The sequence below is a fragment of the Nocardioides sp. LML1-1-1.1 genome, assembly GCF_040676175.1.
Lineage (GTDB): Bacteria > Actinomycetota > Actinomycetes > Propionibacteriales > Nocardioidaceae > Nocardioides.
Genome location: NZ_JBEGHK010000005.1, coordinates 334,786 through 378,188, shown reverse-complemented (window position 1 = coordinate 378,188; position 43,403 = coordinate 334,786). Strand labels below are relative to the sequence as shown.

At 72.5% G+C, this 43,403-nt stretch carries 48 protein-coding genes and 1 riboswitch (1 of these 49 running past the window's edge); of the genes, 11 read left to right on the top strand and 37 right to left on the bottom strand.

Going from position 1 to position 43,403, the window contains the following annotated elements:
* Positions 1-364: 364 nt before the first annotated feature.
* The 19 genes from argH to MRBLML1_RS19025 form a co-directional block, all read right to left on the bottom strand.
* Positions 365-1,789 (bottom strand): argininosuccinate lyase, encoded by a 1,425-nt coding sequence (gene argH / locus MRBLML1_RS19115; RefSeq protein ID WP_364518947.1) that lies wholly within the window; start codon positions 1,787-1,789, stop codon positions 365-367.
* Position 1,790: 1 nt separating this feature from the next.
* Positions 1,791-2,273, bottom strand: coding sequence for an NUDIX hydrolase (locus MRBLML1_RS19110; protein WP_364518945.1), 483 nt, complete (start codon positions 2,271-2,273; stop codon positions 1,791-1,793).
* A 2-nt stretch (positions 2,274-2,275) separates the two neighbouring features.
* Positions 2,276-3,706: an argininosuccinate synthase gene (gene argG / locus MRBLML1_RS19105; RefSeq protein ID WP_364518943.1), complete on the bottom strand. Its 1,431-nt coding sequence runs from the start codon at positions 3,704-3,706 to the stop codon at positions 2,276-2,278.
* Positions 3,703-4,218, bottom strand: coding sequence for an arginine repressor (locus MRBLML1_RS19100; RefSeq protein WP_364518941.1), 516 nt, complete (start codon positions 4,216-4,218; stop codon positions 3,703-3,705). Before MRBLML1_RS19100 ends, argG begins: the two co-directional genes overlap by 4 nt.
* The gene (argF, locus tag MRBLML1_RS19095; protein ID WP_364518939.1) at positions 4,218-5,126 is read right to left on the bottom strand and encodes an ornithine carbamoyltransferase; all 909 of its coding nucleotides are present in this window, start codon (positions 5,124-5,126) and stop codon (positions 4,218-4,220) included. The genes MRBLML1_RS19100 and argF overlap by 1 nt, the downstream gene beginning before the upstream one ends.
* Positions 5,123-6,316: an acetylornithine transaminase gene (locus tag MRBLML1_RS19090; protein ID WP_364518937.1), complete on the bottom strand. Its 1,194-nt coding sequence runs from the start codon at positions 6,314-6,316 to the stop codon at positions 5,123-5,125. Before MRBLML1_RS19090 ends, argF begins: the two co-directional genes overlap by 4 nt.
* Positions 6,313-7,248: an acetylglutamate kinase gene (argB, locus tag MRBLML1_RS19085; protein ID WP_414691275.1), complete on the bottom strand. Its 936-nt coding sequence runs from the start codon at positions 7,246-7,248 to the stop codon at positions 6,313-6,315. Before argB ends, MRBLML1_RS19090 begins: the two co-directional genes overlap by 4 nt.
* The gene (gene argJ / locus MRBLML1_RS19080; protein WP_364518935.1) at positions 7,245-8,396 is read right to left on the bottom strand and encodes a bifunctional glutamate N-acetyltransferase/amino-acid acetyltransferase ArgJ; all 1,152 of its coding nucleotides are present in this window, start codon (positions 8,394-8,396) and stop codon (positions 7,245-7,247) included. Before argJ ends, argB begins: the two co-directional genes overlap by 4 nt.
* A 25-nt stretch (positions 8,397-8,421) precedes the next feature.
* Positions 8,422-8,838: an ACT domain-containing protein gene (locus MRBLML1_RS19075; RefSeq protein ID WP_364518932.1), complete on the bottom strand. Its 417-nt coding sequence runs from the start codon at positions 8,836-8,838 to the stop codon at positions 8,422-8,424.
* Positions 8,835-9,890 carry an N-acetyl-gamma-glutamyl-phosphate reductase gene (argC, locus tag MRBLML1_RS19070; protein WP_364518930.1) on the bottom strand — a complete coding sequence of 352 codons (1,056 nt, stop codon included), beginning with the start codon at positions 9,888-9,890 and terminating at the stop codon, positions 8,835-8,837. Before argC ends, MRBLML1_RS19075 begins: the two co-directional genes overlap by 4 nt.
* A 44-nt stretch (positions 9,891-9,934) precedes the next feature.
* Positions 9,935-12,418 (bottom strand): phenylalanine--tRNA ligase subunit beta, encoded by a 2,484-nt coding sequence (gene pheT / locus MRBLML1_RS19065; protein ID WP_364518928.1) that lies wholly within the window; start codon positions 12,416-12,418, stop codon positions 9,935-9,937.
* The gene (gene pheS, locus MRBLML1_RS19060; protein WP_364518926.1) at positions 12,415-13,512 is read right to left on the bottom strand and encodes a phenylalanine--tRNA ligase subunit alpha; all 1,098 of its coding nucleotides are present in this window, start codon (positions 13,510-13,512) and stop codon (positions 12,415-12,417) included. Before pheS ends, pheT begins: the two co-directional genes overlap by 4 nt.
* A gap of 46 nt (positions 13,513-13,558) precedes the next feature.
* On the bottom strand, positions 13,559-14,155 hold the full coding sequence (locus tag MRBLML1_RS19055) for a DinB family protein (RefSeq protein WP_364518924.1): 597 nt from the start codon (positions 14,153-14,155) through the stop codon (positions 13,559-13,561).
* Complete coding sequence (locus MRBLML1_RS19050) at positions 14,152-15,201, bottom strand: ATP-binding protein (protein WP_364518922.1); 1,050 nt, start codon at positions 15,199-15,201, stop codon at positions 14,152-14,154. Before MRBLML1_RS19050 ends, MRBLML1_RS19055 begins: the two co-directional genes overlap by 4 nt.
* Positions 15,198-15,968 carry a TrmH family RNA methyltransferase gene (locus tag MRBLML1_RS19045; RefSeq protein WP_364518920.1) on the bottom strand — a complete coding sequence of 257 codons (771 nt, stop codon included), beginning with the start codon at positions 15,966-15,968 and terminating at the stop codon, positions 15,198-15,200. Before MRBLML1_RS19045 ends, MRBLML1_RS19050 begins: the two co-directional genes overlap by 4 nt.
* A 16-nt stretch (positions 15,969-15,984) precedes the next feature.
* Complete coding sequence (gene rplT / locus MRBLML1_RS19040; protein ID WP_364518918.1) at positions 15,985-16,371, bottom strand: 50S ribosomal protein L20; 387 nt, start codon at positions 16,369-16,371, stop codon at positions 15,985-15,987.
* Positions 16,372-16,410: 39 nt separating this feature from the next.
* Positions 16,411-16,605 (bottom strand): 50S ribosomal protein L35, encoded by a 195-nt coding sequence (rpmI, locus tag MRBLML1_RS19035; RefSeq protein WP_364518916.1) that lies wholly within the window; start codon positions 16,603-16,605, stop codon positions 16,411-16,413.
* Between the two features lie 30 nt (positions 16,606-16,635).
* Positions 16,636-17,265 (bottom strand): translation initiation factor IF-3, encoded by a 630-nt coding sequence (gene infC / locus MRBLML1_RS19030; protein ID WP_414691273.1) that lies wholly within the window; start codon positions 17,263-17,265, stop codon positions 16,636-16,638.
* Positions 17,266-17,574: 309 nt separating this feature from the next.
* Positions 17,575-18,093: an SseB family protein gene (locus MRBLML1_RS19025; RefSeq protein WP_364518914.1), complete on the bottom strand. Its 519-nt coding sequence runs from the start codon at positions 18,091-18,093 to the stop codon at positions 17,575-17,577.
* A gap of 26 nt (positions 18,094-18,119) precedes the next feature.
* Here MRBLML1_RS19025 and MRBLML1_RS19020 point away from each other — a divergent pair, with 26 nt between their 5' ends.
* Genes MRBLML1_RS19020 through MRBLML1_RS19010 form a run of 3 tightly spaced genes read left to right on the top strand, consistent with a single transcriptional unit; the run spans position 18,120 to position 20,776 of the window.
* Complete coding sequence (locus MRBLML1_RS19020; RefSeq protein ID WP_364518912.1) at positions 18,120-19,364, top strand: amino acid deaminase/aldolase; 1,245 nt, start codon at positions 18,120-18,122, stop codon at positions 19,362-19,364.
* A complete protein-coding gene (locus tag MRBLML1_RS19015) occupies positions 19,342-19,884 on the top strand; it encodes a uridine kinase family protein (RefSeq protein ID WP_364518910.1) in 543 nt (180 codons plus the stop codon). The genes MRBLML1_RS19020 and MRBLML1_RS19015 overlap by 23 nt, the downstream gene beginning before the upstream one ends.
* Before the next feature lie 10 nt (positions 19,885-19,894).
* Positions 19,895-20,776, top strand: a complete 882-nt coding sequence (locus MRBLML1_RS19010; protein ID WP_364518908.1) for an aldose 1-epimerase family protein — start codon at positions 19,895-19,897, stop codon at positions 20,774-20,776.
* Positions 20,777-20,779: 3 nt separating this feature from the next.
* Here MRBLML1_RS19010 and MRBLML1_RS19005 read toward each other — a convergent pair whose 3' ends face one another.
* Genes MRBLML1_RS19005 through ribD form a run of 7 tightly spaced genes read right to left on the bottom strand, consistent with a single transcriptional unit; the run spans position 20,780 to position 25,781 of the window.
* Positions 20,780-21,235, bottom strand: a complete 456-nt coding sequence (locus MRBLML1_RS19005) for a PH domain-containing protein (protein ID WP_364518906.1) — start codon at positions 21,233-21,235, stop codon at positions 20,780-20,782.
* Complete coding sequence (gene hisG / locus MRBLML1_RS19000) at positions 21,235-22,077, bottom strand: ATP phosphoribosyltransferase (protein ID WP_364518904.1); 843 nt, start codon at positions 22,075-22,077, stop codon at positions 21,235-21,237. The genes MRBLML1_RS19005 and hisG overlap by 1 nt, the downstream gene beginning before the upstream one ends.
* 10 nt (positions 22,078-22,087) lie before the next feature.
* The gene (locus tag MRBLML1_RS18995) at positions 22,088-22,351 is read right to left on the bottom strand and encodes a phosphoribosyl-ATP diphosphatase (RefSeq protein WP_364518901.1); all 264 of its coding nucleotides are present in this window, start codon (positions 22,349-22,351) and stop codon (positions 22,088-22,090) included.
* A 58-nt stretch (positions 22,352-22,409) separates the two neighbouring features.
* Positions 22,410-22,898 (bottom strand): 6,7-dimethyl-8-ribityllumazine synthase, encoded by a 489-nt coding sequence (gene ribH, locus MRBLML1_RS18990; protein WP_364518899.1) that lies wholly within the window; start codon positions 22,896-22,898, stop codon positions 22,410-22,412.
* A gap of 1 nt (position 22,899) precedes the next feature.
* A complete protein-coding gene (locus tag MRBLML1_RS18985; protein ID WP_364518896.1) occupies positions 22,900-24,147 on the bottom strand; it encodes a bifunctional 3,4-dihydroxy-2-butanone-4-phosphate synthase/GTP cyclohydrolase II in 1,248 nt (415 codons plus the stop codon).
* Position 24,148: 1 nt separating this feature from the next.
* Positions 24,149-24,754 (bottom strand): riboflavin synthase, encoded by a 606-nt coding sequence (locus MRBLML1_RS18980; RefSeq protein WP_364518894.1) that lies wholly within the window; start codon positions 24,752-24,754, stop codon positions 24,149-24,151.
* A gap of 1 nt (position 24,755) precedes the next feature.
* A complete protein-coding gene (gene ribD / locus MRBLML1_RS18975; protein WP_414691278.1) occupies positions 24,756-25,781 on the bottom strand; it encodes a bifunctional diaminohydroxyphosphoribosylaminopyrimidine deaminase/5-amino-6-(5-phosphoribosylamino)uracil reductase RibD in 1,026 nt (341 codons plus the stop codon).
* A gap of 140 nt (positions 25,782-25,921) precedes the next feature.
* A riboswitch (FMN riboswitch) is annotated at positions 25,922-26,106 on the bottom strand.
* A gap of 82 nt (positions 26,107-26,188) precedes the next feature.
* Between ribD and MRBLML1_RS18970 the strand changes: the two genes are divergently transcribed.
* The 3 genes from MRBLML1_RS18970 to MRBLML1_RS18960 are packed head-to-tail and all read left to right on the top strand — an operon-like array spanning position 26,189 to position 27,649.
* Complete coding sequence (locus MRBLML1_RS18970; protein ID WP_364518890.1) at positions 26,189-26,338, top strand: hypothetical protein; 150 nt, start codon at positions 26,189-26,191, stop codon at positions 26,336-26,338.
* Positions 26,339-26,362: 24 nt separating this feature from the next.
* Positions 26,363-26,851 carry a cupin domain-containing protein gene (locus MRBLML1_RS18965; RefSeq protein WP_364518888.1) on the top strand — a complete coding sequence of 163 codons (489 nt, stop codon included), beginning with the start codon at positions 26,363-26,365 and terminating at the stop codon, positions 26,849-26,851.
* Between the two features lie 6 nt (positions 26,852-26,857).
* Positions 26,858-27,649: a DUF817 domain-containing protein gene (locus MRBLML1_RS18960; protein ID WP_364518886.1), complete on the top strand. Its 792-nt coding sequence runs from the start codon at positions 26,858-26,860 to the stop codon at positions 27,647-27,649.
* Here the strand turns inward: MRBLML1_RS18960 and MRBLML1_RS18955 are convergent.
* Genes MRBLML1_RS18955 through MRBLML1_RS18935 form a run of 5 tightly spaced genes read right to left on the bottom strand, consistent with a single transcriptional unit; the run spans position 27,639 to position 32,275 of the window.
* Complete coding sequence (locus MRBLML1_RS18955) at positions 27,639-28,811, bottom strand: lipid-transfer protein (RefSeq protein ID WP_364518884.1); 1,173 nt, start codon at positions 28,809-28,811, stop codon at positions 27,639-27,641. The two genes, MRBLML1_RS18960 and MRBLML1_RS18955, sit on opposite strands and share 11 nt — an antisense overlap.
* Positions 28,808-29,200 carry a MaoC family dehydratase gene (locus tag MRBLML1_RS18950; RefSeq protein WP_364518882.1) on the bottom strand — a complete coding sequence of 131 codons (393 nt, stop codon included), beginning with the start codon at positions 29,198-29,200 and terminating at the stop codon, positions 28,808-28,810. The genes MRBLML1_RS18955 and MRBLML1_RS18950 overlap by 4 nt, the downstream gene beginning before the upstream one ends.
* The gene (locus tag MRBLML1_RS18945) at positions 29,197-29,586 is read right to left on the bottom strand and encodes a Zn-ribbon domain-containing OB-fold protein (protein ID WP_364518880.1); all 390 of its coding nucleotides are present in this window, start codon (positions 29,584-29,586) and stop codon (positions 29,197-29,199) included. The genes MRBLML1_RS18950 and MRBLML1_RS18945 overlap by 4 nt, the downstream gene beginning before the upstream one ends.
* Positions 29,583-30,128: an FAS1-like dehydratase domain-containing protein gene (locus tag MRBLML1_RS18940; RefSeq protein WP_364518878.1), complete on the bottom strand. Its 546-nt coding sequence runs from the start codon at positions 30,126-30,128 to the stop codon at positions 29,583-29,585. The genes MRBLML1_RS18945 and MRBLML1_RS18940 overlap by 4 nt, the downstream gene beginning before the upstream one ends.
* The gene (locus MRBLML1_RS18935; protein WP_364518876.1) at positions 30,125-32,275 is read right to left on the bottom strand and encodes an acyl-CoA dehydrogenase; all 2,151 of its coding nucleotides are present in this window, start codon (positions 32,273-32,275) and stop codon (positions 30,125-30,127) included. Before MRBLML1_RS18935 ends, MRBLML1_RS18940 begins: the two co-directional genes overlap by 4 nt.
* A gap of 33 nt (positions 32,276-32,308) precedes the next feature.
* On the opposite strand from MRBLML1_RS18935, the gene MRBLML1_RS18930 reads away from it, so the two are divergent.
* Positions 32,309-33,220, top strand: a complete 912-nt coding sequence (locus tag MRBLML1_RS18930; protein WP_364518873.1) for an alpha/beta fold hydrolase — start codon at positions 32,309-32,311, stop codon at positions 33,218-33,220.
* On the opposite strand, the gene MRBLML1_RS18925 is transcribed toward MRBLML1_RS18930, so the two are convergent.
* Positions 33,198-34,601 carry a WS/DGAT/MGAT family O-acyltransferase gene (locus MRBLML1_RS18925; RefSeq protein WP_364518871.1) on the bottom strand — a complete coding sequence of 468 codons (1,404 nt, stop codon included), beginning with the start codon at positions 34,599-34,601 and terminating at the stop codon, positions 33,198-33,200. The two genes, MRBLML1_RS18930 and MRBLML1_RS18925, sit on opposite strands and share 23 nt — an antisense overlap.
* 64 nt (positions 34,602-34,665) lie before the next feature.
* Between MRBLML1_RS18925 and MRBLML1_RS18920 the strand changes: the two genes are divergently transcribed.
* Complete coding sequence (locus tag MRBLML1_RS18920) at positions 34,666-35,949, top strand: alpha/beta hydrolase (protein WP_364518869.1); 1,284 nt, start codon at positions 34,666-34,668, stop codon at positions 35,947-35,949.
* 32 nt (positions 35,950-35,981) lie between these two features.
* Complete coding sequence (locus MRBLML1_RS18915) at positions 35,982-36,317, top strand: hypothetical protein (protein ID WP_364518867.1); 336 nt, start codon at positions 35,982-35,984, stop codon at positions 36,315-36,317.
* On the opposite strand, the gene MRBLML1_RS18910 is transcribed toward MRBLML1_RS18915, so the two are convergent.
* The gene (locus MRBLML1_RS18910) at positions 36,314-38,332 is read right to left on the bottom strand and encodes an acyl-CoA dehydrogenase family protein (RefSeq protein ID WP_364518865.1); all 2,019 of its coding nucleotides are present in this window, start codon (positions 38,330-38,332) and stop codon (positions 36,314-36,316) included. The two genes, MRBLML1_RS18915 and MRBLML1_RS18910, sit on opposite strands and share 4 nt — an antisense overlap.
* A gap of 50 nt (positions 38,333-38,382) precedes the next feature.
* Here MRBLML1_RS18910 and MRBLML1_RS18905 point away from each other — a divergent pair, with 50 nt between their 5' ends.
* Positions 38,383-39,042: a class I SAM-dependent methyltransferase gene (locus MRBLML1_RS18905; protein WP_364518863.1), complete on the top strand. Its 660-nt coding sequence runs from the start codon at positions 38,383-38,385 to the stop codon at positions 39,040-39,042.
* On the opposite strand, the gene MRBLML1_RS18900 is transcribed toward MRBLML1_RS18905, so the two are convergent.
* The 3 genes from MRBLML1_RS18900 to MRBLML1_RS18890 are packed head-to-tail and all read right to left on the bottom strand — an operon-like array spanning position 39,013 to position 42,198.
* Complete coding sequence (locus tag MRBLML1_RS18900; RefSeq protein WP_364518861.1) at positions 39,013-40,155, bottom strand: prenyltransferase; 1,143 nt, start codon at positions 40,153-40,155, stop codon at positions 39,013-39,015. The genes MRBLML1_RS18905 and MRBLML1_RS18900 overlap by 30 nt on opposite strands.
* Positions 40,152-40,901 (bottom strand): class I SAM-dependent methyltransferase, encoded by a 750-nt coding sequence (locus tag MRBLML1_RS18895; protein ID WP_364518859.1) that lies wholly within the window; start codon positions 40,899-40,901, stop codon positions 40,152-40,154. The genes MRBLML1_RS18900 and MRBLML1_RS18895 overlap by 4 nt, the downstream gene beginning before the upstream one ends.
* 1 nt (position 40,902) lies before the next feature.
* The gene (locus MRBLML1_RS18890; RefSeq protein WP_364518856.1) at positions 40,903-42,198 is read right to left on the bottom strand and encodes a glycosyltransferase family 4 protein; all 1,296 of its coding nucleotides are present in this window, start codon (positions 42,196-42,198) and stop codon (positions 40,903-40,905) included.
* Between the two features lie 150 nt (positions 42,199-42,348).
* On the opposite strand from MRBLML1_RS18890, the gene MRBLML1_RS18885 reads away from it, so the two are divergent.
* Complete coding sequence (locus tag MRBLML1_RS18885; protein ID WP_364518854.1) at positions 42,349-42,960, top strand: TetR family transcriptional regulator; 612 nt, start codon at positions 42,349-42,351, stop codon at positions 42,958-42,960.
* An 86-nt stretch (positions 42,961-43,046) separates the two neighbouring features.
* On the opposite strand, the gene MRBLML1_RS18880 is transcribed toward MRBLML1_RS18885, so the two are convergent.
* Positions 43,047-43,403, bottom strand: partial view of a glucose 1-dehydrogenase gene (locus MRBLML1_RS18880; RefSeq protein WP_364518852.1) — the 3' end only. Its footprint extends 399 nt past the window's final position; only the last 357 of its 756 coding nucleotides appear in the window; its start codon lies off the right edge, out of view — the gene reads right to left on this strand; its stop codon occupies positions 43,047-43,049.

Genomic DNA, 43,403 nt, shown 5'->3' with positions numbered 1-43,403 from the left:
GTCCACAGAATCATTTCATTGACAAGCACCAACCACAACCACCAAAAGATGGCCACGATCGAATGCACACAAACGTCACAAACAATCTATGCATGACACACTGTTGAGTTCTCAAACATCACACGCTCTCGCGCCTCGGACCTTGGTGGGCCTTCGGTCGCGGGGCAACCTGTGAAACGTTACTGGTTCGGGCCTGGGGCGTCAACTCCGGTGACCCGGAGCCTCGGACCGGGGTCCGAACCGTGCTGCGGACATAGCGAAGACCTCTTGTTTGGGCCCTTGGCCCGGAGGTTTTCGCTGCGTTCCCCGCAACGAGAAGAACATTAACAGCACACGTCCCCCTCGTTGCAAATCGGGGTGCCCCTCAATCGCGCGGGCGGTGCTCCTGGATGCGTTTGCGCAGGTCAGCGAGCTGTTCGGCGACGCGGGCGGGTGCGGTCCCACCCCGCCCGGAGCGGGAGGCGACCGAGCCCTCGGTCGTCAGCACCAGCCGTACGGCGGGGGTCAGCGCCGGCGAGATGGCCGCGAACTCCTCGTCGGTGAGGTCCGCGAGCTCGACACCGCGCGCCTCGGCCGCCCGGACGCAGGCGCCCGCGAGCTCGTGGGCGATCCGGAAAGGTGTCCCCTCGCGCACCAGCCACTCCGCGATGTCGGTCGCCAGCGAGAAGCCCTGCGGCGCCAGCTCGGCCATCCGCTCGGTGTTGTAGACCAGGGTGGCCACCTGCCCGGTGAACGCGGGCAGCAGCACCTCGAGGGTGTCGATGGAGTCGAAGACCGGCTCCTTGTCCTCCTGCAGGTCGCGGTTGTAGGCGAGCGGCAAGGCCTTGAGGGTGGTGAGCAGCCCCGTCAGGTTGCCGATCAGGCGGCCCGCCTTGCCGCGGGCCAGCTCGGAGATGTCCGGGTTCTTCTTCTGCGGCATGATCGACGAGCCGGTCGACCACGAGTCGTGCAGCGTGACGAAGTCGAACTCCTTCGTCGCCCACAGGATGATCTCCTCCGCGATCCGGCTGACGTCGACGCCCACCTGGGCCGCCACGAAGGCGAACTCGGCGACGAAGTCGCGCGACGCCGTACCGTCGATCGAGTTGGCGGTCGACCCGGTGAAGCCCAGCTCCCGGGCGACCAGCTCGGGGTCGAGGCCGAGGCTCTGGCCCGCCAGCGCCCCGCTCCCGTACGGCGAGTCGCTCACCACCCGCGCCCGCCAGTCCCGCAACCGGTCGACGTCGCGCAGCAGCGCCCAGGCGTGGGCCAGCAGGTGGTGGGACAGCAGGACGGGCTGGGCGTGCTGCAGGTGCGTGCGCCCGGGCATGATCGCGCCGAGGTTGGCCTCGGCCTGGTCGGCGAGCGCGCTCACGAGGTCGAGGACCTGACGGGTGACGACCCGCTCGTGGTCGAGCAGGTAGCAGCGGAAGAGCGTGGCGATCTGGTCGTTGCGGGAACGTCCGGCGCGCAGCTTGCCCCCGACGTCGGGCCCCACCTCCTCGATGAGCAGGCGCTCGAGGGCGCCGTGAACGTCCTCGTCGGAGTCCGCGGCCCACAGCTGTCCGTCGGTCCAGCGCTGGGCGAGCGCGTCGAGCCCTCGGTGCAGCTCGCGCTCCTCCTCCCCCGTCAGCAGGCCCGCGGCGCCGAGCGCCTTGGCGTGGGCGTGGGAGCCGGCGAGGTCGTAGAGCGCCAGCCGCCAGTCGAAGTGCGTGGAGCGGGAGAGCGCTTCGAGCTCCGGTGAGGGTCCGCCCTCGAACCGGCCGCCCCAGAGCTTGCCCTCGTTGGTCCCGCTGAGCTCGTTGCTCATCTCATCCTCCCCGGACGTGCGCGATCGCCGCCCGCATCTGGTCGATCAGGCGCGGGTCCACCGCGCGTCCATCCTCGTCGAGGCCCTCAGGGGTCCACCATCGCGCATCGAAGATCGACTGCGACTCCAGCAGGTCCAGGCCCTCGAAGCTGATCGGGGTCTCCTCGACCCCGACCGCGAACAAGGTCGACTCGTTGACGTAGGAGCGCCCGTTCCACGAGAACTCCACCTCGAAGGTGCCGAACGGCTCCCCCAGCTCCTCCGGCTCGACCCGGAGCCCGGTCTCCTCGCGCAGCTCCCGTGCCCCGGCGGCCGCGAGCGACTCCCCCGGGTCCGCCGCGCCACCGATGGTGAACCAGTAACGCACCTCCGGCACCGCCGGGTCACAGCCGAGCAGGAGCAGGACGGTGCCCTGGTCGCTGACCGGCAGCACCCGGGCGACGGTACGACGAGTCGGCTCGCCCTGCCCCAGTCCGTCGGCCACGATCAATCGGTCCCCGACTCCATCGCCACGTCCTCCAGGATCGCCTCGGCCTCCTCGCCGCCCTCCGGGTTGGCCGTGATCCGGTCGTAGCCACCGGCGGGGAGCTCGCCGAACAGGGTGCCGTGCTCGACGAGGACCGTGCCCTGGTCAAGCGGCTGGCCGGCGTACTGCTCCAGCTTGTCGCGGCTGTCGGCGATGTCGAGGTTGCGCATGGTGAGCTGGCCGATCCGGTCGGTCGGGCCGAAGGCGGCGTTCTCGACGCGCTCCATGGAGAGCTTCTCCGGGTGGTAGGAGAAGTTCGAGCCCTCGGTGGCGAGGATCGTGTAGTCGTCGCCGCGGCGCAGCCGCAGGGTGACCGTGCCGGTGACCAGGGAGGCGATCCAGCGCTGGATGGACTCGCGCAGCATCAGCGCCTGCGGGTCGAGCCAGCGGCCCTCGTAGAGCAGGCGGCCGAGCTTGCGGCCCTCCAGGTGGTAGTTGGCGAGGGTGTCCTCGTTGTGGATCGCGTTGAGCAGCCGCTCGTACGCCGCGAACAGCAGCGCCATGCCGGGCGCCTCGTAGATCCCGCGGGACTTGGCCTCGATGATCCGGTTCTCGATCTGGTCGGACATCCCGAGCCCGTGGCGGCCGCCGATGGCGTTGGCCTCCAGGACCAGGGCGACCGGGTCGTCGTACCGCTGGCCGTTGAGGGCGACCGGCCGGCCGGCCTCGAAGGAGACGGTGACGTCCTCGGACTCGATGGCGACCGAGGGGTCCCAGAACTTCACGCCCATGATCGGCTCGACGGTCTCCAGCGAGACGTCGAGGTGCTCCAGGGTCTTCGCCTCGTGGGTGGCGCCCCAGATGTTGGCGTCGGTGGAGTAGGCCTTCTCCGTGGAGTCGCGGTAGGGCAGGTCGTGCGCGACGAGCCACTCGCTCATCTCGTGCCGGCCGCCGAGCTCGGCGACGAAGTCCGCGTCCAGCCAGGGCTTGTAGATGCGCAGCTCGGGGTTGGCGAGCAGGCCGTAGCGGTAGAACCGCTCGATGTCGTTGCCCTTGTACGTCGAGCCGTCGCCCCAGATGTTGACGCCGTCGGCCTGCATCGCACGCACCAGCAGGGTGCCGGTGACGGCGCGACCCAGCGGGGTGGTGTTGAAGTAGGCCTTGGCGCCGGAGCGGATGTGGAAGGCGCCGCACGCGAGCGCCGCGAGGCCCTCCTCGACGAGCTGCGGCTTGATGTCGACGGCGCGGGCGATCTCGGCGCCGTACTCGCGGGCGCGGACCGGGACCCCGGCGATGTCCGGCTCGTCGGGCTGGCCGATGTCGGCGGTGTAGGTGCACGGGATCGCGCCCTTGTCGCGCATCCAGGCGACCGCGACGGAGGTGTCGAGGCCGCCGGAGAAGGCGATGCCGACGCGCTCCCCCACGGGCAGGGAGGTCAGGACCTTGCTCAACTTTCGTTCCTTTCGGCAAGGGAGGTGAACCGGTGGGCCAGGGCCTCGCCCCCGGCGGGGTCGCGCCCGATGACGAGCACGGTGTCGTCGCCGGCGATGCAGCCGAGGACGTCGGAGATCTCGACCTTGTCGATCGCGCTCGCGAGGAACTGCGCCGCACCCGGCGGGGTGCGGAGCACGACGAGGTTGGCGCTGGCCTCGGCGCTGACGAGCAGCTCGGCGGCCAGTCGGGACAGGCGGTGCTGGGCGGCGGCGCTCTCGCCGGCGACCGGTGTGCGGTCACCGCCCTCGGCGGGCACGGCGTAGACGAGAGTGCCACTGGGGCCGCGCACCTTGACCGCGTCGAGCTCGACGAGGTCGCGGCTGAGCGTGGCCTGGGTGACGTGCACGCCCCGGGTCCCGAGCAGGTCGGCGAGCTCGTGCTGGGAGCGCACCTCGCGGCTCTCCAGCAGCTCGACGACGAGCGCCTGGCGGGCGCTCTTGGTCAGCGGGGTCAGGGCGTGCTCGCTCATCAGCGGTCCTGCAGCCAGGTCATGATCGCCTTCTGGGCGTGCCGGCGGTTCTCGGCCTCGTCCCAGACGACGCTCCGCGGGCCGTCGATCACCTCCGCGGCGATCTCCGAGCCCCGGTACGCCGGCAGGCAGTGCAGCACGATGGCGTCGTCGGCGGCGTGGGAGACCAGCTCGGGCGTGACGGCGTACGGGCCGAAGATCGCGCGCCGGGCCGCCGCCTCGTCCTCCTTGCCCATCGAGACCCAGGTGTCGGTGACGACGACGTCAGCGCCGGTGGTGGCCTCGACGGGGTCGCTGGAGACGGTGACGCTGCCGCCGAGCGCGGCGGCGGACTCCAGCACGGACGCGGCGGGTGCGTAGCCCTCGGGGCAGCCGAAGCGGACGTGCATCCCGGCCAGCGAGCCGGCGAGCGCCCACGAGTTGCCCATGTTGCAGGCGGCGTCGCCGAGGAAGACGACGGTGAGCCCGGCGAGCGAGCCCTTGTGCTCCTGGACGGTCAGCAGGTCGGCGAGCAGCTGGCAGGGGTGGAAGTCGTCGGTCAGCGCGTTGATGACCGGGACGCCCGAGAACGCGGCCATCTCGTCGAGGTCGGCCTGGGCGAAGGTGCGCCACACGACCTGCGACGCCTGCCGTCCGAGCACCCGGGCGACGTCGGCGACCGACTCCCGCTTGCCGATGCCGGCGAGCTGGCCGTCGACGAGCATCGGGTGGCCGCCGAGCTCGGCGATGCCTGCGGCGAAGGAGGCCTGGGTGCGCAGGGTCGGCTTGTCGAACACCATCGCGACGGTGCGCGGGCCGGCGAGCGGCCGGTGGTCGTAGGGCTCGGCCTTGAGCTTCGCCGCCAGGGCGAGGACCTCGGCCTGCTCGGCGGCCGTGAGGTCGTCGTCGCGCAGGAAGGAGCGGGTCATGCCTGCACCCCCGCTGCGTCGAGGACCGCCGGCCAGGCGGCGCCGAAGGCGTCGATGTCGGCGTCGGTGAGGACCAGTGGCGGGGCCATCCGGATGCGCTCCGCGGTGGCGGCATTGACGATGAATCCCGCGTCCTGGGCCGCGGTGACGACCTCGGCGGCCTTGGGCTCGGCGAGGGTGAGGCCGACGAGCAGCCCGGCACCACGGGTCTCGACGACCCGGGCGTCGGCGGCCGCGGCGGCCTTCAGCCGCTGCCCCGCCTCGGTCACGCGGCCGAGGAAGCCGTCCTCGCCGACCACGTCGAGCACCGTCAGCGCGGCCGCCGCCGCGACCGGGTTGCCGCCGAAGGTGGTCCCGTGGTTGCCCGGGTCGAACAGCTTGCCGCTGCCCTCGGTGGCGATGCAGGCACCGATCGGGATGCCGCCGGCGAGGCCCTTGGCCAGCGTCACGATGTCCGGTACGACGGGCGCGTCGACCAAGTCAGGGTGCTGGTGCGCGAACCACGCACCGGTCCGCCCGACGCCGGTCTGGATCTCGTCCAGCCACAGCAGCGCGCCGTTCTCGTGCGCGATCCGCTGGGCGGCAGGCAGGTAGTCGCGCGGCGGCACGATGACACCGGCCTCGCCCTGGATCGGCTCGACGAGGACGGCCGCGGTCTGCTCGTCGACGGCCGCCTCGAGGGCCGCGACGTCGCCGTACTCGACGAAGACCACGTCGCCCGGCAGCGGCTCGAAGGGCGCCCGGTACGCCTCCTTGGAGGTGAGCGCGAGCGCACCCATCGTGCGGCCGTGGAAGGAGCCGGCGGTGGCCACGATCTTCGTGCGGCCGGTGCGCCGGGTCAGCTTGAACGCCGCCTCGTTGGCCTCGGCACCGGAGTTGGTGAAGAACACGCGGGCCTCGGTGCCGAGCAGCGACACCAGCCGCTCGGCGAGCCCGATCTGCGGGGCGCTGGCGAAGAAGTTGGAGATGTGACCGAGCGTCCGCAGCTGCGTCGTGACGGCCTCCACCAGGCGGGGGTGGGCGTGGCCGAGGGCGTTGACGGCGATCCCGCCGAGCAGGTCGACGTACTCCCGCCCGTCGGCGTCCCAGACGTGGGCGCCCTCGCCGCGGGCGAGGACGAGCTTCGGCGGGCCGAAGGTGTTCATCAGCGAGCCGGCGTACCGCTCGGTCCACTGCGCGTTCGTGGTCACTGCTGGACCTCCCGGGCCTTGCGCGTCTTGGTGGTGACGCCGGGCAGCACCTGGGTGCCGACGCCCTCGTCGGTGAAGAGCTCCAGCAGCACGGCGTGCTCCTGGCGGCCGTCGACGACGGTCGCCCGCTCGACACCGCCACGCACGGCCTGCAGGCAGGCCTTCATCTTCGGGATCATCCCGCTGGCCAGCGTCGGCAGGATCTCCTCCAGCGCCTCGGGGCTGATCTCGCCGATCACCTCCTCGGGGTCCGGCCAGTCGAGGTAGAGCCCCTCGACGTCGGTGAGGACGAGCAGCTTCTCCGCGCCGAGCGCCGCGGCGAGCGCGGCCGCGGCCGAGTCGGCGTTGACGTTGTGCACGACGCCGTCGGCGTCGGGGGCGACGCTGGACACGACCGGGATCCGGCCGGCCTCGATCAGGTCGAGCACCGCCTCGGGGCGCACCTGCGCGACCTCGCCGACCAGGCCGAGGTCGACCTCCTCGCCGTCGACGACCGTGCCGGTCGCCTCGGCGGTGAACAGGTGCGCGTCCTCGCCGGAGAGCCCCACGGCCAGCGGGCCGTGCTCGTTGATCAGGCCGACGAGCTCGCGCTGCACCTGCCCGACCAGCACCATCCGTACGACGTCCATGGCCTCGGGTGTGGTGACCCGCAGCCCGCCGCGGAACTCCGACTCGATGCCGAGCCGGCCCAGCATCTGCGAGATCTGCGGACCGCCGCCGTGCACGACCACCGGACGGAAGCCGGCGAAGCGCAGGAAGGCGATGTCCTCGGCGAAGGCCCGCTTGAGGACGTCGTCGGTCATCGCGTTGCCGCCGTACTTCACCACCACGACCTTGCCGTGGTAGGCCTTCAGCCACGGCAGGGCGCCCGCGAGGGTCTTCGCCTTGTAGGGGTCGGGCTTGCCCGGTGGGGTCATCTTCTCCTCGCTCATGACGAGTACGCGCTGTTCTCGTGGACGTAGGCGTGGGTCAGGTCGTTGGTCCACACCGTCGCCTGCGCCGGGCCGGCCTTGAGGTCGATCGTCACGGTGACGGCGCGCGCGCTGAGGTCGACGAGCGCCGGGTCCTCGGCGGGCGTGCTGTTGCGGCACACCCACACGTCGTTCATCGCGACGTCGAGGTCGGCCGGGTCGAAGGCGGCGCTCGTCGTACCGACGGAGGCCAGGACACGGCCCCAGTTGGGGTCCTTGCCGAACACGGCGGCCTTGAAGAGGTTGCTCCGCGCGACGCTGCGGCCCACCTCGACGGCCTCGTCCTCGGTGGCGGCGTTGACGGTGGTGATCGCGATCTCGTGGTCGGCGCCCTCGGCGTCGGCGAGCAGCTGCTTGGCCAGCTGGGTGCACAGGTCGGTGAGCGCGGCGGTGAACGCCTCGGCCGAGGGGGTGACGCCGGACGCGCCGCTCGCCAGCAGCGAGACGGTGTCGTTGGTGGACTGGCAGCCGTCGGAGTCGAGCCGGTCGAAGCTGACCCGGGTCGCGGCCCGCAGCGCCCGGTCGAGCTCCGCGGCGGGTACGACGGCGTCGGTCGTGATCACGACGAGCATGGTCGCCAGCGCGGGCGCCAGCATGCCGGCACCCTTGGCCATCCCGCCGATCGACCAGCCCTCGCCCTCGACGACGACCTGCTTGGGGACCGTGTCGGTGGTCATGATCGCCTCGGCGGCGTCCTGCCCGCCGTCGGCGGAGAGCTGCCCGTGCACGGTGCGGACGCCCGCGAGCAGCGTCGCGCGGTCGTTGACGAGACCGATCAGGCCGGTGGAGCAGACGACCACGTCGCCGGCGCCGACGCCGAGCGCCGTACCGACCTCCTCGGCGACCTGGTGGGTGGTCAGGAAGCCCTCGGGGCCGGTGTAGCAGTTGGCCCCGCCGGAGTTGAGCACGACGGCGCGCACGACACCGTCCTTGACGACCTGCTCGCTCCACAGCACGGGGTTGGCCTTGCAGCGGTTGCTGGTGAAGACGGTGGCGGAGTCGAAGGTGGGGCCCTGGTTGACGACGAGGGCGAGGTCCTTGGCGCCGCTGGCCTTGAGGCCGACGGCGGCACCGGCGGCGACGAAGCCGGCGGGGTGGGTGACGCTCATGGGATCTGCTTTCGGGTGACGAGGATCAGACGGGGACGGCGGGGGCGACGGTGTGCCCCGATCGTCGCCAGGCCTCCTCGGCCTTGTCCGCGTCCTTCGTCGGCACCAGGATCCAGTCGGTGTCGAAGGTCGAGATCACGAAGACGTTGACGTCGTCCTCGGCCAGCGGCGCCAGCAGGGCGACCAGGATGCCGGGCACCGACAGGTCGAGGGTGCCCTCGACCGAGAACGCCGTCAGCGGCTTCTCGTGCCGCGCCTTCTTCGGCACGCTGCGCCCCGCGCACACGAGCGAGGTCTCGGTGGCGGTCGCGGTGATCGAGAAGATCGAGGACGACTCGGCCCAGGTGGGGATCTCCGCGCCGGCGGGCAGCCGGACGACCGCGAGGGTCTCCGGGAAGCGGGCCAGGGAGTGCGTCGGCTGCTCGGCCTCGGGGGTGCTCATGGTGCCAGTCCTACCGTGGTCAGGCCCGTGGTCTCGTCGAGACCGAGGGCGAGGTTCATGCACTGCACGGCGGCGCCGGCGGTGCCCTTGGCGAGGTTGTCGACCGCGCCGACCGCGACCAGCCGGCCCGCGGCCTGGTCGACGGTGACCTGCAGGTGCACGGCGTTCGAGCCCAGCACGGCCTGGGTCTGCGGCCACTGGCCGGGGGCGAGCAGGTGCACGAAGGGCTCGTCGGCGTAGGCCTTCGCGTACACGTCGTAGGCCTCCTCGGCGGTGAGGGGCGCGGCCAGCGGCGCCGAGCAGGTCGCGAGGATGCCCCGCGCCATCGGCACCAGCAGCGGGGTGAAGCTGACCTTCACCGCGTCCGGCCCGCCGTCGGCCAGCTTGCCGAGGTTCTGGGTGATCTCCGGGGTGTGCCGGTGGACTCCCCCGACGCCGTAGGCGCTGGTGTTGCCCATGACCTCGCTGCCGAGCAGGTGGGTCTTGGCGGCCTTGCCGGCACCGCTGGTGCCGGAGGCGGCGACCACCACGACGTCCGGTACGACGAGGCCGGCCGCCACCGCGGGCGCCAGGGTCAGCGACGAGATGGTCGGGTAGCAGCCCGGCACGGCGACCCGCCGGGTGCCGCGCAGCGCGTCCCGGTGGCCGGGCAGCTCGGGCAGGCCGTAGGGCCAGGTGCCGGCGTGGGTGGTGCCGTAGAACCGCTCCCAGGCGGCGGCGTCGTCGAGCCGGTAGTCCGCGCCGCAGTCGACGACCACGACGTCGGCGTCCCGCGCGGTCAGCTCCGCGGCGAGCGCACCGGACTGGCCGTGCGGCAGGCCCAGGAAGACCACGTCGTGGCCGGCGAGCACGTCGGCCGTGGTCGGCTCCAGCACCCGCTCGGCGAGCGGCACCAGGTGCGGCTGCAACGAGCCGAGGCGCTCGCCGGCGTTGCTCGCGCCCGTCAGCGCGCCGATCTCGACGCCCGGATGGCCCAGCAGCAGCCGCAGCACCTCGCCGCCGGCGTACCCGCTGGCGCCGGCGACCGCGACCCGAACCTTGCTCATGTGCATGAATATACAGACGTCTGCATGTTTTCGTGCAACCGGGGTGCGGGTCAGCGCTGGACGGCCCCCACCCGCTCGGCGGCCGCGGCCACCGCGGCGTCCCGGGCGGCGCCCGTCTCGGCCTCGGTGAGCGTGCGGTCCGGCGCCCGGAAGCGCAGCGCGAAGGCCAGCGACTTCTTGCCGGTGCCCACCTGCTCGCCGGTGTAGACGTCGAACAGGCGCAGCGACTCCAGCAGCTCACCGGCCCCGGCGCGCAGCGCCGCCTCGACCGCGGCCGCGGTCACCGTGTCGTCGACGACCAGCGCCACGTCCTCCTTGGCGAGCGGCATCGTCGAGAACGCCGGCCCCGGGGTCACGTCGTCGGCGGCGGCCATCAGCGCGTCCAGGTCCAGCTCGACCGCGGCACTGCGCGGCGGCAGGCCGAAGGCCTTGCAGACGTTGGGGTGCAGCTCGCCGGCGTGGCCGAGGAGCACCTCGTCGACCGAGATCGCCGCGCAGCGGCCCGGGTGCCAGGGCATCCGAGCCGAGCTCGCCACGTCGACGTGCACGCCGAGCTCGTCCGCCAGGCGTCGTACGACGGCCAGCGCGTCGCTCCACGCCGCGTCGGTGCCCGCGCCCCACCAGCCGGCGCGGGTGCGCTCGCCGGCGAGGACGACGGCGAGGTGGAGCGGCTGGACGGGCAGCGCCTCCAGCAGCTTCTCCAGCTCCGCCTCGCTCGGGCGGGTGTGCACGCCGTAGATCGGCGCGGGACCGTTGTCGGAGGGGAAGGCGACCGAGCCGGTCTCGAACAGCGCGACGCCCGGCGCGCCCCGCCCGATGTTGCGGCCGGCGGCGTCGAGCAGCCCCGGCAGCAGGGTGGTCGTGTAGGCCGGCTCCTCGCTGGAGAGCGGGTTGGCCAGGCCGACGGTGGTGCGCAGCGGGTCGTCGGCGGACAGGCCGAGCCGGTCGAAGGTGGCCTCGCCGACGAACGGGAAGCTGACCACCTCGACGCAGCCGGCGCCGGCCAGGGTGCGGCCGATCCGGCGGCGCAGCCGCTGGGCACGGGTCAGGCCCCGGCCGCTCGCGCGGCGCGGGAGGATGCTCGGCACCTGGTCGTAGCCGACGATCCGGACGACCTCCTCGACCAGGTCGTAGGGGTCGTTGAGGTCCGGACGCCAGCTCGGCGGGACGACCTCGACGGTGCCGGCCTCCGACTCCGTGACCGTCGCGCCGATCGCGCGCAGGTGCTCGACGGTGGTCATCGAGGAGATGTCGATGCCACTGAGCCGGGCCGGGAGGTCCGGCGCGATGGTGATGGACGGCCGCTCCGGCGCGGTGCCGACCAGGGTGGAGCCCGGCTCGGCGGTCGCGCCGCCGTGCTCGACGAGCAGCTCGACGACGCGGTCGGCCGCGACGCCGGGCAGCAGCGGGTCGACGCCGCGCTCGTTGCGCTTGCCGGCCTCGGAGGTCAGCTTGTGGCGCTTGCCGGTGCGGAACATCGAGACCGCGTCCCAGTGCGCCGCCTCGACCAGCACCCGGGTGGTGGTCTGCGACATCTCGGTCGTGGCACCACCCATCACCCCGGCCAGGCCGATCGGGCCGGAGTCGTCGGTGATGACCAGGTCCTCGGTCGACAGCTCGCGCACCACGTCGTCGAGGGTGGTGAGCTTCTCGCCCTCCTGGGCACGGCGGACGCCGAGGGCGCCGGAGACCTTGTCGGCGTCGTAGCCGTGGATGGGCTGGCCGAGCTCGAGCATGACGTAGTTGGTCACGTCCACGGCGAGCGAGATCGAGCGCATGCCGGCCTGCTCGACGCGACGCCTGATGAAGTCCGGCGTCGGCGCGGCCGGGTCGAAGCCGCTGACGAGGCGCGCGGCGAAGACCGGGCAACCGGCCGGGTCGTCGACGACGACCTCCCAGGCCTGGCCGTCGGGCTCCGGAAAGGTGCGCTGCGCCGGGTCGGCGAACGGCACGCCGAAGCCCAGGGCCGCCTCGCGGGCCACCCCGCGCAGGGACAGCGCGTAGGCGCGGTCCGGGTTGATCTCGAACTCGATGACCTCCTCGTCGAGCCCGAGCAGGCCGAAGGCGTCGTCACCGGGCTCCCCCGCGTCCGCGGGCAGCACCAGGATGCCGTCGTGGTCGTCGCCGATGCCGAGCTCGCGGACCGAGCAGATCATGCCCGCGGAGACGTGGCCGTAGGTCTTGCGCGCGGAGATCTCGAAGTTCCCGGGCAGCACGCCGCCGGGCAGGATCACCACGACCAGGTCGCCGGGCGCGAAGTTGTGGGCGCCGCAGACGATGCCCTGCGGCTCACCGGTGCCGTTGGCGTCACCGACGTCGACCGAGCACCAGTTGATGGTCTTGCCGTTCTTCTGCGGCTCGGGCTCCATGGTGAGCACCTTGCCGATCACCAGCGGGCCCTGAATGCCGGCGCCGGCGGCGTGGATGCCCTCCAGCTTGAGGCCGAGCGCGGTCAGCCGGTCGGTGAGCACCTCGGTGGTGACCGACTCGGGCAGGTCGACGAGCTCCCGGATCCAGGAGACAGGGGCCTTCACAGTTCACTCCCGAATGCCGTGGTGAAGCGGACGTCGCCCTCGAAGAGGGTGCGCAGGTCCTCGAGGCCGTGCCGGAACATGAGCGTCCGGTCGATGCCCATGCCGAAGGCGAAGCCGGAGTAGCGCTCGGAGTCGACGCCACATGCCTGGAGCACGCGCGGGTTGACGATGCCGCAGCCGCCCCACTCGATCCAGCCCTCACCGCGACAGGTGCGGCAGGACTCGGGGTCGTCACCCCTGCACACGAAGCAGATCAGGTCGACCTCGGCGGAGGGCTCGGTGAAGGGGAAGTACGACGGGCGGAAGCGCGTCGTGATGCCCTCGCCGAACATCCGGCTCGCGAAGTGGTCGAGGGTGCCCTTGAGGTGGGCCATCGAGATGCCCTCGTCGATGGCCAGGCCCTCGACCTGGTGGAACGTCGGGGAGTGCGTGGCGTCGTACTCGTCGGTGCGGAAGACGCGACCGGGGCACACGACGTAGATCGGGGGCTGCCGGGTGAGCATGGTGCGCGCCTGCACCGGGCTGGTGTGGGTGCGCAGCACCACGTGGTCCTCGCTCGGCGAGGTCCAGAAGGTGTCCTGCATCGTGCGCGCCGGGTGGTCGGGCCCGAGGTTGAGCGCGTCGAAGTTGAGCCACTCGGCCTCGATGACCGGGCCCTCGGCGACCTCCCAGCCCATCGCGACGAAGATGTCGGCGATCAGCTCGGCGCCGGTGGTGAGCGGGTGCCGGGCGCCGGCCGGCTGCCGGTCGGTGGGCAGGGTGACGTCGACGGCCTCCTCGACGAGGATCCGGGCCTCGTTCTCGACCTCCAGCTCGGCCTGGCGGCCGGCGAGCGCCTTGCTCACGGCGCCGCGGGCCTGGCCCACGCGCTGGCCCGCCTCCTTGCGCGCCTGCGGCGGCAGCGCGCCGATCTCGCGGTTGGCCAGGGCCAGCGGCGAACGGTCGCCCGCGTGCTCGGTGCGCACCGCCTTGAGCTGCTCCAGATCGGTGGCAGCGGCGATCGCGGCCAGTGCGGCGTCGCGCGCGGCCTCCACCTCGGCAGGGCTCACGGCGGCGACCTCCACAGGGTCGTAGTCAGTGTTCGGGCCAGACATCGTGGGCCAAGTCTAGGAAGGCCGCACCCCCGGGGGCGAACCGGTATCAGTCGGCGAAGCCCTCGGCGATCCCGCTCAGCCGGTCGACGTACGCCGGCCAGTCGAAGCCCTCGGGCAGGTTCATGGCGCTCGGACGCATCCCGGCGGCCCCGTCGGCCTGCTCGCGGAGCACGTCCGCGTGCCCCGCATGACGGGCGATGTCGCTCAGCACGTGCACCGCGATGGCCGGCAGGCTCACGTGCGCGCGCTCCTCGGGCCACCACGCGACCCGGCCGGTGGCGTCGGGCGGCAGCTCGTCGAACGCCGCGTCGGCGAAGGTGCCCGCGGCACGGTAGAAGTCCACGACCGTCGCCGCCGAGATGTCCGCCGGCACCCACCAGTCGGCCTGGGGATCGAGGTCGTAGGCGTCGTCCGGGATCAGGCAGGGATGTCCCGGCTCGGGCCAGGCCCGGCCGAAGGTGGGCCCGAAGTAGCCGATCTCGACGTTCGCGCAGTGCAGCACGATGCCCAGCAGGTTGGTCCCGGTCGCGGTCCGCGGCATCCGGACGTCGCGCTCGCCGAGGCCCTCCAGCTTCCACAGCAGGTCGCCGCGCGCGGCGGCCAGGTAGCGGCGCAGGACGTCGGCCTGGTCGGTCGTGCTCATGGTGCGTCAGTCTCCCCGACGGCCTCCGCGACGGGCCAGGCGGTGACGACCCGGGCTCCCCCGCCCGGCCGGTCGTCGACCGTCACCACCCCGCCGTGGGCCTTGACCAGGCCACTGACGATGTAGAGCCCGAGCCCGGACCCGCCGCCCCTGCTGGCGGTCCAGAACTTGGTGAAGACCCGCTTGCGCAGCTCCACCGGGATGCCCTCCCCCTCGTCGGTCACCGCCACCGCGAGGTACGACGGGTCCTCGGCCCAGCGGTCGACGGAGATCCGCACCGTGCCGTCGCCGTGGCGCACGGCGTTCTCGACGACGTTGGCGAGCACCTGCATCACCTTGTCGGGATCGGCGTCGACCTTGGGCAGGTCGGGGGCGACCTCCACCTCGATCGGCGTCGAGGTCGCCACCGCGATCGAGTCGTGGACCCGGCTGACCCGCAGCGCCAGGTCGATGGGCGAGCGGTGCAGCTGCAGCCGGCCGGTGTCGATCCGGGCGACGTCGAGCAGCTCGGCGATCAACCGGCTCAACCGGTCGGCGTCGGCGCCGGCGGTGGTGAGCATCAGCTTCTTCTGCTCGTCGTTGAGCTTGTCCCAGCGGTTGAGCAGCGCGTGCACGAAGCCCTTCACGCCGGTCAGCGGCGAGCGCAGCTCGTGGGCGAGGGTGGCCACCAGGTCCGAGCGGTCCCGGTCCAGCCGGGCCCGGCCGCGGCCCGAGCGCAGCGAGATCGCCACCGCCTCGACCGGCCCGCTGCGGGTGCCACGGTGCAGCCGCGCGGTCACCAGGACCTCGGTCCCGTCGGGGAGGAGCCAGGCCTGCTCCGGCACGGCGGTGCGGGTGCGCAGGCCGTCGTACGGCGTGTTGGCGTCGGTCCACGCCTGGGCGTCGTGGTCGGTGAGGGCCAGCACCTCGGGCAGCGGGCGGCCGATCGCTTCGGCCGGCGCGACGTCGAGCATGCGCGCGGCGACCGCGTTGATCGCGGTCACCTGCCCGCCGGCGTCCGCGACGAGGACGCCGTCGGGCAGCAGGTCGAGCGCGTCGACGGTCACGCGCCCATTCTGGCGCGTGCGCTGGCGTAGAGACACACCGACGCGGCGGTGGCGAGGTTCAGCGACTCGGCGCGGCCCAGGATCGGGATCCGCACCCGGTGGTCGGCGAGCGCCGCCAGCTCCTCGGGCAGCCCCCAGGCCTCGTTGCCGAACAGCCAGGCGGTCGGCCGGGCGAGCAGCTCGTCGGCGGCGAACAGGTCGACCTCTCCCCCGCCGTCGGCGGCCAGCACCGTCAGGCCCGCGGCCTGCGCGGCCCGGACGGCCGCGGCCGGGTCGCGCTCGACGACGACCGGGAGGTGGAACAGGCTCCCGACGCTCGCGCGCACGGTCTTGGGGTTGTAGGCGTCCACGGCGTCACCGGCGAGCACCACCGCGTCGCCACCGGCGGCGTCGGTGGTGCGGATGACGTTGCCCGCGTTGCCGGGGTCGCGGACGTCGGCGCAGATCGTGAGCAGGCCGGGCCGCTCGGGCAGGGCGGCGTCGAGGAAGCGGCACACCGCGACCAGGCCGGCCGGGTTGACGCTGTCGCTGAGCCCACCCAGGGCCCGCTCGTCGACGAGCGTGACGGGCGCGCCGCCCAGCAGGTCGGCGTGCTGCGCGGCGGCGTCAGGGGTCGCGAAGACCTCGATCACCACGCCCGCCGCGAGAGCGCCCTCGACGGCCTTCGGGCCGTCGGCAAGGAAACACCGCCGCCCGGATCGCTCCGGACGGCGGTGCAGCTTGCGTGCTTCCTTGACGCGGGTGTTGCCCGCGGTCAGAGGAGTCATGCCGGGTCCCTGACGATCAGGCGGAGACCTTGGGCGCGTTGACGTCCTCGGGCAGCGCGGCCTTGGCCTGCGCGACCAGGGCCGAGAAGGCGGCCGGCTCGTTGACCGCGAGGTCGGCGAGGATCTTGCGGTCGACCTCGATGCCCGCCAGGTTCAGGCCCTGGATGAAGCGGTTGTAGGTCAGGCCCTCGGCACGGGCGGCCGCGTTGATCCGCTGGATCCACAGGCGGCGGAAGTTGCCCTTGTTCTTCTTGCGGTCGTTGTAGCTGTAGACCAGGGAGTGGGTGACCTGCTCCTTGGCCTTGCGGTACAGCCGCGAGCGCTGGCCGCGGTAGCCGCTGGCCCGCTCGAGGGTGGTACGACGCTTCTTCTGCGCGTTCACTGCGCGCTTGACGCGTGCCATCTCTTAACTCCTTGTTTCAGTGCTCAGTGCGAAGGCCGGTCAGAGACCGAGCATCTTCTTCGCGCGCGGGACGTCGTTCTTGGCAACATCGACCGTGCCGGTCAGGCGACGGGTCACCTTCGACGACTTCTTCTCGAGGTTGTGGCGCTTGCCGGCCTTCTCGCGCAGGATCTTGCCGCTGCCCGTGACCTTGAACCGCTTGCTGGCACCGGAGTGCGTCTTGTTCTTCGGCATCTCGTCTCTTCCTTCTCTTTCGCGTCGGTCTCAGGCGTCGATCTCGGGATCGAGGTTCTCCGAGCGACCACGTTCCTTCTTCTGGGCGGCCGGCTTCTGCGCGACGCGCTCCGCCTGGGCGGCGGCGTCGAGGGCGGCCTCGGCCTCCCGCTCGGCGCGGCGCTCCTCCTTGGCGGCCTTCACCTCGGCCTTGGCCTCGGCCTTCTTCTTGTGCGGGCCGATGACCATGGTCATGTTGCGGCCGTCCTGCTTGGGGTTGGACTCCACGAAGCCGAGCTCCGTGACGTCCTCGGCCAGCTTCTGCAGCAGCCGGTAGCCCAGCTCGGGGCGGTGCTGCTCGCGGCCGCGGAACATGATGGTGATCTTGACCTTGTCGCCGGCCTTGAGGAAGCGAACGACGTGACCCTTCTTGGTCTCGTAGTCGTGCGCGTCGATCTTCGGCCGGAGCTTCATCTCCTTGATGATGACGTTGGTCTGGTTCCGTCGCGCTTCACGGGCCTTCTGGGCGTTCTCGTACTTGAACTTCCCGTAGTCCATGAGCTTGCAGACAGGGGGCTTGCCCATCGGGGCGATCTCCACCAGGTCCAGGTCGGCCTCCTGCGCGAGCTTGAGGGCCTGGTCGGTGGGGACGATGCCGACGGTCTCGCCGTTGGGTCCCACGAGCCGGACCTCGGGAACCCGGATCCGGTCGTTGATGCGCAGCTCGGTGCTGATGTGTCCTCCAAACTCGGTCGGTCGGGAGGTCTTCAGCCCTGCAAATGAGAAGAGGCTCCCGCTAGTCCAAGCGGAAGCCAGTCACGAGCCGCGACGACGTGCTGTCGCTGCTCTCCATGGACCGGACCCGACGACCTGGCGGCCGCTGCGGGTGGGAGACGATGGTGCTGGTCCCCGCTTGTAGGATCTGCCATCCCCCGGAGGGCATGACGGATCGGTCAACGCCAGATCGTAGCGGCTTTGTTCCCAGGGGTGCTAATCGGTGGCCGTGCCCAGCCAGCCCCAGCCGCCGTCCTCCAGGCGCACCGGGCGCCAGCCGGACGCCACCCGGTGCAGGTCCTCGCCGGAGAGCACGAAGCGGTGCGGGCCCGCGACGTCGACCACGAGCGCGTCCGCGCCCTCCTGGACGGCGGTCGCCGCCGCCATCCGCGTGGCCACCGGGACCGGGCGGGCCTGGGGGTCCCAGGCCGCGAGCGCGGTCAGGTCGGTGAACGCCAGCAGCGCCAGCCGGCCGTCGGCGCCGGTCAGCAGCACCGCCGCCATGTCGCTGGACTTGTCCCGCGCGAGCCCGTCGGCACCGGTCTCCACCTCGCCCAGCAGGGCCACGACGGGCACCAGCAGCCGGGCACCGGCGAGCACCTCCAGCACCTCCGGGTACGACGAGCGGCCGGCGCCGTGGCCCGCGAGGACCGCGGCGAGGGCGGCATCGGCGGAGCCGTCGTCGTGGACGTACTCCGAGCCCTGGAGACGACGCTGCTCCGGCGGTTCGGTCACCGGTGAAGTCTCTCATCCGTGGAAGCATGAGCGACGTGCACCACTCGTACGTCGCTCGCAACCGCCTCTGGCGGCGCCTGGGTGAGGCCGTGCAGGCCTGGCCCGAGCCCCTGTCCACGCCGACCTTCGTCGTCGACCTCGACGCCTTCGACGCCAACGCCGCCGACCTCGCCCGCCGCGCGGGCGGCACGCCGATCCGGGTGGCCTCGAAGTCGCTGCGGGTGCCCGCGCTGGTCAGCCGCGCGCTGGCGACGCCGGGCTTCGCCGGGGTGCTGGCCTACACGCTCGCCGAGGCGCTGTGGCTGGTGGAGAACGACGTCACCGACGACGTGGTGGTGGCCTACCCCAGCGTCGACCGCGCGGCGCTGAGCGCGCTGGTCGCCTCGCCGCGGGCCGCCTCGCGGATCACGATCATGGCCGACGACCTCGCCCACCTCGACGCGGTCGACGCCCTGCGGGCCTCCACCGCCGTACCGGTCCGGGTGGCGCTGGACGTCGACGCCGGCCTGCGCTGGGGCGGCCAGGCGGTCGGCCCCAAGCGCTCCCCCCTCTACGACGTCGGCGCGGTCGTCGAGCTCGCCCGGGCCGTCATCGACCGGCCGGGCTTCCAGCTGGTCGGCGTGATGACCTACGAGGGCCAGGTCGCCGGCGTGCCCGACGACGTGCCCACCCAGCGGGCCAGGTCGGCGGTCGTGCGCAAGATCAAGCAGCTCTCCGTCGCGCAGCTGGAGGTCCGTCGTACCGCCATCGGGGAGGCGCTCGACGCGCTCACCGGGCACGGCGACTTCACCGGGCTGGCGTTCTGGAACGCCGGTGGCTCGGGCTCGATCGAGTCGTCCGCGGCCGACCCGGTCGTCACCGAGGTGACCGCGGGCTCGGGCCTCTTCGGGCCCACCCTGTTCGACCACTACCGCTCCTTCAGCCCCCAGCCGGCGGCGTTCTTCGGGCTGCCGGTCACCCGCCGCCCGAACGCCGAGGTGGCGACCGTGCACGGCGGCGGGCTGATCGCCTCCGGCCCGGCCGGCGCGGACCGGGTGCCGACGCCGTGGGCCCCGGCCGGGCTCGGCCTCACTCCCCTGGAGGGCGCCGGAGAGGTGCAGACCCCGCTGGTGGGGGCCAACGCCGCCACGCTGGCGATCGGCGACCTGGTGTGGTTCCGGCACGCGAAGTCCGGCGAGCCCTTCGAGCACGGGCGCACCGTGCTGCTGGCGCAGGGCGACCGGTTCGTCGAGGAGGTCTCGACCTACCGTGGCCACGGCCTCGCCTTCTGAGCTCCTCGCCCGCGCGCTGGCCGCGCCGGCCACGCTGGGCGAGGGCCGGCTGATCTGCGTCGACGGGCTCGCCGGGTCGGGCAAGACCACCCTCGCCCGGTCCCTCGCCGCGCTCGCCCCCGAGGCGGTGGTGCTCGGCACCGACGAGATGCTGGAGGGCTGGCGCGGGCTGCCCGGGCTGGGCCGCTCGATCGAGGACCTGCTGCGCCCACTCGCCGCCGGGCGGCCCGGCACCTGGCGCCGCTGGGACTGGTACGCCGACGGCTGGGCCGAGACGGTCACCGTGGAGCCCGCGCCCCTGCTGGTCCTGGAGGGCGTCGGCTCCGCCGCGGCGTCGTACGACGAGCTGGTGACCTTGCTCGTGTGGATGGAGGCCGATCGCGACGTGCGTCTGGAGCGGGGCCTGGCCCGCGACGGCGCCGAGCACCGCGAGCACTGGCTGACCTGGTTCGACGACGAGGCGGCGCTGCACGCGCGCGAGGACACCCTGGCCCGGGCCGACGTGGTGCTGCGGACCTAGGGTGGACGCCGTGAGCGCACCCACCGGCGAGCAGTACTCCTTGTCCGCCGACGGCTACGACGCCGTCGTCACGCAGAGCGGCGTGCTGCGCCGGCTCCGGCACGACGGCCGGGACCTGCTCGACGGCTTCGCCGAGGACGCGATGCCCTCCGGCGGACGTGGCCAGCTGCTCGTGCCGTGGCCGAACCGGGTCCGCGACGGGCGCTACACCTTCGCCGGCGCCACCCAGCAGCTCGCGCTGACCGAGCCCCAGCGCGGCAACGCCTCGCACGGCCTGGTGCGCTGGGTGTCGTGGACGGTGGTCCGGCAGGAGGCGGCGCTGGTGGAGCTCGCCTACCGCCTGCCCGCCCAGACCGGCTACCCGTGGGCGCTCGACCTGCGCACGACGTACGCGCTGGGCCCGGACGGGCTGCACGTCACGCAGGCCGCCACGAACCGGGCCGACTCCCCCGCGCCGTACGCCTCGGGGGCGCACCCGTACCTGCTCGCCGGCCCCGGCCCCGCCGACGGCTGGACCGTCGACCTGCCTGCCCGCACCGCGCTGAGCGTCGACGACGAGCGGCTGCTGCCGACCGGCCGGGTCCCCTTCGCCCCGCTGCACGGCCCGCTCGGCGGCACCGTGCTGAACCACGCCCTGACCGACCTCGACCGCGACCCGGACGGCGTGGCGACGGTGCGGCTGCGCGCGGGCGAGCACGGCGTGGACCTGTGGGTCGACGCACGCCACCGGTGGCTGCAGGTCTACACCGCCGACGACACCGCGACCCCGCGGGTGAGCGTGGCGGTCGAGCCGATGACCGCGCCACCGGACGCCTTCAACTCCGGCGACGACCTCGTCGTCCTGGAGCCGGGCGCGACCTTCGCCGCGACCTGGGGCGTCCGCGCCGCCTGAGCCTCAGCCGGTGTGGGCCGCGACGACCGCCCGCAGCTCGCGGACGGCGACCGCCGTGCGCTGGCCGTCGGAGGTGTGGATGCCCATCAGCGGGATCCGGACGTCCTCGTCCTGCTCCAGGTGCGGCCAGGGCGCGCCCTGCGGCATCCGCAGGGTGCCGACCTCGGCCCACGGCAGCACCCGCTTGCGGTAGCCGTTGACGACGACCAGGCCGCTCTCGCTGGCCTCCACCCGGGACCGGGCGAGGGCGTTGAGCAGCGCCAGGCCGCCGAGCACGATCGCGATCACGGTGCCACGCTCGTAGACGTTGACCGAGGCCTGCGTGTCGGGGTCGAAGTTGACCCACAGCCACACGAAGGCGCCGACGAGCACGACGCCGAAGACGAGGGCGGCCATCCGCGGCCCGAAGGGCCGCCACGTGTGCGGCAGGGCGGGCGCTGGGGTCGGCTGCTGGGTCATCAGAGCCGGGCGGCGTGGATGTCGGTGGTCAGGATGGCCCGGGCGCCGAGGGCGTAGAGCTCGTCCATCGTGCGCTGTGCGCCGGCCCGCTTGACCATCGAGCGGACCGCCACCCAGCCCTCGCGGCGCAGCGGGCTGATCGTGGGGCCCTCGATGCCGGGCGTGAGCGCGGTGGCCTGCTCGACCTTCGCGGCCTCGATGTCGTAGTCCATCATCACGTAGGACCGGGCCACGAGGACGCCCTGCAGGCGCCGGGTGAACGTCTCCAGGGCCGTCGGCTCGGCGTCCGCGCGGGTGATCATCACCGCCTCGGACTCCAGGATCACCTCGCCGAAGACCTCCAGGCCCGCGTTGCGCAGGGTGCTGCCGGTCTCCACGACGTCCGCGATCACGTCGGCCACACCGAGCTGGATGCTGGTCTCCACCGCGCCGTCGAGGCGTACGACGGACGCCGTGATCCCCTCCTGGTCCAGGTGCCGCTTCACGACGCCCTCGTAGGACGTCGCGATCCGCTTGCCGGCGAGGTCGGCGATCGAGCTCGCCGTGCCCGGGCGGGCGGCGTAGCGGAACTTCGAGCGGCCGAAGCCCAGCTGCAGCGCCTCGTTGGCGGTGGCCCGGGAGTCCAGCAGCAGGTCCCGGCCGGTGATGCCGGCGTCGAGGGTGCCCTCGCCGACGTACAGGGCGATGTCACGGGGACGCAGGTAGAAGAACTCGACCTCGTTGTCGGGGTCGATCTTGGTGAGCTGCTTGGACTCGGTGCGCTGGGCGTAGCCCGCCTCGCGCAGCATGCCCGAGGCAGCCTCGGAGAGGGCGCCCTTGTTGGGGACCGCGATCTTGAGCATGGGGTGTTCCTCAGAGGTGGGTGTAGACGTCCTCGAGCGAGAGTCCGCTCGCGATCATGAGGACCTGGGCGTGGTACAGCAGCTGGCTGATCTCCAGCGCGGTGGCGTCCTTGCCCTCGTGCTCGGCGGCCATCCAGGACTCAGCGGCCTCCTCGATCAGCTTCTTGCCGATCGCATGGACGCCGGCGTCGAGCGCCCGGACGGTGCCGGACCCCTCGGGCCGCGTCTGTGCCTTCTCGCTGAGCTCTGCGAACAGCTCGTCGAACGTCTTCACGGGGGTTGAGCCTACGGCGTCGCCGCCGGCCCACCCGCACCGGTCTCAGCCCCGCAGCTCAGCCCGTGTAGCCGCGGGAACGGATCTTCTTCAGCGTCGCGGCGGTCTGCAGCGCGGCGGACGCGGCCTCGTAGCCCTTGTCCTCGTGCGAGCCGTCCAGGCCCGCCCGGTCGAGCGCCTGCTGCTCGTCGTCGCAGGTGAGCACGCCGAAGCCGACCGGGGTGTGGTGGTCGAGCGAGACCCGGGTGAGCCCGTCGGTGGCGGCGTTGCAGACGTAGTCGAAGTGCGGGGTGCCGCCCCGGATCACCACGCCCAGCGCGATCACCGCGTCGTACGACGGCGCCATGGCGGCCGCCGTGACGGGCAGCTCGAAGACGCCGGGCACCCGCACCACGACGGGCGCCTCGAGCTTGTGGTCGGCGAAGGCCCGCTGTGCGCCGGCGATCAGGCCGTCCATCACCACGCTGTGCCAGCTGGCGGCGACGACCGCGACCCGCAGGTCGTGGCAGTCGACGGGGGCGATGTCGGGGGCACCGTGTCCGGCCATGTCAGTTCGCTCCTTCGAGGTCGGGCGCCTCCAGGTCGGGGAGGTCGTGGCCCATGCGGTCGCGCTTGGTGAGCAGGTACGACAGGTTGTGGTCGTTCGGGTGCGGCGTCAAGGGGACACGCTCGGCGACCTTCACGCCGTAGTCCTCCAGCGAGGAGACCTTGTCGGGGTTGTTGGTGAGCAGGCGGACCTCCTCGATGCCGAGGTCCTTGAGGATCTGGGTGGCGGCACCGTAGTGGCGGGCGTCCGCGGGCAGGCCCAGGTCGAGGTTGGCGTCGACCGTGTCGCGGCCGCCGTCCTGCAGCTGGTAGGCCTGCAGCTTCGCGACCAGGCCGATCCCCCGGCCCTCGTGCCCGCGCAGGTAGACCACCACGCCGCGGCCCTCGGCCACGATCCGCTCGATCGCCTCGTCGAGCTGGGGGCCGCAGTCGCAGCGGTTGCTGCCGAAGACGTCGCCGGTGAGGCACTCCGAGTGCACCCGGGTCAGCACCGGGCCGTCCTCGGCGAGCGTCGCCGGGTCGCCGTGTACCAGGGCGACGTGCTCGCTGCCGTCGACGGTGATCGTGTAGCCGATCGCGGTGAAGTCACCGTGCCGCGTGGGCAGCCGGGTCTCCGCCTCGCGGACGACGTGCCGCTCGACCCGGCGGCGGTAGCGGACCAGGTCCTCGATGGAGATCATCGCCAGGCCGTGCTCGTCGGCGAACTCCCGCAGCTCGGGCGCGCGCTTCATGGTCCCGTCGTCGTTGACGACCTCGACGAGCACGCCGGTCGGGGTCAGGCCGGCGAGGGTGCACAGGTCGACGGCGGCCTCGGTGTGCCCGCGGCGCACCAGCACGCCGCCCTCGCGGTAGCGCAGCGGGAAGACGTGACCGGGCCGGGTGAGCTCCCACGGCTCGGTGGCGGAGTCGGCGAGGACACGCACGGTGTGGGCGCGGTCGGCGGCGGAGATGCCGGTCGTCGTACCGTCCCGGGCGTCGACGGAGATCGTGTACGCCGTGCGGTAGGCGTCCTTGTTGTGCGGCGTCATCAGCGGGATCTCCAGCCGGTCCAGCATGGCGCCGGGCATCGGCGCGCAGATCACGCCGCTGGAGTAGCGGATCGTCCACGCCATCAGCTCCGGCGTCGCCTTGCTGGCGGCGAAGATGATGTCGCCCTCGTTCTCGCGGTCCTCGTCGTCGACGACCACGACGGCCTTGCCGGCGGCGATGTCGGCGATCGCGCGCTCCACGGGGTCAAGGCGTACGGACATGTCAGTTCTCCTTGCTGGTGTACGCACGGACGAGCTTCTCGACGTGCTTGGCGATGACGTCGACCTCGAGGTTGACCCGCTCGCCGGGCGCCCGGAAGCCGAGCGTCGTGCGGGCGAGGGTCTCGGGGATGAGGCTGACGGTGAAGCTGGTCTCGCCGGCCTCGACGACTGTCAGCGAGATGCCGTCGACGGTGATCGAGCCCTTGTCGACGAGGTAGCGGCCGAGCTCGGCGGGCATCGCGATCTCGACGACCTCCCAGTGCTCGCTGGGCGTACGGCGCACGACCTCGCCGACCGCGTCCACGTGGCCCTGGACGATGTGCCCCCCGAGCCGCTTCTCCGCGGTGACGGCGCGCTCGAGGTTGACCCGGTCGCCCACGGCGAGGTCGCCGAGGCTGGTCTTGGCGAGGCTCTCGGCCATCACGTCGGCCGTCCAGGTGCCGTCGGTGCGCTCCGCGACGGTCAGGCAGCAGCCGTTGACGGCGATCGAGTCGCCGAGCCGCGCGTCGGACAGGGTGATGTCGGAGGCGATGGTGAGCCGGAGCGCGTCGCCCTGGTCCTCGATGGCCTCGATGGTGCCGAACTCCTCGACGATGCCGGTGAACAACTCAGCTCTCCTTGCTGACGGCGGTGCGGACGGGCCGCAGGACCAGGCGGACGTTGGCGTCCGGGCCGGCTCCGACGACGGTGGTGTCGACGATCTCGAGGCGCAACGCGTCCCCGATCGTGGTGATTCCGAGGTCACCGACGGCGCAGGCGCCGGCGCCGAGGAGCAGGGGGGCGACGTAGACGATGACCTCGTCGACGACGTCGGCCCGCAGGAAGGCCGCGGCCAGCGTGGGCCCGCCCTCCAGGAAGACGTGGTGCCGGTCGTGCTCGGCGTAGAGCGTGCGCAGGGCCTCGACCGGGTCGTGGGTGCGCAGGTGCACGGTCTCGGCGGCGTCGTCGAGCACCCGCTTGCCGGCCGGGATGTCGCGCTCGCCCACGATCGCGCGCAGCGGCTGGTGCGCCACGTCGCGGTCGTCCGTGTCGCGCACGGTGAGCTGCGGGTCGTCGATCGCGACGGTGCCGGTGCCGACCATCATCGTGTCGCACAGCCCGCGCAGCACGTGGGTGTCGCGGCGGGCTGCGAGCGAGGAGACCCAGCGCGAGGTGCCGTCGGCGGCGGCGCTGCGCCCGTCGAGCGTGGTCGCGAACTTCCAGGTCACGAACGGCCGGCCGTGGCGGTGCGCGAAGGTCCACGCCCGGTTGACCTCCTCCGCCTCGGCGGCGAGCAGGCCGTCCTCGACCTCGATCCCCGCGGCCAGCAGGGTGTCGCGGCCCCCGCTCGCGAGCGGGTTGGGGTCGCGCTGGGCGATCACCACCCGTCGTACGCCGGCGGCGATGAGGGCCTGCGCGCAGGGACCCGTGCGCCCGGTGTGGTTGCACGGCTCCAGGGTGACGACGGCCGTCGCACCGCGAGCCCGGTCGCCGGCGACCCTCAGCGCCTCGACCTCGGCGTGCGGGGTGCCCGCGCCGTGGTGGAAGCCCTCCCCCACGACGGTGCCGTCGTCGGCGAGCAGCACGCACCCCACCCGCGGGTTCGGGTGGAGGGGTACGCCGGGGCTCGCCGCGAGCGTGACCGCACGACGCATCGCGTCGTACTCCCGGGTGAAGGTGCCCGATGTGCTGGTCACTGCTGCCTCTCGTGGTCCGTTGCTGCGGACTCCGGGGCTGGCAGGACGTACGACGGGCGGCGGCGGCCCCAGCGGGGCTGCTCGTCCGTCGGACGCTCGTGCGTGCACTTCCCATCCGGACTTTGACCGTCGGTCCAGGAATTCTGAGCGAAGCGAGGAAGCTTCGGTCCAGGCACCTGGTCAACCGATCGCTGGCTGCGATCGGGTCGCGGACTTCTGAGCGAAGCGAGGCTTCGACCCAGTCACCGCCGGCTCGGAGTTTCACCGACCCCAGAGCACGCGAGCTCTTCTCGCCATCGTCCCACAGTCCTGCGCGATCCCGCGTGTGGGCCCGGTCACGTGGACCTGCGGGCTACCGTCGGAGGATGAACTGGACGTGGCTCGGACTGGGATGCCTCTCCGGCGTCCTGCTGTGGTTCGCCACCGACCAGTTCGTGCTGCTGATCCTCGGGGTGCTGCTCGGCATCGCCGTCGGCATCGGGCTCGGGGCCGGATCGCGCTCGGACCCGGAGTGAGGCGCACCGTCGTACGGTGACCCCATGTCCTATCCCCCGCCCCTGTACGACGGCGACGGCGAGGTCTCGGCGTGGGCACGTCCGGGCGACACCGCGGCCGACCTCGTCTACCCCAACGGCAACCGCGTCCACTACCTCGCCCGCGGTGAGGCGACCGGCGGCCTGTTCGGGCTCTATCGCTGGGAGTTCTCCGAGGCGGTGAGCGGTCCCGACCCGCACTTCCACCGCACGATCGCGGAGTCCTTCTACGTCCTCGACGGGGAGATCCGCATCCACAACGGCGAGGAGTGGATCACCACCCGCTCGGGCGACTTCGTGCACGTCCCGCCCGGCGGGCTGCACGGCTTCCGCAACGAGTCGGGCGCGACGGCATCGATGCTGCTGCACTTCTCCCCCGGCGCGCCCCGTGAGGCCTACTTCGAGGGGCTCGACCGGCTGGCGCGGGGCGAGCAGTGGACGCCGGAGGAGTACGACGCGTTCATGGCCGAGCACGACAACATCTGGGCCGAGTAGCCGCCGGTGCGCCGGTTCCTCGTTCAGCTGGTGCGCTTCGGCTGGCTGGAGCTGCAGTCGTGCGCCTTCGCGATCGGGGTCTTCCTCGGCCTGGCGGTGGCCTTCGTCGTACCGCTCCCGGTGGCGCGGTACGACGCCCTGCTGGTGTGGTGCGTGCTGCTGACGCTCGGCTTCTGGGCCGCCGGCCTGGAGACCTGGCGCGAGGTGCTGGTCATCTTCGCCTTCCACGCCCTCGGCTTCGGCCTGGAGCTGTTCAAGGTGCACGTCGGATCCTGGGTCTACCCGGGCGAGGCGTGGTCGGTGATCGGCGGGGTCCCGCTGTTCTCGGGCTTCATGTACGCCGCCGTCGGCTCCTACATCTGCCAGGCCTGGCGGCGCTTCGACCTCCGGGTCTCGCACTACCCCGCACTGCCGGCGACCGTGGTGGCGATCGGGATCTACGCCAACTTCTTCACCCACCACGCGATCGCCGACCTGCGGCTCCCGCTCGCGGTGGCGGGTCTGTGGGTCCTGCGCCGCTGCGCCGTGCACTTCACTGTCGGGGACGCCCGCTACCGGATGCCGCTGGCCCTGTCGTTCCTGCTGATCGGCTTCTTCCTCTGGCTCGCCGAGAACCTGGCGACCCTGCTGAACGCCTGGCGCTATCCGGGCCAGGTCGAGGTGTGGGAGGTCGTGCACACCTCCAAGCTCGGCGCCTGGGCGCTGCTGGTGACGATGAGCTTCGTGCTGGTCGCGTCGGTCAAGGCGCAGGAGGGCCGGCTTTACCACGTGCCGGGCGAGCCGCACGTCACGCGCTGAGGATCAGTCCGCTCGTCGGCACACCCGTGCCCGCGGTGACCAGGACGTTCGCCACGTCCGGGACCGGGTTGACCGACGTACCGCGCACCTGGCGGACCGCCTCGGCGATGCCGTTCATGCCGTGGATGTAGGCCTCACCGAGCTGGCCGCCGTGGGTGTTGACCGGGAGCCGCCCGCCGACCTCGATCGCGCCGTCCCTGACGAAGTCCTTGGCCTCGCCGCGGCCGCAGAAGCCGAGCTCCTCCAGCTGCATGAGGACGTACGGCGTGAAGTGGTCGTAGAGGATCGCCATCGGCATGTCGGCGGGGGTGAGCCCGGACTGGCGCCACAGCTCGCGGCCCACGACGCCCATCTCGGGGATGCCGATGTCGTCGCGGTAGTAGGACGTCATCACGAACTGGTCGCGTCCGGAGCCCTGCGCCGCGGCGGCGACGTACGCCGGGCGCTGGGCCAGGTCGCGGGCCCGCTCGGCGGACACGACGACGAGTGCGACCGCGCCGTCGGACTCCTGGCAGCAGTCGAGCAGGTGCAATGGGTCGGCGATCATCCGCGAGGACTGGTGGTCCTCCAGCGTGATCGGCTTGCCGTGGAAGAAGGCGGCCGGGTTGGTGGCGGCGTGGCGGCGGTCCGCGACGGCGACCGCGCCGAAGTCGGCCGAGGTGGCGCCGTACTCGTGCATGTAGCGACGGGCCTGCATCGCGACGGTGGCCGCGGGCGTGGACAGGCCGAGCGGGTAGGTCCAGGCGTTGTCGAGGCCGTTGGTGTTGACCTGCTGGGCCGCCCACGCGGAGACCTGGCCGAAGCGGTCGCCGGAGCGCTCGTTGAAGCCGCGGTAGGCGACGACGACGTCGGCGACGCCGGTGGCGACGGCCATCGCAGCCTGCTGGACGGTGGCGCAGGCCGCGCCGCCGCCGTAGTTGATCCGGCTGAAGAAGCGCAGCTCGGGGATGCCCAGCTCGCGCGCGACCGCGATCTCCGAGGAGGTGTCCATCGTGAAGGTGACCAGGCCGTCGACGTCGGCGGGGGTGAGCCCACAGTCGGCGAGGGCGTGCCGCACAGCCTCGACGGAGAGCTGCAGCTCCGAGCGACCGGAGGCCTTGGAGAACTCGGTGGCACCGATCCCGGCGATGGCGGCCTTGCCGGAGAGGGTCCGCTCGCTCATCGGGCGGCCACCTTCACCGTGCCGATGACGTGGTCGCCCAGCGACACCGCGCCGACCACCTTGATGGTCGCCTCGCCGTCGGTGACCTCGACGACCTCGCCGGTGAAGGTGAACGTGTCGTAGGGGTACGCCGGCGCGCCGAGCCGGATCGCGATGCCGCGGATCTGCACGTCGGGTCCCGCCCAGTCGGTGACGTAGCGCTCGCACAGCGCCGTGGAGGTGAGGATGTTGACGAAGATGTCCTTCGAGCCGGCCGCCTGGGCGATGTCGCGGTCGTGGTGGACGTCCTGGAAGTCGCGGGTCGCGATCGCGGTCGAGACCACCAGGGTCGGGGTGATCGGGAGGCTCCAGCCGGGGAGCCGGTCGCCGACGTTCAGCGGGGTGCTCATCGCTCCACCTTCGTCCAGATCGGGAGGGTCAGGTCGTCGTCGACGACGTTCCAGCCGACCCGCAGCCGGTCGCCGATCTCGACAGGGCCGGTCACCTCGGCCACCATCCGCACGCCCTCGTCGAGGTCGACGAGCGCGATCACGAGCGGCAGCTCCTTGCCGGGCACCTGCGGCGCGTGGTGGACCAGGTAGGAGAACACGGTGCCCTCGCCGGCCGCGACCACGAAGCCGCGGTCGAAGGCACCGCAGTCCGGGCACGCGGGGCCGGGCGGGTGGCGGAGCACGCCGCAGGCGTTGCACCTCTGGATGCGCAGCTCCTGGGCGCGGGTGCCCTCGAAGAAGTAGGCGTTGTCGCGGTTGACGACCGGTCGCACCGGGCCGCTCATGCCTGCGCCTGCTTGGCCCGCGGGACGAACTTGAGGACGCGGAACAGCATCGTCGCGACCCGCTCGGCGCGCCCGTCCGGGTGGTCGACGTACCAGGTGTTGCGGGAGGTGACGAAGTAGCCGACGCCCATCCCGGTGGCCTTCGGCCCGGCCACCGAGTCGAGCGCGGTGGTGACCCGGACCCGCTCCCCCACCCGCAGGTAGCGGTCGTAGGACTGCTCGCAGTTGGTGCCGAGCACGGCGGTGAAGCCCGCCTCGGTCAGCGCGCGCATCATCGCGTGCAGCGGGTCGTCCTCGGACGGCTTGCCGCCGAGGCCGTACATCGTCCAGACCTGCGCCATCGACGGTGGCGCCTCGCCCTGCTGGAAGCGCGGATTGTCGAGGCCCATCGCCTCGAGCCAGTTGTTGATCGTCGGCTGGTTGACCTCGTCGCGGGCGGTCCGCTCGGCGGCCTCGCCCCACGCCTTGATCCGCTCCGCCTCGGACATCACCTGCTCGTGGACGGCCGGGTCGACGAGCTCCTGCTGGCCGGCGGCGCTCATCGGGGCACCCGCGGCAGGCCGAGGCCGAACATCGAGATCAGCTCGCGCTGGACCTCCTGGACGCCACCGCCGAAGGTGATCACCAGGTTCCGCTTGGCCTGGGCATCCAGGTAGTCGAGCAGCGCCTTGGTCTCCGGCTCCGCGGCGTCGCCGTGGCGGTGCACGAGCGAGACCAGGTCGGCGAGCAGGTGCTGGACCTGGTCGGCGGCGAACACCTTCGAGGAGGACGCGTCGGCGACCTTCAGCTCCCCGGACGCCGCGGCGCGGGCGACCTCCCAGTTGAGCAGCTCGTTGACCCGGAAGACCGCGGTGGTCTTGCCGAGCAGGTCGCGCACGTCCGGCTCGTCGGAGACCTCCGCCGCGTCGGCCCAGCGCACCACGCGGTCGCGCAGGCCCTCGATCCGGCCGGCCGGTCCGAGCATGACCCGCTCGTGGTTGAGCTGGGTGGTGATCAGCTTCCAGCCCTGGTTCTCCTCGCCGACGAGCATGTCGACCGGCACCCGGACGTCGTTGAAGTACGTCGCGTTGACGTGGTGCGAGCCGTCCGCGGTGATGATCGGGGTCCAGGAGTAGCCCGGGTCGCTGGTGTCGACGATGAGGATCGAGATCCCCTTGTGCTTGGGCGCGTCCGGATCGGTGCGCACGGCCAGCCACAGGTAGTCGGCCTGGTGGCCGCCGGTGGTCCACAGCTTCTGCCCGTTCACGACGTAGTGGTCGCCGTCGCGCCGCGCGGTCGTGCGCAGCGAGGCCAGGTCGGTGCCGGCGTCCGGCTCGGAGTAGCCGATGGCGAAGTGCACGTCACCCCGCAGGATGCGCTCCAGGAAGAGCGCCTTCTGCTTCTCGGTGCCGTACCTGATCAGCGTCGGGCCGACGGTCTGCAGCGTGACGGCGGGCAGGTGCACGTCGGCGTACTGCGCCTCGTTGGCGAAGATGGTCTGCTCGATCTCGCCGAGCCCGTGGCCGCCGTACTCCTTCGGCCAGCCGACACCCATCCAGCCGTCGGTGCCGAGCTGCCGGATCAACCGCTGGTACGACGGACCGTGCCGGTCCCACGCGCCGTCCGGGCCGGGGTCGGCGGGCTCGTCGTGGCCGAGCCCGGCGAAGTAGGCCCGGACCTCGGCCTTGAGCGCACGCTGGGCCTCGGTCAGCTCGAGGTTCTTGGCCGCCGGGTCCTCGACGAGCACCTGGGCGGCGGTGGTGTCGAGCGCGTGCGCGAGGTCGGTGCCCCACGTGGTGTAGCCGACCAGGGGGTAGGTGATGTCCACGCCCATGCCGCCGTGCAGGTGGTGGCAGGTGCGGAAGGCGTAGGGGGCGACCTGGCTGGCCCAGTAGCCGGCGACGGCCAGGTCGTCGGCGGCGGGCAGCCCCTCCGCGACCCGCCACACGGCGTTGTCGGCGGCGAGGTCGAGGGTGCGCGAGGCGACGTACACGTCGGCCATCTGCAGGGAGACCGCCTGGAACTCCGCGAGCGCGCGGCCGAACTGGCGGCGCCCCTTGACGTAGTCCGCCGTCAGGTCGCGAGCACCGGCGAGCACTCCGGCCGCGGTGACCGCGAGGCCGGCGGCGGCGAGGTCGGCCAGCCGCTCGGCGGCGCCGTCCTCCAGCGGCTCGGCAGGGACGTGGTCGAGGACGAGGGTGTGCTGCGGGCTGCCGCTGGACGCGCTGGCCGGCGCGAGGGTGACACCCGGGTCCGCCGGGTCGACCAGCACGGCGACCTCGTGGTCGCCCGCGGTGGCCAGGACGAGGAAGCGGTGCGCGCCCTCGGCGTGGGTCACGGCGAGCTTGCGGCCGGAGACCGTCCCGCCGTCGTAGGTCGCCCGGCCGCGGAGCGCCGGCACCACGACGACCTCGCCGGCGGCGATCCCGGGCAGCAGGTCCTTGCGCTGGGCGTCGGTGCCGTACGACGCCAGGGTCAGCGCGCCGCAGCACAGCGTCTCCCACGCCGGCACCTGCACGGCCTTGCGCCCGGCCTCGCGCAGCAGCACGGCGACCTCGGTCAGACCGAGCCCGTCACCGCCGTGCTCCTCGGGGACGGGCAGCGCGGTCAGCCCGGCCGCCGCCCAGGCCGCCCAGCTCCTGGCGTCCTGGTCGCGCTCGAGCACCTCGCCGACGACGGCGCGGACTGCGTTGATCGCCTCAGCATCCACGAGGAAACTGTAACGTGTTCTAGTCTGCTCCGCATGCAGGCCGTCTCACTCGCCACGCTCGCGCGCCGCCGGGTCTCCCTGCCGGAGACCTCGATCCCGGTCGGGCGGCTGGTCGAGCTCCCGGGCCGCGGGCGCACCTACGTCACCGACACCCCCGGCCCGCACCCCGACTCCCCCACCATCGTGCTGCTGCACGCGCTCGGCACCACCGGGCTGCTCACCTGGTTCCCCACGATCGAGCCGCTGGCCCGGCGGTTCCGGGTGATCACCCTCGACCAGCGCTGGCACGGGCAGGGCATCCAGAGCCCGGAGTTCTCCCTCGTCGACTGCGCCGACGACGTGGCCGCCCTGGTCGGCGTGCTCGGGCTCGACGAGGTCGTGCTGGGCGGCTACTCGATGGGCTCGATCGTGGCGCAGCGCGTGTGGCGCCAGCACCCGGGGATCGTCTCCGGGCTGGTGCTCGGCGCGACCACCGACCGCTTCCAGCTCAGCGCCGCCGAGCGCGGCTTCTTCCTCGGCATGGGCTCCTCGATGCTCGCCCTGCGCGGGGTCTCCCGCTCCCGGACCGCGCTGCGAGCGGCCCGGGCGGCGGTGGGCGGGCTGGAGCCGACCGACCTCCACGAGTGGGCGCTGCGGGAGCTCCGCTCGACGAGCCCGTGGGCGGTCGGGCAGGCGCTGGCAGCCCTGGGCCGGCACCACTCGCGACCGTGGATCGGCCGGATCGACGTACCGACCGCCGTGGTGGTGATGATGCGCGACCGGGTGGTCCCGACCGCGCGGCAGGTCGCGCTGGCCCGGGGGATCCCCGGCGCGACCATCCACGAGGTCGACGACGGCCACGCCGGCTGCGTGCTCGGCGCGGAGAAGTTCGTGCCGCGCTTCGTCGAGGCCGCCGCCACCGTCAACGCCCGCCGACGCGACCTCAGCCGTCGACGGCCGCGCTGAGCCGGGCCAGCTCGGCCGGGAAGTGCCGGACCAGGGCGTCGGTGTCCGGCATCGACTCGCGGCACGCGATCGCGCCGACGTGCATCTGCCCGGCGTTCGACATCACCGTGACGTTGAGCCCGGCCCCGTGGAACACCGGGCCGAGCGGGCACAGCGCCTCGATCCGCGCGCCCATGAAGTAGAGCGGGATCGGCGGCCCGGGCACGTTCGAGATCACCAGGTTGTGCACCACCGGGTGGCGCTCGGCCAGGCGCAGGTTGGCGTAGGTGCGCACCGCGAGCCCGAACGTGCGGGGCGCGGCGAACTCCGCCCAGTCCTGCAGCGCGTCGGCGCTGATCGCGTTGTGGTGCTCCTTGGCGTGCTGGTTGCGCTCGGCCAGCATCCGCAGTCGCGCGACCGGGTCGGCGATGTCGGTGCCGAGCTTGGTGAACAGCGCGGAGACCTTGTTCGCGCCACCGGAACGACGCGAGCTGTCCCGGACGCTGACCGGGACCGTGGCGAGCAGGGAGGAGGACGGCAGCTCGTCACGCTCCTCCAGGTAGGCCCGCAGCGCTCCCCCGGCGACCGAGAGCACCACGTCGTTGACCGTGGTCCCGGTGGCCTTCTTGATCCGCCGGATCTCCTCCAGGTCCAGGTCGGCCATGGCGATCGAGCGGTGCGAGGTGATCGTGCCGTTGAAGGAGGTGCGCGGGGCGGAGAAGGGCGCGGCCATCGCCGTGCCCCGGCGGGCCCGGCCGATGCTCTTGGTGACCAGCTGCGCCGAGGGCTTGAGCACCTTGACGAGGGTGACCGGTCGCGCCGCCGTACCGATGACGGCACGGCCGAGGAGCTCGCCACGGCCGGGGTCGCGCGGGTGGCGCTGCTCGCTGGGCGCGAGCGGCGCGGCGTCCGGCTCGATCGAGCACAGGTGGGAGATCAGGTTGGCGCCGGAGACACCGTCGACCGTGGCGTGGTGCATCTTGGCGAAGACCACGACCTTCTCCTCCTCCTCGCCCTCGGGCTGGTAGCCCTCGACCACCCACATCTCCCACAGCGGGCGCGAGCGGTCGAGCGGCAGCGAGGCGAGGTGGGCACACAGCTCCATCAGCTCGGCGTACCCGCCAGGCGTCGGCAGCGCGAGGCGGTGCACGTGGCGCTCGATGTCGAAGCCGGTGTCGCGCACCCAGATCGGGTGGTCGAGACCGAGCGGCACGCCCCGGATCTTGCGGGTGAAGCCGGGGACGTCGCCGACCGCCTCGCCGATCCGCTGCTGCAGCGCGGCGAAGGAGTACGGCGCGGTCATCGTCGCCGGGTCGAGCACCATCACCGCGCACACGTGCATCAGCTGCGCCGGCGTCTCGAGGTAGAGGAAGCTCGCATCGAGCCCTGACAGCCGGTCCATCCGTGACCCCCTGAAAACTAGAACAGGTTTCAGTCTCTCACAACGAGCCGGATATCCTCACCCCATGGGATTCGTACGGCGCCAGGCCATCACCGCCGCGCTGACCGCCAACGCCATCCGGCCGGTGCCGGGCTTCCGGGCCGGCATCCCCGCCTTCTTCGCCGGCTGGCTCACCGGTGAGCTCGCGCCGCACCTGCTCGGTCTCACCACCGCCGACGCCCTCGCGCACACGCGCGGATCGCGCCGCGACTGGCGCGGCCTCGCGCTGGCCGGGCTGAGCTCCGCGGGGCTCGCCTACCTGATCGCGCAGAGCCGCACCGCCGTGCGCGACGCCGAGGACGCGCTGGTCGAGGGGCTGGGGGTCGACTACGTCGAGCAGCTCGACGCCAAGCCCACCCCCGCCGACCTCGCCACGCCCTGGCGGCGGATCGCGAACCCGTTCGCCTTCGGCCGGGCGGCCCGCCGCGCGGGCGTCGAGGTGCACCGCGACATCCCGTTCGCGCCGTACGGACGCCGGGGGCTGCTGGACGTCTACACCTCCGAGGCGACCCCGGCCTCCGGGGCGCCGGTGCTGCTGCAGGTGCACGGCGGCGGCTGGACGATCGGCAACAAGGACCAGCAGGGCCTGCCCCTCATGCAGCACATGGCCGCCAAGGGCTGGGTCTGCGTGGCGATCAACTACCGGCTCGCGCCGCGCGACCCCTGGCCCGCCCAGATCGTCGACGTGAAGTCCGCGATCGCCTGGATCAAGGAGCACATCGCCGAGTACGGCGGAGACCCCGACTACGTCGCGATCACCGGCGGATCCGCCGGGGGGCACCTCACCGCCCTGGCGGCGGTGACGCCGAACGCGCCCGAGTTCCAGCCGGGCTTCGAGTCCGCGGACACCTCCGTGCAGGTCGCCGTGCCCTACTACGGCGTCTACGACTGGGCCGGGGCGAGCGGGCTGCGCTCGGCGGAGCTGATGCGCGACACCTTCCTCGCCCCGCGGATCGTGAAGCGGCGCTTCGCCGACGCCCCGGAGGTCTTCGAGCAGGCCTCGCCGCTGCTGCGGGTCACCCCGGACGACCCGGACTTCTTCGTCGTCCACGGCTCCCGCGACACCCTCGTCGACCCCGGCCAGGCCCGGGCCTTCGTGCAGGCGCTGCGGGCGAGCTCGAAGCGCACCGTCACCTACGCCGAGCTGCCGGGCGCCCAGCACGCCTTCGACATCTTCCCCTCGATCCGCTCCGCGCACCTGGTCCGCGCGACCGACCGGTTCCTGCACTGGCACTGGAGCTCGTGGCGCCGCGAACGGTTGTCCACAGGCGCGCCGGAGCCGGTGGTGGACGGGCCCGAGGCGACGTAAGGTCGCAGCCCTCATCACATCTCGGAGGGACCATGACCACGCCACAGCCCGAGCTCGGCCGCCGCGTCGAGCGCAACACCAACGACATCGAGGCGATCTACGAGATCCTCGCGCAGCACGGCGAGAAGCTCGACCGGATCCTCGACGAGCACGGCGCGAGGCTCGACAGCCACAGCGCCAAGCTCGACAGCCACACCGCGAAGCTCGACAGCCACACCGCGAAGCTCGACAGCCACACCGCGAAGCTCGACGAGCACTCGGCCATCCTTGCGGAGCACAGCAGGAAGCTCGACGACCACAGCAGGAAGCTCGACGAGCACAGCGTGAAGCTCGACGAGATCCTGCGGCGCCTGCCCGAGGCCAGCTAGCGCGGCAGCCCCAGGATCCGCTCGGCGGCGACATTGCGCAGGATCTGGGTGGTGCCGCCGGCGATCGACAGGCAGCGGGTGTTGAGCTGCTCCCACACGTCCGCCGCGAGCGGTACGTCGGACGACTTGCCGAGCGCGCCGAGCATGGCCAGCTCGTCCCCCTGGAGCCGGACGACCAGCTCGGAGGAGTCCTGGCGGCTGCGGACGCCGAGCAGCTTGGCCACGCTGGACTCCGCGCCGGGGCCGTGCCCGCCGAGGGCGCGCAGGGTCGTCCGGACGCCGAGGAGTCCGCAGACGGTGGCGAGGGCGACCTGGTGCCCGATGGCGGCGCGGGCGACGGGCCCGAGGTCGCGGGTGGCCGCGAGCTCGACGGCGCGCTCGACGCTCTTGGTGAGGCGGGCCGAGGCCATCGCGACCCGCTCGTTGGCGAGGGTGGTGCGGGCCAGGCGCCAGCCGTCGCCGGGCTCGGCGACCACGTGCTCGTCGGGCACGAAGACCTCGTCGAGGAAGACCTCGTTGAAGAGCGCCTCGCCGGTGATCTCGCGCAGCGGCCGCACCTCGATGCCGGGCGCGCGCATGTCGACGAGGAAGTAGGTGATCCCCTTGTGCTGCGGGGCGTCGGGGTCGGTGCGGGCCAGGCAGATGCCCCAGTCGGCGCGCTCGGCGACCGAGGTCCACACCTTCTGCCCGCTCAGGGACCAGCCTCCCTCCACCCGCACGGCGCGGGTGCGCAGCGAGGCGAGGTCCGAGCCGGAGCCGGGCTCGGAGAAAAGCTGGCACCAGGTGAGCTCGCCGAGCAGCGAGGGCCGCACGAACCGCTCGCGCTGGGCGTCGGTGCCGTGCGCGAGGATCGTGGGCACGGCCCAGCCGGCGATCACCAGGTCCGGGCGGACGACGCCCGCGCGGCCCAGCTCCTGGTCGATGACCAGCTGCAGGGTGGGGTCGGCGCCGAGCCCGTAGGGCGCGGGCCAGTGCGGCGTCAGGTAGCCCGCCTCCACCAGCGCCGCGCGCCGCTCCACCTCCGGCATCGCGCCGATCCGGGCCGCCTCCGCGGCGACCCCGGGCCGGACCGCCGCGTCGCGGCCCTCGAGGTCGACGTCGACCCGACGGCGGACCCCGGCGACGGCGGCAGCGGTGATCCGCTCGGCGGCATCGTCGGCGGACCCGACGAGGGCGCGCAGGGTGAGCGCGCGGCGCAGGTAGAGGTGCGCGTCGTGCTCGTAGGTGAACCCGATCCCGCCGAGCACCTGGATGCAGGACTTGGCGACCTCGACGGCCCCGTCGAAGCAGGTCGCCTGGGCGACGTCGGCCGCGAAGGTCCACTGCTCCGGGTCGCCGGCGTCCGCGGCGGCAGCCGCGTCCCAGGCGGCGGCGGTGACCGACTCGGCGGTCTCCAGCATCTGTGCGCAGAGGTGTTTGATCGCCTGGAAGGCGCCGATCCTCTGGCCGAACTGCTCGCGCACCTTCGCGTAGTCGACCGCCGTCTCCAAGCACCAGCGGGCCACGCCCGATGCCTCCGCGGCGGCCAGCGTGACGGCCAGCAACCGCCGGCGCTCGTCCACCGCGCCCGCGCTCCCCGCGCAGCGTCCGTGCCGAGCGCTCAGGTCCACCCCCGGCTCGGCGACCACCGAGCCCTCGCCGAGCAGGAGCTGCTCGTCCGCCGTACCGCCGTCCCAGACGACGCCGCCGGGGTGCACCTGCACGCCGTAGCGCCCCGCTCGTCCGGTGAGCAGCGAGCCGAGGGCCGCGCCGAGGAGGCCGCCCGGCACCAGCTCGTGCGCGCAGGCCTCCAGGGCGACGGCCTGGTCGAGGACCGTGCCGCCACCTCCGCCGCCCGCCTCGGGGACGGCGATGGCGGCGACCCCCATCTCCGCCGCCATCGCCCAGACCTCGCCGAACCCGGCGTCGACGTCGTCCTCGGCCGCGCGCACGGCCTCGACCGGCCCGAGGCTGGCCGCCCACTTGCGCAGGCTGCCGGCGAGCTCGACCTGGTCGTCGCTGATACCGAGGGACATCGGCACTCCTTGGAAACTAGAACGCGTTCTAACTCTACTAGAGTGACCGCGTGACCGACACCATGCCGTCCGACCTGCTGGACCACGCGCGCCGCGCCGACGGCTTCATGCCCGAGGACGAGGGCGCGCTGCTGCACCGGATCGCACGCGAACGTCTCCCGCTCGGCCCGGCGCTGGAGGTCGGCACCTACTGCGGCAAGTCCGCGATCTACCTCGGTGCCGCCGCCCGGGCGGTGGGCGGCACGGTCTTCACCGTCGATCACCACCGCGGCTCGGAGGAGAACCAGGCCGGCTGGGAGCACCACGACCCCACGGTGGTCGACCCCGAGCTCGGCCTGATGGACACCCTCGGCCGGTTCCGGAGGAACATCGCCCGCGCCGGGCTGGAGGAGCAGGTGGTCGCGATCGTCGGGCAGTCCACGACCGTCGCGGCGCACTGGCGCACCCCGCTGTCGCTGCTCTTCATCGACGGCGGCCACGGCGAGCAGCCCGCCCGCGACGACTACGCCGGGTGGGCGCACTGGGTGGACGCGGACGGCTACCTCGCCATCCACGACGTCTTCCCCGACCCCGCCGACGGCGGCCGGCCGCCGTACGAGCTGATCTACCTGCCCGCTCTCGCGAGCGGCGCCTTCACCGAGGTCGAGGCCGTCGGCTCGCTCCGGGTCCTGCGGCGGACCTCAGGAGCGGCCGGAGACCCGCTGCTCTGAGCACCCGCACTCCAGCGCGATCTCGTCGAAGTGCGGCGCCAGCGAGGTGCCGCGCATGATCCCCGAGCCCGGGGTCGCGTGGCCGTAGGTCTCCCCCAGCGCGTCGACCGCGAGCACCACCGCGGCGGCGGTGTACGTCGTGTGCTCGTGCGGCCAGTGCACGTCGCGCGGCTCGCCCTCCGGCGCCGGCCGGGTCGGGTCGGCGTAGACCCAGCCGGTCCAGTAGCGGCCGTCGTCCTCGCGCAGGTGCTGCATGTCGCCCAGCAGCCCCAGCGCCCGGCGGGTGTCGCCGATGACGTCGAGCGCCATGGCCAGCTCGCAGGTCTCCGCCCCGGTCACCCACGGGTTGGTCGAGACGCAGTGGATCCCCAGCCCCGGTACGACGAACTCCGGCCACCTCCTCGCCAGCAGCTCGCGCGCGGCCTCGCCGCGGACCGGACCGCCGAGGACCGGGTAGTACCAGTCCATCGAGTAGGTCGACTTGTCCGCGAACTCCTCCGGGTGCGAGCGCACGGCGTGCCCGAGCCGGCCACCGGCCAGCTCCCACTCCGGCTGCGGGTCGTCCATCAGGTCCGCGAGCGCGACGCCGGCACGCAGCGAGTGGTAGATCGAGGAGCTGCCGGTGAGCAGGCAGAAGTCGTCGACGGGCGTCCAGCGGATGCCGCCGAAGGGGTCCTGGAGCGAGACGACGAAGTCGAGCCCGGCCCGCACCGAGGGCCAGTAGCGCTCGACGAAGCGGATGTCGCGGCGCACCAGCCAGTGGTGCCACAGCCCCACCGCGAAGTACGCCGACATGTTGACCTCGCCACGCTCGTCGTCGGCGGCACCGCCCACGATCTTCATCGGCCACGAGCCGTCGGCGCGCTGCATCGTCGGGATCCAGGCGTAGGCGCGCTCGGCGGCCTCCACCTGACCGCCGACGAGCATCGCCATCGCGGCCTCGACGTGGTTCCAGATGTCGACGTGCTCGCCCGTGGTCCACGGGACGGCTCCCCACGGCTCCTGCATCGCCGCGATGGCGGCGGCCGTGTCGGCGACCTGCTGGGCCGACAGCACGCCGTCGACGTACGGCAGGCGGGAGAGCGGGACCTCGGGCGTGGTGTCCCGGGTCATGCGGCCTCCGGCTTCCGGAAGTACAGGACCATGCTCTTGCCGATCGTCGGGTCGAGGACCTTGCCGGCGAGCTGGAGCGCCTTGGGCTGCTTCATGATCTCCCAGACCAGCAGCTTGTGGTAGGCCTTGGCGAGCGGGTGGTCGTCGTTCTCGACGCCGACGGCGCACTTGATCCACCAGTACGGCGTGTGCAGGCCGTGCGTGTAGGACTTGCCCTCGAACAGCATCGCCTCACCGGGCGTGCCGTCGTTGAGGCGGCCGCCCTTGGTGACCTTGTCGACGAGCTCGTGGTCGGTGTAGATGCGGATGTGGCCGCCCTCGGCGTTGTGGTAGTCGGCCGACAGCCGCCAGTTGACGACCTCGGGCAGCCACCGGGGCACCGTGACGGCCATCGTGCCGCCGGGACGCAGCACCCGGATCAGCTCGCGGATCGCCGCGACGTCGTCGTGGATGTGCTCCAGCACTTCCGAGCAGACGATCCGGTCGAACTCGCCGTCGGCGAAGGGCAGCGCGAGCGCGTCGCCCTGCTTGACGTCGGCCTCGGCGCCCTCGGGGACCTCACCGGCCTCCTTCATCGCGACGAAGAGGTTGCGCACCCCCTCGAGCTCCTCGGCGTCGAGGTCGAAGGCGATCACGTCGGCACCGCGGCGGTACATCTCGAAGCTGTGCCGGCCGGCGCCGGCACCCATGTCGAGGACCCGGTCGCCGGGCTGCAGGCCCAGCCGGTCGAAGTCAACGGTCAGCATGTCAGTTCTCCTCGGCCTTGCGCTCCGCCTGGTAGTCGGCGATCACGTCCTCCAGCACGGCCGCGGTGCTCACCGCGACGGCGCTCCAGCTGAACAGCTCCTTGACCCGGCGGCGCCCGGCGGCGCCCATCTCGGCCCGTCGTACCGGGTCGTCGAGCAGGGCGGCGACGGCCTTCGTCAGCGCGCCCACGTCACCGGGCTCCACCACGTCGGCACACAGGCCGTCGGGTCCGACGACCTCGGGGATGGCACCGGCGCGGGACACCACGAGCGGGGTCTCGCAGGCCATCAGCTCGGCGGTCGGGAGCGAGAAGCCCTCGTAGAGCGAGGGCACGCAGGCGAGCTCGGCCGAGCCCATCAGCGCGACGAGCTCGTCGTCGGTGAGCCCGTTGGCGAAGGAGACCCGGTCGGCGATGCCCAGCTTGTCGATGAGCTTCTCGGTGACCCCGCCCTCCTTGGGCTTGGTGACGAGCACCAGCTCCAGGTCGCGCTCGACGACCAGCTTGGCGAAGGCCTCCAGCAGCACGGAGATGCCCTTGAGCGGTGCGTCGGCGCTGGCCATCGCGAGGATGCGGCCGGGAACGCGCGGCTCGCTCGGCGGGACGAACCGGTCGTCGACGCCGAGCAGGATGGTCTCGATCCGCGCCGGGTCGACGCCGAACTCGCGGACCACGTCGCGCTTGGAGGACTCCGAGGGCACGATCACCCGGCGCAGGCGGGGGGCGGTGCGCTTCTGCTGGGCCAGGAAGGAGTACCAGCGCCACACGCCGATCTTCGGGAACTCGAAGCGCACCTTCGAGCGCGGCTTGCGCTTGGCCCACACCGCCGCGGCCAGCTCGATGCGGCGGTCCATGGTGATCGGGTGGTGGATCGTGGCGGCGAGCGGCAGCCCGATGTCCGCGCGGTCCTCGACGTCCAGCAGCGGCAGCGCGAGGGTCTGGTTGTCGAAGACGATGTCGAACTCGTCGCGACGCGCCCGCAGCAGCTTGACCACGCGCTTGCTGAACGTCAGCGGCTCGGGGAACGCGCCGCTGCGCATCGTCAGCCACTCCTCCACGTCCACCAGGTCGCGGAACTCGCTCGGACGCGGGTTGCGGAACTCCTCACCCGGCCGGTAGAGGTCCAGGCTCGGCACCTTGGTGAGGCGGACGCCCTCGTCGAGCTCGGGGTAGGGCTGGCCCGAGAAGACCTCGACCGTGTGGCCGAGGGCGGCGAGCTCGCGGGTCAGGCGGCGGATGTAGATCCCCTGCCCGCCCACGTGGGGCTTGCTGCGATAAGACAACATCGCGATCCGCATGGTGGTACCTCCCCTGTCTGGCTCCCGGGGAGCAGGGCCGAAACGAAATACGTGGTGGAACGTGTTCCAAATTATGCGCTACCTGCCGGTAGCCTATCCACTGGGTCCGAAACAGACCGTCTCGTCACACCACTTCCAGGGGGACACACCGTGAGCATCGCGAACCCGTCCACGTCCGACGACCTCGGCTCGTCGGCGCAGCGGGAGCGCCGCAAGCGCATCCTCGACGCGACCTACGAGCTCGCCAAGTCCGGCGGCTTCGACGCGGTGCAGATGCGCGCGGTCGCCGAGCACGCCGACGTCGCACTGGGCACGCTCTACCGGTACTTCCCCTCGAAGATCCACCTGCTCGTCAGCGCCCTCGGCCGCCAGTTCGACGACGCCGCGAAGCGGCTGCACGAGCGCGAGATCCCGGGTGACAACCAGGCCGACCGGGTGCTCTACGTCCTCAAGCGGATGGCCCGCGGCATGCAGGGCGACCCCAAGCTCACCGAGGCGCTCACCCGCGCCTTCATGTTCGCCGACAGCAGCGTCGCCAACGAGATCCACGTCGTGGGCATGGCGATGACCTCGATCGTCACCCACGCCATGCACGGCGGCGAGCCGGCCGAGGACGCCCTCACCGACGAGGACGTCGCGATCGCTCGGGTCATCGGCGACGTGTGGCTCTCGGCGCTGGTCGCCTGGGTGACCGGTCGCTCCACCGCCGCGGAGACCGCGGCGCACATGGAGAAGGCCGTCCACCTGATCCTCCGGGACTAGGCTTTCTGGGCCGAGCGCGTCTCCGGCGCTAGCAGGGCAGCAAGCTGCAGGCGATCGCCTCCCGCCGCGCTGCCGGCCGGGCCGCGTCACGCGCCGAAGGCGTGGGTAGAGGTGACGCCGCCGTCGACGGCGATCTCCGCGCCGTTGATGTACGACGACTCGTCGCTGGCCAGGAAGACGTAGACCGGCGCGATGTCGTCGGGCACGCCCACCCGGCGCAGCGGGACCTTGCTGGCGCCGTACTCCATCGCCGCGTCGCCGCCGTGCACCCGCGTCATCGGGGTGTCGATCATGCCGGGGTGCACCGAGTTGACCCGGATCCCCTTCGGGCCGAGCTCCATCGCGGCGCACTTGGTCATCCCGCGGATCGCCCACTTGGTGGCGGCGTAGGCGGTGCACGACGGCATCCCGGCGAGGCCCTCGACGGAGGAGGCGTTGATGAT

What these genes read in the sequence shown, in the direction of transcription:
- MRBLML1_RS19100 (WP_364518941.1), bottom strand. Translation starts at nt 4,218, where the DNA reads ATGAGCGAGCACGCCCTGACCCCGCTGACCAAGAGCGCCCGCCAGGCG.
- MRBLML1_RS18920 (WP_364518869.1), top strand. Translation starts at nt 34,666, where the DNA reads ATGGGATTCGTACGGCGCCAGGCCATCACCGCCGCGCTGACCGCCAAC.
- MRBLML1_RS18930 (WP_364518873.1), top strand. Translation starts at nt 32,309, where the DNA reads ATGCAGGCCGTCTCACTCGCCACGCTCGCGCGCCGCCGGGTCTCCCTG.
- MRBLML1_RS18970 (WP_364518890.1), top strand. Translation starts at nt 26,189, where the DNA reads ATGAACTGGACGTGGCTCGGACTGGGATGCCTCTCCGGCGTCCTGCTG.
- MRBLML1_RS19005 (WP_364518906.1), bottom strand. Translation starts at nt 21,235, where the DNA reads ATGACCCAGCAGCCGACCCCAGCGCCCGCCCTGCCGCACACGTGGCGG.
- ribD (WP_414691278.1), bottom strand. Translation starts at nt 25,781, where the DNA reads ATGCGTCGTGCGGTCACGCTCGCGGCGAGCCCCGGCGTACCCCTCCAC.
- MRBLML1_RS18890 (WP_364518856.1), bottom strand. Translation starts at nt 42,198, where the DNA reads ATGCGGATCGCGATGTTGTCTTATCGCAGCAAGCCCCACGTGGGCGGG.
- MRBLML1_RS19075 (WP_364518932.1), bottom strand. Translation starts at nt 8,838, where the DNA reads ATGAGCACCCCCGAGGCCGAGCAGCCGACGCACTCCCTGGCCCGCTTC.
- MRBLML1_RS19045 (WP_364518920.1), bottom strand. Translation starts at nt 15,968, where the DNA reads ATGACTCCTCTGACCGCGGGCAACACCCGCGTCAAGGAAGCACGCAAG.
- MRBLML1_RS18910 (WP_364518865.1), bottom strand. Translation starts at nt 38,332, where the DNA reads ATGTCCCTCGGTATCAGCGACGACCAGGTCGAGCTCGCCGGCAGCCTG.
- argF (WP_364518939.1), bottom strand. Translation starts at nt 5,126, where the DNA reads ATGACCCGCTCCTTCCTGCGCGACGACGACCTCACGGCCGCCGAGCAG.
- MRBLML1_RS18985 (WP_364518896.1), bottom strand. Translation starts at nt 24,147, where the DNA reads ATGTCCGTACGCCTTGACCCCGTGGAGCGCGCGATCGCCGACATCGCC.
- rplT (WP_364518918.1), bottom strand. Translation starts at nt 16,371, where the DNA reads ATGGCACGCGTCAAGCGCGCAGTGAACGCGCAGAAGAAGCGTCGTACC.
- MRBLML1_RS18925 (WP_364518871.1), bottom strand. Translation starts at nt 34,601, where the DNA reads ATGGACCGGCTGTCAGGGCTCGATGCGAGCTTCCTCTACCTCGAGACG.
- argJ (WP_364518935.1), bottom strand. Translation starts at nt 8,396, where the DNA reads ATGAGCGTCACCCACCCCGCCGGCTTCGTCGCCGCCGGTGCCGCCGTC.
- pheS (WP_364518926.1), bottom strand. Translation starts at nt 13,512, where the DNA reads ATGTCTGGCCCGAACACTGACTACGACCCTGTGGAGGTCGCCGCCGTG.
- MRBLML1_RS18940 (WP_364518878.1), bottom strand. Translation starts at nt 30,128, where the DNA reads ATGAGCGCCGCCGGCCAGCAGGAGCTCGTCGACCCGGCCGTCCACGAG.
- MRBLML1_RS18900 (WP_364518861.1), bottom strand. Translation starts at nt 40,155, where the DNA reads ATGACCCGGGACACCACGCCCGAGGTCCCGCTCTCCCGCCTGCCGTAC.
- hisG (WP_364518904.1), bottom strand. Translation starts at nt 22,077, where the DNA reads ATGCTCAAGATCGCGGTCCCCAACAAGGGCGCCCTCTCCGAGGCTGCC.
- argH (WP_364518947.1), bottom strand. Translation starts at nt 1,789, where the DNA reads ATGAGCAACGAGCTCAGCGGGACCAACGAGGGCAAGCTCTGGGGCGGC.
- MRBLML1_RS19055 (WP_364518924.1), bottom strand. Translation starts at nt 14,155, where the DNA reads ATGAGCACGACCGACCAGGCCGACGTCCTGCGCCGCTACCTGGCCGCC.
- MRBLML1_RS18950 (WP_364518882.1), bottom strand. Translation starts at nt 29,200, where the DNA reads ATGAGCACCCCGCTGAACGTCGGCGACCGGCTCCCCGGCTGGAGCCTC.
- MRBLML1_RS18895 (WP_364518859.1), bottom strand. Translation starts at nt 40,901, where the DNA reads ATGCTGACCGTTGACTTCGACCGGCTGGGCCTGCAGCCCGGCGACCGG.
- ribH (WP_364518899.1), bottom strand. Translation starts at nt 22,898, where the DNA reads ATGGCCGGACACGGTGCCCCCGACATCGCCCCCGTCGACTGCCACGAC.
- argC (WP_364518930.1), bottom strand. Translation starts at nt 9,890, where the DNA reads ATGCACATGAGCAAGGTTCGGGTCGCGGTCGCCGGCGCCAGCGGGTAC.
- MRBLML1_RS18915 (WP_364518867.1), top strand. Translation starts at nt 35,982, where the DNA reads ATGACCACGCCACAGCCCGAGCTCGGCCGCCGCGTCGAGCGCAACACC.
- MRBLML1_RS18955 (WP_364518884.1), bottom strand. Translation starts at nt 28,811, where the DNA reads ATGAGCGAGCGGACCCTCTCCGGCAAGGCCGCCATCGCCGGGATCGGT.
- argB (WP_414691275.1), bottom strand. Translation starts at nt 7,248, where the DNA reads ATGAGCGAGGAGAAGATGACCCCACCGGGCAAGCCCGACCCCTACAAG.
- MRBLML1_RS18965 (WP_364518888.1), top strand. Translation starts at nt 26,363, where the DNA reads ATGTCCTATCCCCCGCCCCTGTACGACGGCGACGGCGAGGTCTCGGCG.
- MRBLML1_RS18945 (WP_364518880.1), bottom strand. Translation starts at nt 29,586, where the DNA reads ATGAGCGGCCCGGTGCGACCGGTCGTCAACCGCGACAACGCCTACTTC.
- rpmI (WP_364518916.1), bottom strand. Translation starts at nt 16,605, where the DNA reads ATGCCGAAGAACAAGACGCACTCCGGTGCCAGCAAGCGGTTCAAGGTC.
- MRBLML1_RS19020 (WP_364518912.1), top strand. Translation starts at nt 18,120, where the DNA reads ATGAGCGACGTGCACCACTCGTACGTCGCTCGCAACCGCCTCTGGCGG.